Annotated in this window: 52 protein-coding genes, 1 tRNA gene, 1 pseudogene and 2 riboswitches (1 of these 56 cut by a window edge); of the genes and pseudogenes, 31 read left to right on the top strand and 23 right to left on the bottom strand. The window is 71.3% G+C overall.

Annotated features, from left to right (window positions below; genetic code table 11):
* Positions 1–161: the 3' portion of a TetR/AcrR family transcriptional regulator gene (locus IL992_RS29840; protein ID WP_193206695.1), read on the top strand. 463 nt of this gene lie to the left of the window's left edge; 161 of the gene's 624 nt are visible here — the last part of the coding sequence; the start codon falls outside the window, past its left edge; its stop codon occupies positions 159–161.
* Positions 162–287: 126 nt separating this feature from the next.
* On the opposite strand, the gene IL992_RS29835 is transcribed toward IL992_RS29840, so the two are convergent.
* The 5 genes from IL992_RS29835 to IL992_RS29815 form a co-directional block, all read right to left on the bottom strand.
* A complete protein-coding gene (locus IL992_RS29835; RefSeq protein WP_193206694.1) occupies positions 288–2,777 on the bottom strand; it encodes an ABC transporter permease in 2,490 nt (829 codons plus the stop codon).
* Between the two features lie 3 nt (positions 2,778–2,780).
* Positions 2,781–3,524, bottom strand: a complete 744-nt coding sequence (locus tag IL992_RS29830; RefSeq protein ID WP_193206693.1) for an ABC transporter ATP-binding protein — start codon at positions 3,522–3,524, stop codon at positions 2,781–2,783.
* Positions 3,525–3,637: 113 nt separating this feature from the next.
* The gene (locus tag IL992_RS29825; protein ID WP_319018917.1) at positions 3,638–4,303 is read right to left on the bottom strand and encodes a response regulator transcription factor; all 666 of its coding nucleotides are present in this window, start codon (positions 4,301–4,303) and stop codon (positions 3,638–3,640) included.
* Positions 4,304–4,411: 108 nt separating this feature from the next.
* Entirely contained in the window at positions 4,412–5,593 is a 1,182-nt protein-coding gene (locus tag IL992_RS29820; RefSeq protein ID WP_193206691.1) for a sensor histidine kinase, read from the bottom strand.
* A gap of 173 nt (positions 5,594–5,766) precedes the next feature.
* On the bottom strand, positions 5,767–6,141 hold the full coding sequence (locus tag IL992_RS29815; protein ID WP_193206690.1) for a hypothetical protein: 375 nt from the start codon (positions 6,139–6,141) through the stop codon (positions 5,767–5,769).
* On the opposite strand from IL992_RS29815, the gene IL992_RS29810 reads away from it, so the two are divergent.
* Positions 6,140–6,610, top strand: coding sequence for a hypothetical protein (locus IL992_RS29810; protein ID WP_193206689.1), 471 nt, complete (start codon positions 6,140–6,142; stop codon positions 6,608–6,610). The two genes, IL992_RS29815 and IL992_RS29810, sit on opposite strands and share 2 nt — an antisense overlap.
* A 123-nt stretch (positions 6,611–6,733) precedes the next feature.
* Here the strand turns inward: IL992_RS29810 and IL992_RS29805 are convergent, their stop codons facing one another.
* From IL992_RS29805 to bcp, 3 genes are all read right to left on the bottom strand, one after another.
* On the bottom strand, positions 6,734–7,942 hold the full coding sequence (locus IL992_RS29805) for an esterase-like activity of phytase family protein (RefSeq protein ID WP_193206688.1): 1,209 nt from the start codon (positions 7,940–7,942) through the stop codon (positions 6,734–6,736).
* 318 nt (positions 7,943–8,260) lie between these two features.
* A tRNA-Leu gene (locus tag IL992_RS29800) sits at positions 8,261–8,334 on the bottom strand.
* Positions 8,335–8,862: 528 nt separating this feature from the next.
* Positions 8,863–9,330, bottom strand: a complete 468-nt coding sequence (gene bcp, locus IL992_RS29790) for a thioredoxin-dependent thiol peroxidase (RefSeq protein WP_193206687.1) — start codon at positions 9,328–9,330, stop codon at positions 8,863–8,865.
* Positions 9,331–9,464: 134 nt separating this feature from the next.
* Here bcp and IL992_RS29785 point away from each other — a divergent pair, with 134 nt between their 5' ends.
* Positions 9,465–9,791, top strand: coding sequence for a DUF3618 domain-containing protein (locus IL992_RS29785; protein WP_193206686.1), 327 nt, complete (start codon positions 9,465–9,467; stop codon positions 9,789–9,791).
* A gap of 100 nt (positions 9,792–9,891) precedes the next feature.
* Here the strand turns inward: IL992_RS29785 and IL992_RS29780 are convergent, their stop codons facing one another.
* A complete protein-coding gene (locus tag IL992_RS29780; RefSeq protein WP_193206685.1) occupies positions 9,892–11,067 on the bottom strand; it encodes an amino acid deaminase/aldolase in 1,176 nt (391 codons plus the stop codon).
* Positions 11,068–11,225: 158 nt separating this feature from the next.
* Between IL992_RS29780 and IL992_RS48560 the strand changes: the two genes are divergently transcribed.
* The 3 genes from IL992_RS48560 (at position 11,226) to IL992_RS29765 (ending at position 13,452) form a co-directional block, all read left to right on the top strand.
* Positions 11,226–12,002: an RNA-guided endonuclease InsQ/TnpB family protein gene (locus IL992_RS48560; RefSeq protein WP_193206684.1), complete on the top strand. Its 777-nt coding sequence runs from the start codon at positions 11,226–11,228 to the stop codon at positions 12,000–12,002.
* 237 nt (positions 12,003–12,239) lie between these two features.
* Positions 12,240–12,959: a DUF6286 domain-containing protein gene (locus tag IL992_RS29770; protein ID WP_193206683.1), complete on the top strand. Its 720-nt coding sequence runs from the start codon at positions 12,240–12,242 to the stop codon at positions 12,957–12,959.
* Between the two features lies 1 nt (position 12,960).
* Positions 12,961–13,452 (top strand): hypothetical protein, encoded by a 492-nt coding sequence (locus IL992_RS29765; protein ID WP_193206682.1) that lies wholly within the window; start codon positions 12,961–12,963, stop codon positions 13,450–13,452.
* Here IL992_RS29765 and IL992_RS29760 read toward each other — a convergent pair.
* From IL992_RS29760 to IL992_RS29730, 7 genes and pseudogenes are all read right to left on the bottom strand, one after another.
* Positions 13,381–14,820 carry a hypothetical protein gene (locus tag IL992_RS29760; protein ID WP_193206681.1) on the bottom strand — a complete coding sequence of 480 codons (1,440 nt, stop codon included), beginning with the start codon at positions 14,818–14,820 and terminating at the stop codon, positions 13,381–13,383. The two genes, IL992_RS29765 and IL992_RS29760, sit on opposite strands and share 72 nt — an antisense overlap.
* Before the next feature lie 93 nt (positions 14,821–14,913).
* Positions 14,914–16,287 (bottom strand): L-serine ammonia-lyase, encoded by a 1,374-nt coding sequence (locus IL992_RS29755; protein ID WP_193206680.1) that lies wholly within the window; start codon positions 16,285–16,287, stop codon positions 14,914–14,916.
* 33 nt (positions 16,288–16,320) lie between these two features.
* Positions 16,321–16,713 carry a glycine cleavage system protein GcvH gene (gene gcvH / locus IL992_RS29750; protein ID WP_079315297.1) on the bottom strand — a complete coding sequence of 131 codons (393 nt, stop codon included), beginning with the start codon at positions 16,711–16,713 and terminating at the stop codon, positions 16,321–16,323.
* Positions 16,710–17,801, bottom strand: a complete 1,092-nt coding sequence (gcvT, locus tag IL992_RS29745) for a glycine cleavage system aminomethyltransferase GcvT (protein WP_193206679.1) — start codon at positions 17,799–17,801, stop codon at positions 16,710–16,712. The genes gcvH and gcvT overlap by 4 nt, the downstream gene beginning before the upstream one ends.
* Positions 17,802–17,842: 41 nt before the next feature.
* A riboswitch (glycine riboswitch) is annotated at positions 17,843–17,938 on the bottom strand.
* Positions 17,939–18,036: riboswitch (glycine riboswitch) on the bottom strand. It abuts the riboswitch before it with no gap.
* Positions 18,037–18,251: 215 nt separating this feature from the next.
* A pseudogene (locus IL992_RS29740) lies at positions 18,252–18,488 on the bottom strand (type II toxin-antitoxin system PemK/MazF family toxin); the annotation flags it as partial.
* Positions 18,478–18,708: a ribbon-helix-helix domain-containing protein gene (locus tag IL992_RS29735; protein WP_193206678.1), complete on the bottom strand. Its 231-nt coding sequence runs from the start codon at positions 18,706–18,708 to the stop codon at positions 18,478–18,480. The pseudogene IL992_RS29740 and the gene IL992_RS29735, both read right to left, overlap by 11 nt.
* Positions 18,709–18,746: 38 nt before the next feature.
* Positions 18,747–19,529 carry an AfsR/SARP family transcriptional regulator gene (locus tag IL992_RS29730; RefSeq protein WP_226874044.1) on the bottom strand — a complete coding sequence of 261 codons (783 nt, stop codon included), beginning with the start codon at positions 19,527–19,529 and terminating at the stop codon, positions 18,747–18,749.
* 337 nt (positions 19,530–19,866) lie between these two features.
* Between IL992_RS29730 and IL992_RS29725 the strand changes: the two genes are divergently transcribed.
* Positions 19,867–20,673 carry a DUF4240 domain-containing protein gene (locus IL992_RS29725; protein ID WP_193206676.1) on the top strand — a complete coding sequence of 269 codons (807 nt, stop codon included), beginning with the start codon at positions 19,867–19,869 and terminating at the stop codon, positions 20,671–20,673.
* A 49-nt stretch (positions 20,674–20,722) separates the two neighbouring features.
* On the opposite strand, the gene IL992_RS29720 is transcribed toward IL992_RS29725, so the two are convergent.
* The 4 genes from IL992_RS29720 to IL992_RS29705 all read right to left on the bottom strand — a co-directional run bounded on the left by IL992_RS29720 (position 20,723) and on the right by IL992_RS29705 (position 24,976).
* On the bottom strand, positions 20,723–21,427 hold the full coding sequence (locus IL992_RS29720) for a gamma-glutamyl-gamma-aminobutyrate hydrolase family protein (protein WP_193206675.1): 705 nt from the start codon (positions 21,425–21,427) through the stop codon (positions 20,723–20,725).
* A gap of 90 nt (positions 21,428–21,517) precedes the next feature.
* Positions 21,518–22,282, bottom strand: a complete 765-nt coding sequence (locus IL992_RS29715; protein ID WP_193206674.1) for a 3-oxoacyl-ACP reductase — start codon at positions 22,280–22,282, stop codon at positions 21,518–21,520.
* A 4-nt stretch (positions 22,283–22,286) separates the two neighbouring features.
* Positions 22,287–23,672 carry an aldehyde dehydrogenase family protein gene (locus tag IL992_RS29710; protein WP_226874043.1) on the bottom strand — a complete coding sequence of 462 codons (1,386 nt, stop codon included), beginning with the start codon at positions 23,670–23,672 and terminating at the stop codon, positions 22,287–22,289.
* Entirely contained in the window at positions 23,639–24,976 is a 1,338-nt protein-coding gene (locus IL992_RS29705) for a glutamine synthetase family protein (protein WP_319018915.1), read from the bottom strand. Before IL992_RS29705 ends, IL992_RS29710 begins: the two co-directional genes overlap by 34 nt.
* A gap of 145 nt (positions 24,977–25,121) precedes the next feature.
* Here IL992_RS29705 and IL992_RS29700 point away from each other — a divergent pair, with 145 nt between their 5' ends.
* The 8 genes from IL992_RS29700 to IL992_RS46685 all read left to right on the top strand — a co-directional run bounded on the left by IL992_RS29700 (position 25,122) and on the right by IL992_RS46685 (position 34,199).
* Positions 25,122–25,925, top strand: a complete 804-nt coding sequence (locus IL992_RS29700) for a FadR/GntR family transcriptional regulator (RefSeq protein ID WP_226874021.1) — start codon at positions 25,122–25,124, stop codon at positions 25,923–25,925.
* Between the two features lie 94 nt (positions 25,926–26,019).
* Entirely contained in the window at positions 26,020–26,880 is an 861-nt protein-coding gene (locus tag IL992_RS29695) for a hypothetical protein (RefSeq protein ID WP_226874020.1), read from the top strand.
* Between the two features lie 92 nt (positions 26,881–26,972).
* Positions 26,973–30,506, top strand: a complete 3,534-nt coding sequence (locus IL992_RS29690) for a serine/threonine-protein kinase (RefSeq protein WP_193206671.1) — start codon at positions 26,973–26,975, stop codon at positions 30,504–30,506.
* Positions 30,507–30,584: 78 nt separating this feature from the next.
* Positions 30,585–30,779: a hypothetical protein gene (locus IL992_RS29685; RefSeq protein WP_079315286.1), complete on the top strand. Its 195-nt coding sequence runs from the start codon at positions 30,585–30,587 to the stop codon at positions 30,777–30,779.
* A 38-nt stretch (positions 30,780–30,817) separates the two neighbouring features.
* Positions 30,818–31,519, top strand: coding sequence for a hypothetical protein (locus IL992_RS29680; protein WP_319018914.1), 702 nt, complete (start codon positions 30,818–30,820; stop codon positions 31,517–31,519).
* A 92-nt stretch (positions 31,520–31,611) separates the two neighbouring features.
* Positions 31,612–33,399 (top strand): ABC transporter ATP-binding protein, encoded by a 1,788-nt coding sequence (locus IL992_RS29675; protein WP_193206670.1) that lies wholly within the window; start codon positions 31,612–31,614, stop codon positions 33,397–33,399.
* Positions 33,400–33,651: 252 nt separating this feature from the next.
* Positions 33,652–33,888: an alpha/beta fold hydrolase gene (locus tag IL992_RS46690; protein WP_226874019.1), complete on the top strand. Its 237-nt coding sequence runs from the start codon at positions 33,652–33,654 to the stop codon at positions 33,886–33,888.
* Positions 33,876–34,199 carry an alpha/beta fold hydrolase gene (locus tag IL992_RS46685; RefSeq protein ID WP_226874018.1) on the top strand — a complete coding sequence of 108 codons (324 nt, stop codon included), beginning with the start codon at positions 33,876–33,878 and terminating at the stop codon, positions 34,197–34,199. The genes IL992_RS46690 and IL992_RS46685 overlap by 13 nt, the downstream gene beginning before the upstream one ends.
* A gap of 13 nt (positions 34,200–34,212) precedes the next feature.
* On the opposite strand, the gene IL992_RS29665 is transcribed toward IL992_RS46685, so the two are convergent.
* Genes IL992_RS29665 through IL992_RS29655 form a run of 3 tightly spaced genes read right to left on the bottom strand, consistent with a single transcriptional unit; the run spans position 34,213 to position 36,513 of the window.
* Entirely contained in the window at positions 34,213–34,962 is a 750-nt protein-coding gene (locus tag IL992_RS29665; protein ID WP_226874017.1) for an ABC transporter permease, read from the bottom strand.
* 23 nt (positions 34,963–34,985) lie between these two features.
* A complete protein-coding gene (locus IL992_RS29660) occupies positions 34,986–35,948 on the bottom strand; it encodes an ATP-binding cassette domain-containing protein (protein WP_226874016.1) in 963 nt (320 codons plus the stop codon).
* 16 nt (positions 35,949–35,964) lie between these two features.
* Positions 35,965–36,513, bottom strand: coding sequence for a PadR family transcriptional regulator (locus IL992_RS29655; protein ID WP_193206668.1), 549 nt, complete (start codon positions 36,511–36,513; stop codon positions 35,965–35,967).
* 39 nt (positions 36,514–36,552) lie between these two features.
* Between IL992_RS29655 and IL992_RS29650 the strand changes: the two genes are divergently transcribed.
* The 16 genes from IL992_RS29650 to IL992_RS29575 form a co-directional block, all read left to right on the top strand.
* Positions 36,553–36,891, top strand: a complete 339-nt coding sequence (locus IL992_RS29650; RefSeq protein WP_193206667.1) for a hypothetical protein — start codon at positions 36,553–36,555, stop codon at positions 36,889–36,891.
* Positions 36,892–37,429: 538 nt separating this feature from the next.
* Positions 37,430–39,274 carry a vWA domain-containing protein gene (locus tag IL992_RS47865; RefSeq protein WP_264295118.1) on the top strand — a complete coding sequence of 615 codons (1,845 nt, stop codon included), beginning with the start codon at positions 37,430–37,432 and terminating at the stop codon, positions 39,272–39,274.
* 186 nt (positions 39,275–39,460) lie between these two features.
* A complete protein-coding gene (locus IL992_RS29640) occupies positions 39,461–40,147 on the top strand; it encodes an SDR family oxidoreductase (RefSeq protein WP_193206665.1) in 687 nt (228 codons plus the stop codon).
* 73 nt (positions 40,148–40,220) lie between these two features.
* Positions 40,221–41,564, top strand: coding sequence for a formimidoylglutamate deiminase (locus tag IL992_RS29635; RefSeq protein ID WP_193206664.1), 1,344 nt, complete (start codon positions 40,221–40,223; stop codon positions 41,562–41,564).
* A gap of 53 nt (positions 41,565–41,617) precedes the next feature.
* Positions 41,618–42,766 (top strand): imidazolonepropionase, encoded by a 1,149-nt coding sequence (gene hutI, locus IL992_RS29630; protein WP_193206663.1) that lies wholly within the window; start codon positions 41,618–41,620, stop codon positions 42,764–42,766.
* Between the two features lie 225 nt (positions 42,767–42,991).
* Positions 42,992–43,924 carry a sigma-70 family RNA polymerase sigma factor gene (locus IL992_RS29625; RefSeq protein WP_193206662.1) on the top strand — a complete coding sequence of 311 codons (933 nt, stop codon included), beginning with the start codon at positions 42,992–42,994 and terminating at the stop codon, positions 43,922–43,924.
* A gap of 273 nt (positions 43,925–44,197) precedes the next feature.
* Positions 44,198–45,514 (top strand): ammonium transporter, encoded by a 1,317-nt coding sequence (locus IL992_RS29620; protein WP_193206661.1) that lies wholly within the window; start codon positions 44,198–44,200, stop codon positions 45,512–45,514.
* On the top strand, positions 45,511–45,849 hold the full coding sequence (locus IL992_RS29615; RefSeq protein ID WP_030510869.1) for a P-II family nitrogen regulator: 339 nt from the start codon (positions 45,511–45,513) through the stop codon (positions 45,847–45,849). The genes IL992_RS29620 and IL992_RS29615 overlap by 4 nt, the downstream gene beginning before the upstream one ends.
* 4 nt (positions 45,850–45,853) lie before the next feature.
* Complete coding sequence (locus tag IL992_RS29610; RefSeq protein WP_226874015.1) at positions 45,854–48,205, top strand: [protein-PII] uridylyltransferase; 2,352 nt, start codon at positions 45,854–45,856, stop codon at positions 48,203–48,205.
* Between the two features lie 230 nt (positions 48,206–48,435).
* Entirely contained in the window at positions 48,436–51,735 is a 3,300-nt protein-coding gene (locus IL992_RS29605; protein ID WP_193206660.1) for a sensor histidine kinase, read from the top strand.
* Entirely contained in the window at positions 51,732–52,151 is a 420-nt protein-coding gene (locus IL992_RS29600) for a roadblock/LC7 domain-containing protein (protein ID WP_193206659.1), read from the top strand. Before IL992_RS29605 ends, IL992_RS29600 begins: the two co-directional genes overlap by 4 nt.
* A 15-nt stretch (positions 52,152–52,166) precedes the next feature.
* Positions 52,167–52,526: a DUF742 domain-containing protein gene (locus IL992_RS29595; RefSeq protein ID WP_193206658.1), complete on the top strand. Its 360-nt coding sequence runs from the start codon at positions 52,167–52,169 to the stop codon at positions 52,524–52,526.
* Between the two features lie 28 nt (positions 52,527–52,554).
* On the top strand, positions 52,555–53,094 hold the full coding sequence (locus tag IL992_RS29590; RefSeq protein WP_319018912.1) for a GTP-binding protein: 540 nt from the start codon (positions 52,555–52,557) through the stop codon (positions 53,092–53,094).
* A 377-nt stretch (positions 53,095–53,471) separates the two neighbouring features.
* Positions 53,472–54,476, top strand: a complete 1,005-nt coding sequence (locus IL992_RS29585; RefSeq protein ID WP_319018911.1) for a polyamine ABC transporter substrate-binding protein — start codon at positions 53,472–53,474, stop codon at positions 54,474–54,476.
* A 20-nt stretch (positions 54,477–54,496) separates the two neighbouring features.
* On the top strand, positions 54,497–55,771 hold the full coding sequence (locus IL992_RS29580) for a glycosyltransferase (protein ID WP_319018910.1): 1,275 nt from the start codon (positions 54,497–54,499) through the stop codon (positions 55,769–55,771).
* 179 nt (positions 55,772–55,950) lie between these two features.
* Positions 55,951–57,337: nitrate- and nitrite sensing domain-containing protein (locus IL992_RS29575; protein ID WP_193206655.1), on the top strand; the 1,387-nt coding region annotated here is incomplete at its 3' end.

The following is a 57,337-nucleotide window of genomic DNA, read 5'->3' as shown; positions in this document are numbered from 1 at the left end:
ACGCGCTGCTCGGTCTCGCGCGCGGCCTCGCCGACGGGGTGCTGCTCGGGGAACTCGGCGTCGACGACGCGGCCGCGATCGTCGACCATCACCTCCGCCGGATCCTGCCCGGGGCCCCGACCCGCTCCGGCACCCCCTCCTCGCCGCAGGTCTCCGGGTGACGATCGTCAGGCGTCGTGTGGCCGGGGGGCGGCGTGTGTGCTCCGGCCCGCCGCCCGGGTCACCCGCTCGCGCGGGCGGCCCGGGCGGCCGCCGTACCGGCCCGGACGCGGCCGGGGGAGCGGCGGTCAGGAGGCGGCCAGCGCCCCGACGACCGAGGCCCGGGCCGCACGGCGGGCGGGCAGCACCGCGGCGAGCACTCCGGCCAGGCCCGAGGCGGCGATGAAGATCAGGATCTGTCCGATCGGAAGCTGGAACGAGACCTTCTCCGTGAGCGTCGACGTCGCCGCCCAGCCGTACGCGGTGCCGAGGACCACGCCGACGATCGCGCCCACCAGGCCGAGGACCAGCGCCTCGACCGAGAGCATGCCCCGCAGCTGCGGCCGGGTCAGGCCCAGGGCGCGCAGCAGCGCGGACTCGCGGGTGCGCTCGTGGACCGACAGCGACAGCGTGTTCGCGATGCCGAGCAGTGAGATCACGATCGCGAGGGCCAGCAGCCCGGTGACGATCATGAGGATCGAGTCGATCGCCTCGTCGAACTGGCCGCGGATCTCGGTGGTGCTGCCGACCTTGACCGCCGGATAGGCCGCCGTGGCGTCGTCCACGACCTTGCGTGCCCGCTCGGGGGCCACGCCGTCGGCGGCGTCCACCAGGACCTGCGCGTCGTCCACCCTGCCGAAGTGCCTTTCGAACGCCTGCTCCGCCATGGTGAACGGCGGCAGCAGGGACACGTCGGCCTTCAGCACCGCCACGACCTTGAGGGGGGTCCGCTGCCCGCCTGACGCGACGGTCACGGTGTCGCCCACCTTGACGCCGAGGTCCTGAGCCACGTTGTCGGCCACCGCGACCTCGCCCGCGCCGAAGCCGTCCATGGTGCCGGACGACGCCTCCGGCTTGATGGCGGTGCCGATGGCCGACTGGGTGACCGTACCCACCTCGAACTCGCGGCCGTTCACCTTGGCCTTCTTCCCGCGGAACTCGGTCACCGCGGCCAGGTCGCGGCTCGCGCGCAGTGTGTCGGCGACAGAGCGGGGGATCGTGCCCGTCTGCGCGGACAGGATGTAGTCGGCGGGGAACTGCTGGTCCAGCTGGCCGTTCACGGTCGTCCGCACCGTGGAGGTCAGGACCGCCATGAACGTCATCAGCGTCACGCCGACGGTCAGGGCCACCGTCGTGGTCGCCGCCCGCTTGGGGTTGCGCCGCGAGTTGTCCACGGCGAGTCGTCCCGGCACGCCGAACAGCCGCGCCGGCACCCAGCCGGCCAGCCCGCTCAGCGGCCGTACGATCACCGGGCCGAGGATGAGCACCGAGAAGAACACGAGCACGCCGCCCGCCATGACCGTCAGCAGCGCCGCCTGGCCCGGCTTCTGCAGCACGCCCGCCGCCGTGAGGCCGGCCCCGGCGAGCAGGAACAGGGCGGCGACGGCCACCCGTACGACCCCGGTGCGGAACGCGTGCTCCTCGACCTGCGTGCGCAGCGCCGCGACGGGCGGCACGCGGGTGGCCTGCCGCGCCGGAAGCAGGGCGGCGGCCATCGTCACGACGACGCCGGTGCACATGCCGACGGCGATCGTCTGCGGGGACAGGCTCACGGTGCCCGTGGGGATGTCCGTTCCGACGGCCCGCAGCACGGCGACCGCGGCGGCCCCGAGGCCGAGGCCCGTCAGCAGACCGAGCACCGACGACAGCAGGCCGACCACGGCCGACTCCAGCACGATCGAGCCGAAGACCTGCCGCTTGGTGGCGCCGATGCAGCGTAGCAGCGCCATCTCGCGCATCCGCTGCGCGACCAGGATGTTGAAGGTGTTGTAGATCACGAGCGCGGCGACGAGCAGCGCGACCGCGCCGAACAGCAGCAGGCCCAGCCGGATGAAGGACGTGTCCATGTGGTTGCGCTTGGCCACCTCGTCGGCGCGTTCCCGCCCGGTCACGACCTTCGCGTCGCCCACGGCCGCCGCGACGGCCGTACGCAGGTTCTCCGGCGAGGGTCCTGAGGAGACGACGTCGATCTCGGTGAAGCCCTTGGCGCCGGTGACGCGCCGAGCCGTGTCGGGAGTGAAGGCGACCGCTCCCCGGTAGGCGAGGTTCTGGTCGAGGCCCACGTCGAAGATGCCGACGAGGTGGAACTCCTGTCGCTTGCCGGCCCGGTCGAGCACCGTGACGGTGGCTCCGGGCGCGAGCCCCTGCGTCTTGGCGGTGTTCTTGTCGAGCACCGCCTCGCCGGTGGCGGAGGGGGCCCTGCCTGAGGTGATCTTGATGCGGCTCGCCGGGATGGACACCCCGGCGGTGGGGAAGTCCCCCACGACCTTGCCGTCCTTGCCGATCAGCGGCGCGTCCCCGGACACCATCGGCTGGGCGTCCTTGACGCCGTGCACCGCTTTGATCGCGGCGAGCGCGCTCTCGGGCAGGTTCCCGTCGGGCTCGGCGTCGTCCTTGGGCGTCACCACCACGTCCACCTTGTCGGCGTCCGCAGCGAACGACTGGGTGAACCCGGCGTCGATGGTGTCGGTGAGCACGAACGTGCCCGCGATGAAGCCGACCCCGAGCACGATCGCCAGGGACGTGAGCACCAGGCGCAGGCGGTGCGCCAGAAGCCCGGTGAGGGTGGTCTTGAACACGGCTCAGGCCTCCAGCGCCATCAGCGTGTCGAGCACGGTCTGCGGCGTCGGCCGTTGGACCTCGCTCACCAGCAGCCCGTCCCTGAGGAAGACCACCCGGTCGGCGTACGACGCCGCCACGGGGTCGTGGGTCACCATCACGATCGTCTGCCCGAGTTCGCGTACGGACCTGCGCAGGAACGCCAGCACCTCGGCGCCGCTGCGCGAGTCGAGGTTGCCGGTCGGCTCGTCGGCGAAGATCACCTCGGGCTTGCTGATGAGCGCCCGCGCCACGGCGACGCGCTGCTGCTGGCCGCCCGACAGCTCGCTCGGCTTGTGCCTGAGCCGGTCACGCAGGCCGACCGTCTCGATCACACGGTCGAACAACGCCTGGTCGGCCTGGCGGCCCGCGATCTCCAAAGGGAGCCGGATGTTCTGCTCGGCCGTCAGCGTCGGCAGCAGGTTGAACGCCTGGAAGATGAACCCGACGCGCTCGCGCCGCAGGAGCGTGAGCTGCTTGTCGTTCAAACCGGTGATCTCGACGCCGCCGATGCTCACCTGACCGTCCGTCACGGTGTCCAATCCGGCCAGACAGTGCATCAGCGTGGACTTGCCGGAGCCGGACGGCCCCATGATCGCGGTGAACGCCTCCGCGGCGAAGCCCACGTCGATGCCGCGCAGCGCGTGCACCGCCGCGACGCCCTGTCCGTACACCTTCGTCAGTCCCCGCGCGACGACCGCGGTGCGAACCTCAGTTGTTGTGGTCATGACGCCACGCTATGGCCGTGATCAGGGCGTTTCCTCGGCCTCGCGGACGTTCTCGGCATGCGGCCCCGGGACGGGCCCGCCGGGGCGTGTGCGACTTGTGAGGTATCCGGGACTCAGCCCCGCGGATGATCGGGGGAGACCATGCCCGTCTCGTACGCGTAGACGACCACCTGGGCCCGGTCGCGCAGCCCCAGCTTGGCCAGGATGCGACCGAGGTGGGTCTTCACGGTCGCCTCGGCGAGATGCAGCCGCGTCGCGATCTCCGAGTTCGACAGGCCGCGGGCCACCTGGACCAGCACCTCCCGCTCCCGCGCCGTCAGCACGCCCGCGTCCTGCCGCCGCGCGTCGCCCTCCGGCAGGAGCACGGCGAAGCGGTCGAGCAGACGGCGGGTCGTGCTCGGCGCGACCACCGCGTCCCCCGAGTGGACCGACCGGATCGCACTGATCAGCTCGGCCGGCGGCACGTCCTTCAGCAGGAACCCCGCCGCGCCCGCCTTGATCGCGGCGAACGCGTACTCGTCGAGGTCGAACGTCGTCAGGATCAGCACCTTGGGGCTCTCCGGCGCCGCACAGATGACGCGGGCCGCCTCCACGCCGTCCATCCGCGGCATGCGGACGTCCATGAGGACCACGTCCGCCTCGACCGTGCGCAGCGCCTCGACGGCCGCCAGCCCGTCGGCCGCCTCGCCCACGACCTCGATGTCCGGCTGCGCCCCGAGGACCATCCGGAACCCGGTCCGCACCAGTTCCTGGTCGTCGACCAGCATGACGCGTATCACTGCCGCTCCGCTCCGCTCGTCATCGCCGTGATCCCCGTAACCGTACGCGGTCGGGAGACAGCCGGGTCATCGCGGACGGCCGCACAGCGCGGCCGGGGGACGGCCGTGTCACGCGGCCACCCCGACGGGAATCCGGACGACCACCCGGAACCCGCCTCCCGGCCGAGGGGCCGCATCGACGCTCCCGCCGTACATCGCCGCCCTCTCCCGCATACCGATCAGCCCGTGGCCCCCGACCGGGCGCGGCGCCGCGGCGCCCCTGCCGTCGTCGCTGATCCTCAGCTCGATCGCACCCCTGCCGTACGTCATCTCCACCCAGGCCCGCGTGCCCGGACCGCCGTGCTTGAGCGCGTTCGTCAGCGCCTCCTGCACGATCCGGTAGACGGCGAGCTGCTCGCCCTCGGGCAGCGTCTGCGCGGTGCCGGAGACGGTGAACTCGGTTGGCAGCCCCGAGTCCCTGACCTGCCGGATCAGGTCGCCGAGCTGGGCCACGCCGGGCTGCGGAGCGTACTCCTCGGCAGGGCTGCCGGCGTCCTGCCGCAGCACGCCCACCAGCCTGCGCATCTCGGCCAGCGCCTGCCGCCCGGTCGCCGAGATCGCCTGCAGCGCGCGCCGCGCCTGCTCGGGGTCGCCGTCGATCGCGTATCCCGCGCCGTCCGCCTGGACGACCATCACGCTGACGTTGTGCGCCACCACGTCGTGCAGCTCGCGGGCGATGCGGGCGCGCTCGGCCGCCGCCGCGATGCGCGCCTGCTGGTCGCGTTCCCGCTCGGCCCGCTCGGCGCGTTCGACCAGCCCCTCCACGTAGCGGCGGCGGGTGTTGGCGTAGATCCCGGCGATCCAGACGGCGACGATGAAGGCCGAAGACGACGGCCATGCCTGCCCGGCGTCGGGAGACCAGCGCAGCATCGCCAGCAGCAGCCCGAACTCGGCGACCACCCCGGCGGCCAGCGCCCACCGCAGCGTGCAGCGCGAGGCGACGCCGTACACAGCGACGAGCACCGCGATGTTGGCGGGCAGGACGATGACGTCGAGCAGCCACTGGACGAAGCTGACGGCGGCGACCACCGCGAACACTTCACGGGGGTGGTCGCGGCGCCAGGTCAGCGGAACGATGAGCGCGGCCGACAGCAGCAGCAACCCGGGCACGCCGACCTGCCGCGCCCCGAGCGAGCCGGTCCGGCCGAACGCCTCGACGGTGATCAGGCTCAACAGCGCCAGCGGGGAGACCGTGAGCGCGTCCACGAGCTTGCTGTGGCGCCGGGTCCAGGCGCGCAGTCTGCCGAACACGTACCCAACCCTATGTATCGGCTGCTCAGGAAGGTCTCACCCTTGCGGTGGATACGGCGGTACGACTCAGGTCGCAGCCGCCCGCCGGGCTTACGCCGTTCTTACGGATCACGGCGCATCCTTGTCTCCGGGAACGCTTCTGTGAAGCGGGTAAGGGAGAGTTGGATGTCGGATCAGGACGCGGGGTCGCGCGGCGCAGGGGACGAGCCGCGCGGCCCGCGCCCGGAGCCGGAGACCGGGCCGGCCGGGTCAAGCGAGCCGACCGCGACCGGCGGGTCGGCCGAGCCCGCTGCGCCGGGCGCGCCCACCGGGCCGGTCGGGACTGAGCAGGTCGCGTCGCCTGCGCCGGCCGGGTCCGCCTCGTCAACCGGGCCGGCTGGGCCGAACGGGCCGACCGCGCCCCTGCCTCCTCGGAACACTCCCACATCACCGTGGACCAGCCCGGCGAACACGCCTGGGGCGGCGGGGCCGGGTTCGGCCTGGACCGGCCCGGGGAGCACGCCCGGGGCGGCGGGGCCGGGTTCGGCCTGGACCGGCCCCGGGAACATGCCGGGCCCGGCAGGGCCGCATTCGACGTGGACAGGCCCCGCGGGCCCGGGCCGACCCGGGCAGGGACCCGCGAGCGGGCCTCCGATCGGCAGCGGGTACGCCTTCGGTCCCGGCGGCGCGGGATGGAAGGCCCCGGGCTGGCAGGACCCGCGACCGCGGTTCGCGCCCGCCCCGAGGCCCGGCTTCCCCACGCGCCTGGCGGGCCGGCTGCCCCGCGGACACGCCGGGCAACTCGTCGCCGTCGGCCTCGCGTCCGCGATCGTCGGAGCGCTCCTCGGCGGTGGCATCGTGGCCGTCACCGGCATGGTCTGGGACCGGGCGGCCGCAGGGACGAGCTGGGACGGCGGAGGCGACCGGCAGCGTTTCTTCCCCCGCGGCTACGGTCAGGACGCGCCGCAGTCCCAGGACAATCTGCCGCCCTGGTGCAGGCAAACCGAGGCCGGAGTGCGCTGCCAGGCGCCCGGCTGAGGCTTGGCTTCCCCGTAGGCGCGCGCCGGCGGAGGGGCCGGCGCGCGCCTACGGGTTTCCCCCGTTCATGAGATCCGTGCGGTCAGCGGACGAACAACGTCCCCGGGCTTGTCGCCCGGCCGATCACTGGAGCGCGCGCCGGTCGGCGTGCAGGTGACGCGAGAGCCGTACGGTGATGAACTCGTCGTTGTCGGCCTTGCCCGCCGTGCGGCCGGACGAGAACGGGAAGTTGTTGTCGTTCAGCACCGCGAGAGTGCGGTCGTCGAGCAGGGCCACGTCCTCGATCGTCTGGAACGGGAAGCGGAACGTCCGGCCGAAGCCGCCGATGCCCTTCGGGTTGGCCAGGTTCAGCAGGTCGGCGACGAGGGTCTTGTCCATGCGGCCGTCGTGGTCCCGATCGGCGGTGTCGGCCAGATAGATGCGCTTGAAGGCGGCGGCGTCTCCCTGCTCGTTGTCCCGCTCGATGACCAGGAAGCGGTGGTCGTCGACCGCGATCGCGTCACCGATGGCGTTCGAGGAGGACTCCAGCCGGTAGGTCCACCAGGTCGCGGCGTACCTGCCCGTGCGCAGGTCGAGGTCGTACATGCGCAGGTCGCCGGGCGTGTCGCCGTCCACCGTCCCCTCCAGCAGCGGGTGGAGGTGGCGGCCGTCGACCGAGCGGGCCATGCCCTCGAACCCCTTGCTGCTGCGGGTGTTGGGCTGCCCGCCGTTCAGGTTCGGGTTCTCCGGCGCCATCACGCCGGGCAGCGGGATCGGGGCCTGGAGGAGTCGCCCGGAGGATGAGAAGTGCAGCAGGAACGGGCCGAACTCGTCGCCGATCCAGTAGGTGCCGTCGGACGACCGCACGATCGACTCCACGTCGAAATCGGCGCCGGTGAGCACCCGGTCCGACCGGGTCAGGGCGAACGGCACGCGCCTGTCCGGGTCGCTCAGGTTGAACCCGCCGAGCACCTCCAGCTTCCCGGTCCTGAGATCGGGTTCGACGCGGTGGACGCGCAGCAGGAAGTCGGCGCTGTTGGCCTTGTTCCCATAGCCGTTGTCGGACAGCACGTCGTAGGTGCCGTCGCCTCTTTTGACGACTCCACTGAAGCCCTGGACGGGCTGCCCCGGGAAGGGCGCGGTAATGCCGTTGAACGGCCCGGCCCCGATGGCCGAACCCGAGGGCTCGCTGCCGGGGACGAAGGTCTGGGCAGGGAGGACGGCGAAACCCGTGAGCGTCGCCTGGCCGAAGTCGGCGGGCCGGGGAGCGGCCAGCACGGGGGACGACAGCGCGGATGAGGCCAACCCCACGGCCATGGCCGCGGCGCTCAGAGTGATCGAAAAGCGTCTCATGCCGGGCACAGTAGGGACATCGAGTGACAAAAGCCCCAACAGCAGGCGGCCGTGGACGGACAACTGAGCCGCTCCGAGTGTGCGGAGAGTCCCCACGACGGTCACTCCCGCTCGCTCTGCGCGCGAAGCAGAGCGATGGCCGTGCGGATCGCCGCGGTCCGGGAGCGCGCTCCTCCGGTAGACACGAACCGCTCCAGGAAGGACAGATCATCGGCCCCGAGCATCAGGTTCAACTTCGCGAGCGCCGGCCGCTCGGAATTCGGCGAATTTCGAATTCTCCAACGATTTCGCCGCTCGCCATTGTCTTCTGATTCGCAGTGGGGTCGACGAGATTCGAACTCGCGCTGTACGGTACCTAAAACCGTTGCCTCTGCCGATTGGGCTACGACCCCTTTTCCTCTTCCTCTGCCTGCAAAATTCTCCGTCTGAGAATGACGGTTCGGGCAGCGGAATCGCAGATTCTCTCTTCTGTTGTCCAGCCAATTGCCATTGATGTGGTCGATGTGCAATGTCAGCGGCCGACCCTGCCAGGCGCCGCCTATCCTACAGTCTGCGCAGACGTATGGGACTCCTACTTCCTGTAGCGCCCGCCTGAGCTTGCGAGGCTTCTCGCGACCGGATCCCGGGGGCAGCAGCACCAGGATCTCCACAGGCAGGTATCGCCGGGATGTCGGGGCGCTCTTGTCCGGAGAGGGCCTGCCGAAGTGGGATGTGTCGATGCCGAAGCGCTTGAGGCGGCGGCTGATGTGGGCGTGGGCGCCGCCCGAGCATGGGATGCCGAGATAGCGCAACACGTCGGCGATGCTGCTCGCGGCGGCCGCCGCGTCGGCGAGCAACTCCGGGGTGTACTTGTACTTCGCCATGCCCCGGAATTTATCGGCCGTGGCCGACAATTCCGGGAGCGTGACGAAAGGGATGTGTCAGGAAATCCCCAGCTCTTTCGTAAGCCGAGCGACGTGACCGGTGGCCTTCACGTTGTAGAGGGCCTTCTCGACCTTTCCGTCCGGGTCGATGACGAACGTGGAGCGGATGACGCCCATCACGGTCTTGCCGTAGTTCGTCTTCTCGCCGTACGCCCCGTACGCCTTGTGCACGTCAAGACCGATGTCGGACAGCAGCGGGAAGGTGAGCGCGTCGCGCTCGCGGAACTGCCGCAGCTTGGCGGGCTTGTCCTTGGACACGCCCAGCACCACGAAGCCCTGCTCGGTCAGCGCGCCGAGGTTGTCGCGGAAGTCGCAGGCCTGCTTCGTGCATCCAGGGGTCATGGCCGCCGGGTAGAAGTACAGAATGACCCGCTTGCCGCGGAACGACTCCAGCGAGACCTCGTTGTCGTCGGCGTCGGTCAGGGTGAAGTCCGGCGCGGCGTCGCCGGGCTGGAGCTTGCTCATCACGTCCTCCGGAAAAGGTGACCCGCGGCGATAGGCGGGCAAGCGTCAACCAAACTACCGGCTCAGCCGCTGTGCGGGGCGACCGCCGGACCTGGCAGACTGATCACACACGAATACCACAGGAGGGGGATCGCATGGCGGACACCGATCCCGATGCGCTGGAACGGAAGATCGAGCGCACGCGGGCGGAGCTCGCTCGCACGGTCGACGCCATCGCGGACCGGGTGAGCCCGAAGCGGGTCGCGGAGCGCGGCGTCGAGAAGGCGAAGGCCAACGCGCGCGACTTCGTCGCGTCCATGGAGGACATCGTCCTGGGGCCGCGCACGTACGCCCCGGCCGATGGCGAAGGCGAGCAGCCCGCGGAATATCCGGCGCCCAACATCGCTCCGGTGCTGATCGGGATCGGCGTGGTCGTCGTCGTCGGCGCGGCCATCGTGCTGCTGCGCCGCCGCTCCCGCTGACCCCGCCGCGGGACGACGCCGCCGTGACACGGTCCACGGCGGCGTCCCTGTCTCCGGCGGGGGCGGGAACGCAGAGCCGGTCACAAGGCCGGGCGATCCGTCACAGGAAGGTCCTGCCCTCGCCGCGGTAGGTCGGGACCTCCTCGGCAACCCGGTCGCCCTCGACGAGGTGCAAAGTGGCGAAGCGCTCGCACAGCTCCCCGGCCTTCGCGTGGCGGAACCAGACGCGGTCGCCGAGGCGGAGGTCGGCCGCGGCCTCCCCCAGGAGGGGCGTCTGCACCTCACCCGCCCCCTCGTCAGGGTGGTATCTGAGCCCCGCCGGCAGGTACGGCTGGGGCAGCCGGGTCGGCCCGGGAGCCCCGGAGGCGGGGTAGCCCCCTCCGAGCACGGTCACGACGTCCGGAGCCGGCTTGCGCACGACCGGCAGGGCGAACAGCGCCGCCGGACGGCCGGTGAAGCCCCGGTAGTAGTCGAACAGCCGGGGATGGAAGAACCCCGAGCCCGCCGCGACCTCGGTGATCGCCCGCTCGGCGGCGGTCTTCTCGATGCTTCCCGTGCCGCCGCCGTTGACGAACTCCAGGTCGGCGACCTGACGTACGGCCTGCACGATCCGGCCGCGCCGCACGATCAGCTCGCGGCGCGACCGCTCCTGCATCCAGCGCACCGCGCGGCCGTACGGCCCGGGGGCGTCGTCGCCCACCCCGGCGATCTGGGCCTCGTACGCCATGAGCCCGGTCAGCCGAAGCCCGGGGCGCTTGGCGATGTGCGCGGCGATCTCGGCGGCCTGCTCGGGCTCGCGGATCGGCGACCGCAGCGCGCCCGCCCGGAAAGCGCCGCCGAAGGCCACGAACCCCGCGTCGATGTCCAGGCACACCCGGATCCGGTGGGGGAGCCGCAGGCTCTCGATCAGGTCGAGATGCTCGGGCGAGTCCACCATGACGGTGATCTCCCGTGCCGCGACGTCGTCCGACCCCAGGGCGCGCAGCGCGGTCCTGTCGGCCGTGGGGTAGGCCACGAGCACGTTCCGCAGGCCGGTGGAGACCAGCCACAGCGCCTCGGGCAGCGTGAAGGCCATGATGCCCGAGACGCCGTCCATGGCCAGGACCCGTTCGAGCACCGACCGGCAGCGGATCGACTTGCTGGCGACCCGGATCGGCTTGCCCCGGGCCCGGCGCACCATGGCGGCCGCGTTCGACCGGAGCGCGTCCATGTCGAGGACGGCGAAGGGCGGCTCCAGGTGGGCAGTCGCCTGGTCGAGGCGCTGTCGGTCGTCCATCAGAACCTCGGCAGGGGACCGTCGCCTTCAGGCGACGGGGGAATGCCGTCCCTGACTGGTTTTCTCTCCGGGGTCATCGCGAGTTCCTTTCATTGGTGGGTTGGATGGATGGTGCTTTCATCGTGATCCTGTGACTCGTCTGGTGCGCGCCTCCCCCGGTGCGGCAGGCCGCCGCGCTCGCCGCCTGCCTTGAGGACCACCGGCAGCTTTACAACGCCGCCCTTGAGCACCGGCGGACCGCCTACCGCAAGGCTGGTGTCACGGTTCGGTACGGTGACCAGTCGGCCGATCTCAAGCACATCCGCTCCGATGACGCCGAGGGTCAGGGCCGGTGGTCGTTTTCCTCTCAGCAGGCCACCTTGCGGCGGTTGGACAAGGCGTTCCGCGCGTTCTTCACCCGGGTCCGCGAGGGCCGTACGCCCGGGTTCCCCAGGTTCAAGGGACGCGGCTGGTTCGACACCGCGGAGTGGCCCAAGGACGGGGACGGCTGCCGGTGGGATGCCCAGCCCGAACACCCCACGGCGACGTTCATCCGTTTGCAGGGCATCGGCCACGTCCGGGTGCACCAGCACCGCCCGGTGCGGGGCCGGGTGAAGACCATCAGCGTGAAACGGGAAGGCGCCCGCTGGTATGTGGTCCTGTCGTGCGATGACGTGCCCGCGCAGCCGCTTCCCTCTATCGGTGCGGCGGTCGGTGTCGACATGGGCGTGGCCTCGCTCGTCGCTGAAAGCGCCGGTCGCGAGGTGATCGCCGTGAACCCCGCCGGCACCTCCCGCACCTGCGCCCGCTGCGGGCACTGCGCGAAGGACAACCGCCTCAGCCAAGCCGCGTTCGCCTGTACGGCGTGCGGGCACACCGCGCACGCCGACGTGAACGCGGCCATCAACATCCTCAGGGCAGGGCTTGCCCTTCGCGACGCTGCGGAAGCGGCCTAGCGAGAAGCCGCTCCCTTCAGGGAGCGGAGGAGTCACGGGCGCAGCCTAGTACGGCACCGCCCGGAAATACATGAGTGCTGTTCACGTTAACTGTGCCCGGGCAAAATCTGCGCCGGGGAGCCGTCATGATCGCGCAAGGCGGCGGGTGACCCGCCCGTCCCGTCACCGCTCCGTGTACCCATGGTGAGGTGACTACCGAGCGGACCCGGCGCGGTGAGCGGGAAGGGTGAACGGCTGATGAGCGTCGTGCAGGGAATCCTGGCGGGTTCGTCGGCGAGGAGCGCCAAGGGCGCCGGAAGTGGATCAGACGCCGAAGGCGCGGGCAGCGGCTCGGGCACCAAAGGCGCCGCAAGCGGCAGAGGCGCCAAGGGCGCGGGCAGCGGCGAAGGCGGCGCCGGCGGCGCCGGAATCGACACGCGCGGCAGGGGCGCCGTGCGCGTCCTGCGGCCGGGCCGGACCCCGGCCGCCGTCGTGGTCGCCGCCGTGCTCGCCCTGCTCGGCTGGGCGCTCGCCGCCGTGGTCGTCGCCGCCATGCTCGGCGTGTCCCCGCCCTGGCGGCTGCCGTCCCGGCTGCTGAACTTCACGCCGGCCGACCCGGCCGTCCCCGTCGCCGCCGTCGGCATGATCGTCTGCGGAGCGGGACTGGTGGCGCTCGCGCTCGTCCCGGGCCGTCCCCGGCTCGTGCCTCTGGAGTGCCGGGACCCGCTGCTCGCGATGGGCCTGACCCGCGCCGGTCTGCGCCGGACGCTCGCCGCCTCGGCCCGCGAGGTCGAGCACGTCCGGCGGGCCGACGTCCACATCCTCCGCAGGCGGATCGAGGTCGCCGTGGTGGCCGACGCGGACACGACCGGCGCCCTGCTGCGCGAGGTCGGCGCGGCGGTCGGCGACCGGCTGTCGGGCCTCGGCGTCCTGTCCCGCCAGGAGGTGGTCGTACGGCTGCGCAGGAGAGGGGGCTGACGTGCGTCCGCGCTGGGGAAACCGCGTCGGGCTCTTGCTGGTGGGGCTCGCGCTGGTCGCGGGAGGCTTCGGCCTGCTGGCCGCCGCGCGCGGGCGGCCCGGCGCGGCCCTGATCGACAAAAGCGTGGCCGACGCGAGCGTGGTCGACGGGAAGCCGTGGGCGCTGCCCCTGCTGGCCGGGGCGGCCATGGTGCTCGCCCTGGTCGCGACCCGGTGGCTCTTCATGGCGCTCGGCTGGGGCCGTGTCGGCAGCCGTACCGGCGCAGGCATCGCCATGCTCGGCGTGGCGCTGAAGGGAATCGACGGGATCGGCCGCATCTCGGTCAGGCTCGTGCGCGACGGCAGGCTGCGGGTGTCGGTGTCGCTCCGGCAGTCGGCCGACCTGCGCCAGGTGATCAGGCGGCTGGACGAGTCGGCGATCTCACGCGTTCGCCGCGCGGTCGGCCGCGACGATTCGCTTGCGGTCGTTCGCCTGCACGTCCGCCGCCGCTGACCGGCCCCCTGATCTCCCCTCTGCGCGCCAGGGCGCGGGGGTCGCACCCGTGCCGAGGGCGAGCCCGGCGGCCAGGCAGGCGAGCGGCACGACGGGCACCACGTAGCGGTGGTCGAAGGCGGCGATCAGGGGCGGCAGCAGGAGCAGGACCGCCGCCGCGGCCCAGGGCAGCAGCGCCGTCCAGCGCCGGGCCACCAGCCCGGCGAGCCCGGCCAGCAGGACCGCCGCCAGCAGCGGCCCGCGCAGGAAACCCTGCTCCTGGTAGGCGCGCAGCAACCCCGCGAACGGCTCGACCACCTTCGTGTCCCCGGAGCTTCCCTGGTAGGCGGTGGTCAGCTCGCTCGCCGCACGGCCGCCGGAGGCCACCTTGGAGGTGAACGGCTTCACCGAGGCGGGGAACACGTACGCGCTCTGCGTGCCCGGGGCGGGGTAGACCTTCCGGTCCCATTCGAACGCCCACATGGCGTCGTGCAGCCCGGTCGTCAGGAAGTCGAGGGGCTGGCTGCGGATCGCCAGCGAGGCGAACTCGCTCGCCAGCCGGTCCTTGTCCTTCTTCACCCGCTGGATGGGCGAGCCGGCGGCCCAGATGTAGGCGGGCGCGGCGAGCCTGGGCTCCGACGGGCACAGCACCGCCAGGTCCTTCGGCGGCTTCATGACCGAGCAGTCGGCGAAGGTCATCGTGCGTGACCACAGCCACGTGCTGCTGCCACCCATCCCGTACGACCCGTGGGCGTCGTGGAACCAGACGGCGTACCCGCCGAGCACGGCGGACGCGGCGGCGAGCCCGGCGAGCGCGGTCCGCCAGCGTCCGGCGAACAGCACCGGCAGCAGCGCCAGCGCGATCAGGGGCAGCCCGAGGGTGCGGGTGACCGTGGCGAGGGCGAGCAGCAGCAGCGCCGCGACGACGGACCACGCCCCCGGCCTGGGCCGCCACAGCAGGATCGTCACGGCGGCCACGACCAGTGCGGTGAACAGCAGGTCCGCCATGACGAGGTGTTCGAGCTGGATCTGGTGGACGTCGAGCAGCACCGGCGTCGCCGCCAGCGTCGCGCCCCAGCCCGGCAGCCGTGTCCGGCGGCGCAGCAGCGCGTACACGCAGACGGCCATGCCGAGACCGAGCAGGTGCTGGACGATCACGACGGCGGTGATGCTCCCCAGCGGGTTCAGCGCCGCCAGGAACAGCGAGTAGCCGGACGGCCGCGAGGGCAGGGGCCGCAGGTCGAGCGCCGAGCTGAGGTAGGCGAAGGAGTCGGCCCAGAACCACAGTGCGGGCCGGTAGCCGAGCACGGCGAGCGCGCGCAGCGCGACGCCCGCCGCCAGCACCACCAGGAACGCCCGATGCGGGCGCAGCGCCTCGCGCCACCTCACGTGACGGCCCTCCTCGTCGCCGGGAAGTCACCACGATATTGGTGAGCCGCACATTGGTCACATTCGAGACGCCACTCCTCACGCATGCCGAGGTCAGCACTCGATGACGTTGACGGCGAGGCCGCCGCGCGAGGTCTCCTTGTATTTGTCGAGCATGTCCCTGCCGGTGTCGCGCATCGTCTTGATCGCCTTGTCCAGCGACACGAAGTGGCGGCCGTCGCCGCGCAGCGCGATGCGGGCGGCGGCGATCGCCTTGATCGAGGCGACCGCGTTGCGCTCGATGCACGGGATCTGGACGAGCCCGCCGATCGGGTCGCAGGTCAGGCCGAGGTTGTGCTCGATGCCGATCTCGGCGGCGTTCTCGACCTGCTCCGGCGTGCCGCCGAGCGCCTCGGTGAGGCCCGCCGCCGCCATCGAGCAGGCCGAGCCGACCTCGCCCTGACAGCCCACCTCCGCGCCGGAGATGGAGGCGTTCTCCTTGAACAGCACGCCGATCGCGCCCGCGGTGAGCAGGAAACGGACGACACCGTCCTCGTCGGCGCCCGGAAGGAAACGCATGTAGTAGGACAGAACGGCCGGGACGATGCCGGCGGCGCCGTTGGTCGGCGCGGTGACGATCCGGCCGCCGGCCGCGTTCTCCTCGTTGACGGCCAGCGCGAACAGCGTGACCCAGTCCATCGCCCGCAGCGGGTCGGTCCCGTCGGCCTCGCTCTGCAGCCGCCGGTACAGATGGTGGGCCCGGCGGCGCACCTTGAGGCCGCCCGGCAGGACGCCCTCGCGGCTGGTGCCGCGCCGCACGCACTCGGCCATGACCGCCCACAGGTGCAGCAGGCCGGCCCGGATCTCCTCCTCCGTACGGCCGAAGGCCTTCTCGTTCTCCATCATCACGCCGGAGATCGACAGGCCGGTCTCGGCGCAGTGCGCGAGCAGTTCGTGTGCGGTCGTGAAGGCGTACGGCAGCACCGTGTCGTCGGGCTTGATCCGGTCGGCGCCGGTGGCGTTCTCGTCCACCACGAAGCCGCCGCCGACCGAGTAGTACACCTTCTCGCGCAGCACCGTGTCGTCGGCGTACGCCGTGAACCGCATGCCGTTCGGGTGGTGGGGGAGCGACAGCTTCCGCTCGAACACGAGGTGCTCGCCGACCACGAACGGGATCTCGTGCACGCCGTACAACGTGACCGTGCCGCTCGCCCGCATCGCGGCCAGCCGCTCGTCGACGGTGTCGACGTCGACCAGTTCGGGCTTGTCGCCGGACAGGCCCAGCAGGACCGCCTTGTCGCTGCCGTGGCCCTTGCCGGTCAGCCCGAGCGAGCCGTACAGGATGGCCTCGACCCGGGTGACCTTCTCCAGCAGCCCGTCCTGGTGCAGCCCGCGCACGAACTTGTGCGCCGCCGCCATCGGGCCGCCCGTGTGCGAGCTGGACGGCCCGATCCCCACCTTGAACAGGTCGAAGACGCTGATCGCCATTGACCGTCGCCTCTCACGCGTCTCGGGTGGCCGTCAGGACTCGCCGGAGGTCAGCGCGGTGTACTCCGCCGCCGACAGCAGGTCCTCCGGCTCCTCCTCCACGCGCACGCGGAACAGCCAGCCCTCGCCGTACGGGTCGGAGCTGACCAGCGAGGGGTTGTCCACGACGGCGGCGTTGATCTCGACGATCTCGCCGCCGACCGGGGCGAAGATGTCGCTCACGGACTTGGTGGACTCCACCTCGCCGACCGCGTCGCCGGCCGCGACCGTCGAGCCGACCTCCGGGTGCACCTCCACGTAAACCACGTCGCCGAGCTGCTCGGCCGCGTACGCCGTGATGCCCACCGTCACGGTGAGGCCGTCCTCAAGCCCGGCCACCCACTCGTGTTCCTTGGTGTAGCTCAGGTCGTCCGGAATGGTGCTCACTTGCTCCTCCTGTAGAAAGGCAGATCGACGACGTCGACCGGTTCTTGGCTGCCCCGGATGTCCACGGCCAGGCCACCCTTCTCCAGGGCGCCCTCATCGACGTAGGCCATGGCGATCGGGCGGCCGAGGGACTGCGACGGGGCGCCGCTGGTCACCTCGCCGACGACGGCGCCCTCGCGGGTGACGGAGTAGCCGTGGCGGGGCACGCGACGGCCGCGCGCCACCAGCCCGACCAGGCGCCGCCTGGTGCCGTTCTCCGCCGCCCGCTCGAGGGCGGCCTTACCCACGAAGTCTCCGGGCTTGTCGAAGCGGACGACCCGGCCGAGGCCGGCGTCGAACGGCGTGATCGCCGCGCTCAGCTCGTTGCCGTACAACGGCATGCCGGCTTCCAGGCGCAAGGTGTCGCGGGCCGACAGCCCGGCGGGGACGAGCCCGGCGTCCTTGCCGGCCTCGGCGAGGGCGTTCCACAGAGGCACGGCGTGCTCGTTCAGCACGAAGAGCTCGAAGCCGTCCTCGCCGGTGTATCCGGTGCGTGCGATCAGCGCGGGCGTGCCCGCGACGACGCCGGGGACGATGGCGTAGTACTTCAGATCGTCGAGGTCGGCGTCGGTCAGCGCGGCCAGGATCTCGGCGCTGCGGGGGCCCTGCACCGCGACCAGCGCGTACTCGTCCGACCGGTCGGTCACCCGCGCGTCGTATCCCCGGACCCGGTCGGCGAGCTCACGGGCGACGAGGGCGTAGTTGGAGGCGTTGGCGACGACCATGTACTGGTCCTCGTCGAGGCGGTAGACGATGAGGTCGTCGAGGATGCCGCCGGTCTCGTTCACGATCATCGTGTAGCGGGCGCGGCCGGGCGCGAGGACGCTGAGGTGCCCCACGAGCGCGCGGTCGAGCGCCTCGCCCGCCTGCGCGCCGACGACGAAGATCTCCCCCATGTGGGACAGGTCGAACAGCCCCGCGGCCGTGCGCACCGCGTTGTGCTCGGCGGACTCGCTGCCGTAGCGCAGGGGCATCTGCCAGCCCGCGAAGTCGGTCAGGGTCGCGCCGAGACTTTCGTGGACCCCGCGGAGCGGGGTGGATCGGGACATGCGCACCTCGGAAGGACGGATGCTGCGTTGACTATCGGGCATCCTCCCCCTCTGTCATCGGCGCCTGAGAGCTTCGTCCGATCTTTGCCGGACTTTCACCTTCGGCGAGGCCTTCCGGCCTTCTTTCCAGAGGTCACCTGGCCCGCGCGGTCCTTTGCCTTGAGAGGTTCGCGGGGAGGGCTTGCTCCTTCAGGGGCCCTGACCGGATGCCAGGACGCTCTCCCGCACGGGGTCACCGGTGTGGTGCAAGCCTAGTGGTTCACCGCCATCCCCGTAACCGGCAGGATCGCCCCGATTTCCCCGATCGGGGCCTTCGACGAGGTCGTCCTGGACTACCGAGGCGTTCGACCAGAGCTCCGCGTCGCGCTCGCGGTGAAACAGCCCGAGGAATCCCCGTAGGGCGACGTCGATCTCATGAATCTCGTAGGGATCGAGGCGGCCCGCGAAGTCGCCGAGCCGGGAGGCGTCCACGGCGCTGATCTGGTCGACGAGTACACGTGTGGTCTTGCCGTCCAATTCGATCTCGGGCCGGAAGACGGCACGGCCCGCGCTGGTTGAGGTGGGGGCGACGACCAGGGTGGAGAGAGCGAAACCGTCTGATTGCAACACCACCGCGAAACGCTCGCCACGCTGCTCGTGGCCGACGGCGCTTCGAGGGGCGCGCAACCGGTAGACGTCACCACGCATCCGGCTGGCCAAGCTCGCGGCGGATGGCGCGGACCTCGGCCAAGTCGTCCGGATCCTTGCCGAGCCTCTCAGCGTCGGCGCGGGCCTGCTCCAGCCAGCGGAGGCGGTCGGCGAGCCTGATGGCTTCCCGCACCACGTCCGTGGCCGATCTTCCATCGGCCGTCAGCCGAGCCAGGATCTGCTCGGTCGTTGGATCAAGCTCGATCGTCAGCACAGCCATATTGTCACTGTACGACGACACTTTTCGCAGGCAATCCGTCACATGCCGTGATCGGACCCGCGTGGCGGACGGTGCCCCGCGCGGAGACGCGTCAGGGCGGACGGCAGGTCGTCGCCGGTGAGGATTCGCTGGTGGAGTGCCTGGGTGTCGGGGGACGGCTCGGTGCCGAGGCGGTCGACCAGGGTCCGGCGCAGTCGCTGGTAGGACGCCGAGGCGTCGTGAGTGCGGCCCGAGCGGTGCAGCGCCAGCATGAGCTGCCGGTGCGGCCGTTCGCGCAACGGGTGACGCCTCGCCCACTGGGCCAGGCCGCCGACGATCTCGTGATGGTGCCCGAGCGCCAGCCGTACGTCGAAGAGGTCCTCGGTCACGGCGCGCCGGTCCTCGTCGAGCCGTTCGGCCCACGCGGAGAGCTCGTCCACGTGCGTCATCCCGAGCAGGGCGTCGCCCCGCCAAAGGCTCAGCGCGTTCTCGAACATCCTCGCCGCATTGTGGTAATCGCCATTGTCGCGAGCGATTCTGCCCTGTGCCGCGAAATGGTTGAATACTGCAGCATCCACGGATCCGGGTGGGACGGAAAGAAGGTACCCGCCCTCCACGGTGTGCAGCGGAGAAAGGCCGGGGTCGCGTGGCGAGAGCCGCCGCCGCACCTGTGCGATGTAGGTGGTAAGATTCCGCGGCGCCGATTTAGTGGGACGGCGATTCCACAACAGATCGATGAGCGTGTCCCGGTGAACCGCGATATTCGGATTGAGCAGGAACAGCGCCAGGAGTTGCCGGTGCCTCGGGGCGAGCCCGGCGATGACGTCCCCTGAGGGTTTCATGGCCAGGAACGGTCCGAGCACGGCGTATAACACGGTCCCCCTCGCACGAAAGCAGCGTGAACGCGCCGACGACGCGGCTTTGATCGCCATTTGACCATATCTCTCTCCGGCGGCTTGAGTCAAAATTGTGTCGTTTCTATGTCCGCCGCTCCGGAGCACATAAACGTCGCTCCGCGGGCCGCAATGCCCGGCCCCGTGCCCGCCGATACGCCGATAACCCAAATGAAATCGGTTACAGATCAAGCTCGCGCCGACTGTGCATGCCGGCGATGTGAGAGTGTGACGCCGATAACGCGATGATCGGCGCGGTGCGGCGCCGGCCCGGGAGGTACGGCTTATGACGGACGAGGATTTCTGGGAGCTGATCGGCACGCTCGGCGGGGTGATCGACGAAGACGGCGCCGATCTGCTGGGTGAACGCCTGTCGTCGCTGGGCGCGGAGGAGGTGGAGGCCTTCTGCGGGCATCTCGCCGGAAAGGTGCGTGCGCTCACCGGACTCCCTCTTGAGGGGCGTCCGGTTCCCGACGTCGGCGACGAGGGCCGCCCGCCGATCCCGCTCGTCGGTGACGCGTACGAGAACCTGCTGTACGCGGTGGTCGCCGCGGGGCGTGAGCGGTACGGGGCCGTGCTCGCCGATCCGTCGGCTGTCGAGGACGAGGAGTGGGACGCGGGGCAGGCGGAACTGCTCGTCGATGTCGTCGCGACCGTCCTGTGGGACGTCGTGGGGCTGGACTGGGCCGGCGACTTCGACCCACTGCTGTCCGGCCTCCCGGACGGTGGCCGCTGGTACGACACCTACAGGGGATCGGCCTGGAAGAGCGCCCCGGGTGCGTACATGAAGGCCGCGCACGCCCTGGACCGGGTTCTGAACGACTCCGCCGAATGGCGCGCCTGGTGGAGACAGGCCGGGCTGCGGAGGATCGAGGTCGGCGTCACCGTCAACGCGGACAGGAACCGCGAACGCGTCGGGCGAGGCAGGGAGATCGCCAAGGCCAGGTTCGAGAGGGACCGGTCCTACTTCGCCGATCGCGACCCGGCCGCGCTGACGGCGCTCGCCGCCGAGGAGGCGGCCCACATCATGGCGACGATCGCCGAGGCTCTCGGCATGACGCCCCCGCCCCCGCTTCCGGCCCTGCCGCGCTGATCCGCCGGACGTCCCGGCGCAGGCTGAGCGGTCCGCGGGCGATGGCCGCTCAGCGGGCCGCCGCGAAACGGCGGGCGGCGGCGACCATGGCGTGGAAGAGCGGGCCGTCCTCGTCGGCTTCGGGGTGCCACTGGACGGCCAGGGCGAACGGCGCGCCGGTGACCTCGACGGCCTCGATCGTGCCGTCGTCCGAGCGGGCGGTGACCTCCAGCCCGTCCGCCAGGCGGTCGATCGCCTGGTGGTGGTAGTGGGCGGGCGTCAGGTCCTCGTCGTCGTAGATCTTGGCCAACGCGGGCGAGAGCCGTACGGGGAGGCGGCCGAACGTCCCGGGGGCGGGGGAGTGGGCGGTGTGGCCGACCGCGTCGGGCAGGTGCTGGATGAGGGTTCCGCCCAGGGTGACGTTGAGCACCTGCAACCCCCGGCAGATGCCGAGGAACGGCAGGCCGGCCGCCAACGCCGCGTTCATCAGCCCAAACTCGGCCTCGTCCCGAAATTTCCGGACGTAGCCGGTCTGTGGGGCGGGGGCAGAGCCGTACCGGGCGGGGTCGATGTCGCCCCCGCCCGCGATGATCAGCGCGTCCAGCCGCTCCACCAGCGCCGCGGGCTCCCCGGCGGGCGGCAGGATGACCGGCTGGCCGCCCGCGCGCGCGATGTGATCGACGTACATGTACGGCAGCAGCGCCGTGGGCATGTCCCACACGGTGAACTTCGCCGGCTCCACGTAACAGGTGACGCCGATCACGGGACGCGACAAGGTGCTCGCCTTCCTCACGACAGTTGACACACCGGCCCGGCCCGCCGGTGCGGGCCGGACCGGCACCGGGACGCTGAAGGTCCCGGGATGCTACAGCGGGGTGACGTACGCGCCGGAGATGCCGCCGTCGACCAGGAACTCCGAGGCGGTGATGAACGACGAGTCGTCGGAGGCGAGGAACGCGACCGCCGCGGCGATCTCCTCGGCCCGGGCGAACCGGCCGATCGGCACGTGGACGAGACGGCGCTGGGCGCGCTCGGGGTCCTTGGCGAACAGCTCACGCAGCAGCGGGGTGTCCACAGGTCCGGGGCACAGCGCGTTGACCCGGATGCCCTCGCGGGCGAACTGGACGCCCAGCTCGCGGCTCATCGCGAGCACGCCGCCCTTCGAGGCGGTGTAGGAGATCTGCGAGGTGGCCGAGCCCATGACCGCGACGAACGACGCGGTGTTGATGATCGAGCCCTTGCCCTGCCGCTGCATGTACGGGATCACGTGCTTGCAGCACAGGTAGACGCTGGTGAGGTTGACCTCCTGCACCCGGCGCCAGGCGTCGATGCCGGTCTCCAGGATGGAGTCGTCGTCCGGCGGCGAGATGCCCGCGTTGTTGAACGCGATGTCGACGCTGCCGAACTCCTCGAACGCGGTCCGGTACATCCGGGCCACGTCGTCCTCGTTCGCCACGTCCACCTTGACGAACAGGCCGCCGACCTCCCCGGCCGCCTTCGCGCCGGCCTCCTCGTCGAGGTCGGCCACCACGACCTTGGCGCCCTCCTGGGCGAACCGGTGGGCGGTGGCCAGCCCGATGCCGCTGCCCGCCCCGGTGATGACGGCGACGCGGTCCTGCAAACGCTGCATTGATCTACTCCGTGGAGATGAAGACGTTCTTGGTCTCGGTGAAGGCCGACAGGGCGTCCGGGCCGAGCTCCCGGCCGAGGCCCGACTGCTTGAAGCCGCCGAACGGGGTCCAATAGCGGACGCTGGAGTGCGAGTTGACCGACAGGTTGCCCGCCTCGACGGCCCGCGCCACGCGCAGCGCCCGGCCCACGTCGCGGGTCCAGATCGACCCCGACAGGCCGTACGCCGTGTCGTTGGCGATCCGCACGGCGTCGGCCTCGTCCTCGAACGGCACGACGGACACCACGGGCCCGAAGATCTCCTCGGTGAACGCCCGGCGGAAGGACTCCGAGGACGACCCGGCCAGCACCGTGGGCGGGAACCAGTAGCCGGGGCCGGCTGGGCACGACCCGGCGGCGTACACGTCCGACGCGGTGACGAACGAGGCGACGCGCTCCCGGTGCTCGGCGCTGACCAGCGGGCCCATCTGGCTCGCCGGGTCGTTCGGGTCGCCGACCTTGACCTCGCGGACGGCCTGCGACAGCCGCACGAGGAAGTCGTCGTAGACGGAACGCTCCACCAGGATGCGCGAGCGGGCGCAGCAGTCCTGGCCGGAGTTGTCGAAGACCGCCATGGGCGCCGAGGCCGCGGCCTTGTCGAGGTCGGAGTCGGCGAAGACGATGTTGGCGCTCTTGCCGCCCAGCTCCAGCGTCACCCGCTTGACCTGCTCGGCCGCCTTGGCGCCGATCAGTTTCCCGACCTCGGTCGAGCCGGTGAACACGATCTTCCGTACGTCGGGGTGCTCGACGAGCCGGGCGCCGGCGACCTCACCCTCGCCGGGGACGACCTGGAGCACGCCCTCGGGCAGCCCGGCCTCCAGGGCGAGCTCGGCCAGCCGCAGCGCGGTCAGCGGGGTCCACTCGGCGGGCTTCACGATCACCGTGTTGCCGGCGGCGAGGGCCGGGGCGACTCCCCAGGTCATGATGACCATCGGGAAGTTCCACGGCACGATGATCCCGACCACGCCCAGCGGCTCGGCGAACGTGACGTCCACCCCGCCCGGCACCGGGATCTGCCTGCCGTGGTCGCGCTCGGGCGCGCCCGCGTAGAAGTTCAGCACGTCGCGGACGTTGCCCGCCTCCCAGCGGGCGTTGCCGGCGGTGTGCCCGGCGTTGGCGATCTCCAGCCGCGCCAGCTCCTCCGCGTGGTCCTCCACGACCTGCGCGAAGCGGCGCAGCAGCCGGGCCCGCTCGCCCGGGGCGACCGCCCGCCAGGCGGGGAAGGCCCGGGCGGCCCGCTCGACCGCGCGGTCCACCTCGGCGGCGTCCGCCATCTCGACCTCGGCGATCGCTTCCTCGGTCGCCGGATTGACTATCTTCACAGCCGTTCGAACCCCCGATAGAGCTCCCAGTCGGTGACCGCCGCGTCGAAGGCGGCCAGCTCGACCCTCGCGTTGTTGGCGTAGTGCTCGACCACGTCCTTGCCGAACGCCTCCTCGGCGATCGGCGAGCCCTCCCACAGCGCCAGGGCGTCGCGGAGCGTGGCGGGCACCCGCTCGGCCCCGGAGTCGTACGCGTTCCCGCCGAACGGCTCCTCCAGCTCCAGCCCGGCGTCGATGCCGCGCAGCCCCGCCGCGATCATGGCCGCGACCGCGAGGTACGGGTTGACGTCGCCGCCCGGCACCCGGTTCTCGATCCGCAGGGAGGGGCCGTGGCCGACCAGCCGCAGCGAGCAGGTGCGGTTGTCCACGCCCCATTTCACGGCGGTGGGGGCGAAGCTGCCGGGCACGAACCGCTTGTAGGAGTTGACGTTGGGCGCGTAGAGCAGGGTCAGCTCCCGCATCGCCGCGAGCTGCCCGGCCACGAAGCGGCGCCCGGTCTCCGACAGCCCGTACGGCTCGCCGCCCGCCATCACGGGGGTGCCGTCGGCGTCGCGCAGCGAGATGTGGATATGGCAGGAGTTGCCCTCGCGCTGGTTCGGCTTGGCCATGAACGTGATCGACCGGCCCTCCTGGGCGGCGATCTCCTTGGCGCCGTTCTTGTAGAACACGTGGTTGTCGCAGGTGGTCAGCGCGTCGGCGTACCGGAAGGCGATCTCGTGCTGGCCGAGGTTGCACTCGCCCTTGGCGGACTCGACGTACAGCCCGGCGCCCTCCATGCCGAGCCTGATCCTCCGCAGCAGCGGCTCGATGCGGGAGGTGCCGAGCAGCGAGTAGTCGACGTTGTAGAGGTTGGCCGGGGTCAGGTCGCGGTAGCCGCGCTGCCAGGCCTGCTCGTAGCTGTCGTCGTAGACGACGAACTCCAGCTCGGTGCCGACGTACGCGGTCCAGCCGCGTTCGGCGAGCCGGGCGAGCTGGCGGCGCAGGATCTGCCGGGGAGAGGCCACGACGTCCGCGCCCTCCTCCCACACCAGGTCGGCCAGCAGCAGCACGGTGCCCTCGTGCCAGGGCACCCGGCGCAGCGTCGACAGGTCCGGCCGCATGACGAAGTCGCCGTAGCCGCGCTCCCAGGACGACATGGCGTAGCCGTCCACGGTGTTCATGTCGACGTCCACCGCGAGCAGGTAGTTGCAGCCCTCGGCGGCGTGGTCCAGCACCTCCTCCAGGAAGTACCGCGCCGACAGCCGCTTGCCCTGCAACCGCCCCTGCATGTCGGTGACCGCGAGCAGGACCGTGTCCACGCGGCCCGCTTCGACGTCATCGCGGAGTCGCTCCACGCTGAGCACGGTGCCTCCCGTCCAAAAGTCTGGAATCAGACCATTGAGGGCATGCAAGCATCATGTTCCCCTCGTCGTCAACAATGTCGAAGGGGTTTAACCTCGATCAAAGGGACGGGGGTCCGCGGTGACGGGTGGAGGGACGATGCGCATGGAGATCACGCCGGCGGAGGCGTCCGTCTCCGGCCCCCGGACTCCGGCCGCGCCCGCGTCTCGGGACGCGGCCGTGGGGATCACCGGCGTGGTGTCGCTGCTGCGGCCGGTGCGGGCGGGCAACGCGTTCGAGGAGACCGTCGAGCGCCTCCTCCAGGCCATCAAGCTCGGCGTCGTCCCGCACGGCGAGAAGCTGCCGCCGGAGCGCGAGCTCGCCACCCGGCTCGGCATCAGCAGGGTCACGCTGCGCGAGGCGATCCGCGCCCTGCAGGAGGCCGGCTACCTCGACGTACGGCGCGGCCGGTACGGCGGGGCCTTCGTCGTCTACCGGCCGCCCAGCCCGCGCAAGGGCGACCTGCGCAGGGCCGTCACGCGCATGGGCGAAGACGATCTCGAGGACGCGCTGACGTTCCGGATGGCCGTCGAGTGCGGGGCGGCCCGGGTGCTCGCGACCACCGATCTGACCCCGCGGCAGCGGGAGACGCTGGCCGCCCGGCTGGCCGGGGTGAACGACGCGGCGCCGGCCGACTACCGCCGGATGGACATCGCGTTCCACCTCGCGATCGCGGAGCTGAGCGGCTCGCCGCTGCTGGCCGCCGCCTGCGCCGACGCCCGGCTGCGCGTCACCGACCTGCTCAACGCGATCCCCGTGCTGCGGCCCAACATCGAGCACGCGGCCGTGCAGCACGCCGCCATCGCCGCCGCGATCCTCGACGGCGATCCCGAGGTGGCCGAACGCGCGGTGGCCGAGCACCTGGAGGGCACGGCGGCCCTGCTGCGCGGCTTTCTCGCCTGACCGCTCCCCTCGCGCCCGGTGCCCCTCCCGCCAATCGTCGACGGGCAAATCTTGGCGGTCACGGCACTAGCATCGGAGGTCGGGGGATGGCTTGATGGCCGACTGGTTTCACGAACGCATCATCGAGGCGCACCGCCTGCCGCTGTTCTGCTTCTTCGTCGCGCTGATCACGGCGTTCGTCTTCACGCGGGTGAACGTACGGCTGATCAGGGCGCGGGTGCGGTGGCTCGGCAACGTCAGCGTGGGCGAGATGCACATCCACCACGTGGTGTTCGGCGTGGTGCTCACACTGCTCGGCGGGGTCGCCGGGCTGGTCCTGTCGGATGTGTCCACGGGCTGGTACTCCTTCTCCTCCGCCGTGTTCGGTGTGGGCGCCGCCCTCGTGCTCGACGAGTTCGCCCTGATCCTGCACCTGCGCGACGTCTACTGGCAGGAGGAGGGCCGCACCTCCGTGGACGCGGTCTTCGTGGCGATCGCCGCCACCGGCCTGCTGCTGCTCGGGCTGCGCCCGCTCACCTGGAACGGCGCGGACGGCGGCGGCCGCTGGACGGCTCCCGCGTTCCTCTTCGTCAACCTCGTCTTCGCCATGATCACCCTGCTCAAGGGGAAGATCTGGAGCGGCCTGCTGGGACTGTTCGTGCCGCCGCTGCTGTACGTGGGGGCGGTGCGGGTGGCGCGTCCCGGCTCGCCCTGGGCCCGCTGGTGCTACTCGGAGCGGGCGAGGCGGCCCCGGCCGCGCCTGATGGCCAAGGCGATCCACCGGGAGGAGCGCTGGCGCCGCCCGGTCATCCGGGCGAAGATCGCGGTGCAGGAGTTCGTCTCCGGCCGCCACGACCTGCCCGCACCCGCGCTGCCCGCCCGGCACCACCGGCGGCGGGTCGTGTCCCCCCGTCCCCGGCCGGGGGCGGACCACACCGGGCGCCACTGGCGGTCGGGCCGGCCCCGTGCTCGCTGAGAACCCAAAGCCCGCTGGGAACCAAAATCGCTGAGAACCGGCGCAGAACCTGAACGTCCCCGCCCGCGTCCAATCCCGGCGAGAGGTGAGCGATGGCGGGGACGCTGCTGCCCGAGGATCCGGAGCGGCTGGGTGACTACTGGTTGTCGGGGCGGCTCGGCTCCGGCGGCCAGGGTGTGGTGTACGAGGCGTACGACGGCCACGGCCGCCGGGTGGCGGTCAAGGTGCTGCACGGCGACGCCGCGGCGGATCCGGAGCTCAGGGAGCGGTTCGGCCGTGAGGCCGCGGCGGCCCGGCGGGTGGCGTCGTTCTGCACCGCGCCCGTCATCGCCGCCGAGCTCGACGGGCCCAGGCCGTACATCGTCAGCGAGTACGTCGAGGGGCGGAGCCTGCGCCGGGCCGTGCAGGAGGGTCAGGTCTTCGCCGGGGACGGCCTGCACCGGCTGGCGACCGCGATCGCCACGGCGCTGACCGCCATCCACGACGCCGGCGTCGTCCACCGTGACCTCAAACCCGACAACGTGCTGCTCGGCCCGGACGGCCCCCGCATGATCGACTTCGGCGTCGCCAGGACCCTGGAGATGTCGCTGACCAGCACCGGCCTGGTGGCCGGAACGCCGACGTACATGGCGCCGGAGGTGTTCACCGGGCAGCGCGCGGGCCCCGCCGCCGACGTGTTCGCCTGGGGCGGGATCGTGCTGTTCGCCGCCACGGGGGAGGACCCGTTCCGGGCGGAGAGCCTGGGCGGGGTGATGCACCGGGTGCTGTCGGTCGATCCCGACCTGTCCGTGCTGTCCGAGCCGCTCCGGCCGCTGGTCGGCGCGGCCCTCGTCAAGGAACCGGCAGCCCGCCCGTCCGCCCGCGACCTGCTGATGGCGCTGATCAGCGGGGGTTCCCGGGTGGACACGGCGCGGCTGCTCACGGAGGGCAGCCGGGCGGCGCGGGCGGTGCACGCGGAGGGTGATCCCGACCCCGGCCTGGGCGCGCTCGCGGAGGACGCGTACGACGCGCTCGGCCCCGCGGAGCGCGACCTCGTGCCGCAGATCTTCCTCCGGCTGGTCGCGGTGGGCCCGGAGGGCGACCTCGCCACTCGCAGGGCGGCCGAGGACGAGTTGCCGCCCGGATCGGGCGAGGTGCTCCGGATGTTCGCCTATGTGCTGTCGCGCAAGGACGGTGAGGTGGGCCTCGCCCGCCCGGCGCTGCTCAGTGCCTGGCCCAGGTTGCGGGCCTGGCTCACCGACGAGTGGGACGGTCTGCCGGTGCACGCGGAGATCCGCCTGCGGGCCCGGCAGTGGGACGCGGCCGGCCGCCGTCCCGCCGACCTCCTGCAGGGCGGCCGCCTGGACGCGGCCGTGGGCTGGGCGGCGACCGGCCGCCGGCGTCTCGCCCTGAACGCGCTGGAACGCGAGTTCCTCGACGCGTCGGCCGCGCTGACCCGCCGGCGAGCCCGCGGCCGCCGCCTGCTCACGACCGCCCTGGCCGTGCTGCTCGCGCTGTCCCTCGCGGGCGGTGGCCTGGCGGCCTACCAGGGCAGCCGGATCGCGCTGCAGCGCGACCAGATTTCCGCCCAGCGCGACCGGGCCAACGGCCGGGAGGCGGCGCTGCGCGCCGGGACGCTGCGGACCACCGACCCCACCGCCGCCATGCTGCTGAGCGTCGCCGCCTGGCGCCTCGACGGCGGCTCCGAGGCCCGGTCGAGCCTGATGGCCGCGTACGAGCAGCCGGAGGTCGCCGCCTTCCGCCCGCCGGGCGGCGGGCTGCGGGCGCTGAGCCGGGACGGGCGTACGGTCGTCGCGGTCTCGGACGACGAGATCAGCCTGTACGACGTGCGGAACCGGCGTCTGATGCGGCGGATCCCGCTGCCCGGCCCGCGCTCGGAGCCTCTGCTCGGCGTGGCGCTCAGCCCGAGCGGCCGGTCCGTCGCGATGATCACCACGGCCAGGGCGATGGTGTGGGATCTGGGGACCGGCAGGGTTCGCGCCCGTCTCGCCGTTCCCGGCGCGCGGTCCGAGGGGGAGATCGAGTTCGCGGACGACGAGTCGAAGGTCGTCGTGCTCGAGGACCTGAACGGCTTCGTCTGGGACTTCGCGAAGGGCCGGACGTACGGCCGGACGTACGGTAGGGCGGCGGAGAGCGGCTGGCCCGGCGACTTGCCGGCCGTGCCGCGCTCGGGACGGGTCGCCGCGCTGCTGGACCCGCTGACCGGCAGGCTGGACGTGCGGCGGATGCCCGGGCAGGACCGCGATCCGAGATTCCGGGAAGCCTGCCCGGGGAAGCTGGGGGCCGTCGCCTTCAGCCGGGACGGCGCGCTGATGGCCTGCGGGGGCCGGCAGATCACCCTCGTCTCGGCCGCGACGGGGCGGCGGGTCACCGAGGAGGGGGACGACTGGCCCTGGGCCGAGAGCGGGGCCAACGAGCCCGCCAACGCCATCGACGCCGGCCTGAGGTTCAGCGCCGACGGGCGCTACCTGGCGGGGTTCGCCGACCGGTCCATCAGGGTCTGGCGGGTGCGCGACCACCGGCAGGTGTTCGGCTACCGTGCCGAGGACGACGTGGCGGACGTCCGCCTCGACCCCGACGGGCACACCCTGCGCTACCTCCTGGAGGAGGCCGTGGTCAGCGTGGACATCCGGCCGCGGGCCGAGTCGGTCCGCCCGCCGGGCCGGTTCTTCCGCGCGTCGCTGAGCCCCGACGGCCGCTGGATGGCGACGGAACCGGAGGAGTCCGGCCCCCTGCTGCTGTGGGACGTATCCCGCCGGAGACCGGCCGGGTCGCTGCCGGGAACGGCCGACTGGGGAGACCCGGTCTTCGACCGTACCGGCCGGACCATGGTGATCAGCGACGTCACCCTCGACCGGCTGCGCGCCTGGGACGTCGCCGGGCGCAGACCGCTGTGGGACTACCGGGTGCCGCGCGGCCTCATGGTGGACGGCCACGCGTTCAGCCCGGACGGCGCGATCTTCGCGGCCACGCTCACGCGGGCGGGCAACGGCTCCAGGACCCGGGGAGACCGCCTGCTCGAGTGGGACGCGCGCAGCGGCCGCCTGGTCAGGGACGTCCCGCTCGACCGGCAGACCGGTCACATCGCCTTCGGGGCCGGCGGGCGGACGATCGTCTGCGGCGACGGGCGGATCCTGGACGCGGCCACCGGGCGGCAGCGGGGAAGCGCGTTCATGCCCTCGCAATCCTTCGCGGTCAGCCCCGCCGGCGACAAGATCGCCGTGGGCGGCATCACGGGCCGGATCTTCCTCTGGGACGCCACGGGTCCGTCCCCGGTGCCGCCGGCGCTGCACGGGACGATGGAGCAGATCGACGCGCTGGCCTTCTCCCCCCGGGGGGACGTCCTCGCCACGGTGAGCGAGGGCGGGACCGTGCAGTTGTGGGACGTGCGCGCCGGGCGGCGGCTGGGCGGGGCCGTCCCGCTGCTCTCCGACCTCGGCCTGACCTTGGCGTTCAGCGCCGACGGCACGCGCCTGTACGTCGCCGACCAGAGCGGGGAGCTGTTCGGGATGCCCGTGGACGGGGAACTCGTGGCGCGGCAGGTGTGCGCGCGGGCCGGACGGACCCTGACCAGGCAGGAATGGGCCCGCTATCTGACCGGGACGCCCTACCGGGACGTGTGTTGATCGCCCGATAAGCATTTCGGCCGGTTCTGTGGGTATTTCAGGCTATGTAAGAGCTGTTGGGGGGCGGGAGGGGCGGCAATGGAGTCTCGCGAGCGGTTCGTGTTCCAACGGATGGCGGCACAACTCAAACGGGAGGCGGCGCTGCTGACAGGGGACCGGCTGATGGCGGCGGAGGCACGCGGTGAGGAGGCCGAGGCCGACCTCTGCCTCACCTGGTACGCGATCATGGACACCACCCGGGAGATCCGCCTGCTCTACGGAGTGCCTGGATGAGGGATCATCACGGGGGGTGCGCGGGCGATACTGAGGTGGTGACCGCGTCTTCCGCCTTCCCGGCGCCGCCGTTCCACCTGCGCCTCATCGAGGACGCGCGGCCCGTCCTCGACCGGTACGGCTTGTTGCTCGCCGGCGGCTACGCGCTGCTGGCGCACGGGTGTACCTCGCGCCCCGTCGACGACCTCACCTTCGCCACGGGCGGGGAGGCCCCGCTGGCGGAGATCGGCGCGGCGCTGGCCGAGGCGTTCGGGAGCACCGGCCTGTCGGCCGAGGTGTGCGAGGCCGGCGCCCGCATCGGCCGCGTCGTCGTCGGCGACGAGATCACCGGCCAGTCGTGCGAGGTCGCCCTGCTCCGCGAGCCGCTGCGCGACCGCCCCGCCGACATCGGCCCCTGCCGGGTGCTCGGCCTGGACGACGCCGTGGGCCTCAAGGTCCGCGCCCTGCAGGACCGGGGCCTGCCGCGCGACTTCGCCGACGTGGCCTCGGTGTCCGGCCTGTACTCCTTCCGCCTGCTCGAACAGCTCGGCGCGCGCTACGACGACGAGTGGCGGGTGGAGGACCTGGTCGAGCGGCTGGAGACGGTCGACCTGCTGGCCGACGAGGCGTTCGGCGGCCTGGACGAGGAGGGCGTCGCCGCCGTGCGCCGCTTCGCGTACGCCTGGGCGGAGGACATCAAGCTGCGCCGCGTCGACGACGGCGACGCCGAGTTCGACCTCGACGTCCCGGACGTGGACTGATCCAGGACGCGGAAGTCCCCGCGCGCACCGGCGTTTCCGGTGATTTAGGGTCTCCGGAAGATCGCACGCCGGGTTCGCGTGAAGGGGGCTCCATGGGGACGGACGGCGACGGCCCTGACGATGGCCGGCCCGCGGCACGGCCGAAGGCGTCCCTGGGGGAGCGCGCTTCCTGGCGGCTGCTGCTCGACCAGGTGCGCCCCCATCGGCGGGTGCTCTTGCTGGGCGGCCTGCTCAGCCTCGTCGGCAGCCTCGCCGGGCTCGCCATGCCGGTCATGGCCAAGCGGGTGATCGACGCGTTCGGCGCGGGCGGCGCGCTGGCAGGCCCGGTGCTCGGGCTGTCGGTCGCGGTCCTGGCCGGCGCGCTGATCTCGGCGGCCGGGCGGTTCCTGCTGGAGCGGATGGGCGAGACGATCGTGCTCGACTCGCGCCGCGGCCTGGTGGACCGCATCCTGCGGCTCACGGTCTCCGACGTGGACCGGCTCAAGCCCGGCGACCTGCTGTCGCGGGTCAGCTCCGACACCACCCTGCTGCGAGCCGTGTGCACGGACGCGCTCGCGTCCCTGGTCGGGGCGGTCTTCATGTTCCTCGGCGCCGCCGTGATGATGGCGATCATGGACGGCCTGCTGCTCGGGGTGACGCTCGCCGTCGTGGGCCTGGTCGCCCTCATGGGCGTGGCCATCGCCCCGCGCATCCGGCGGGCCTCGCTCCAGGCACAGGTGGCGCTCGGCGAGATGAGCTCGACGCTCGACCGCGCCCTCCAGGCGTTCCGTACGGTCAAGGCCAGCGGCGCGGAGGCGCGGGAGACCGCGATGGTGGGCGCGGCGGCCGTCGAGGCGCGCGACCGGGGCGTGGCCGCCGCCGCGTGGACCTCGCTGGCCGGGATCGGCGCCTGGATGTCGGTCCAGCTCGCGTTCCTCGCGGTGCTGGGAGTCGGCGGCGCGCGGGTCGCGTCGGGGGAGATGGAGATCTCCGCCCTGATCGCCTTCCTGCTGTACCTGTTCTATTTGGTCTCCCCGATCGGCCAGATCATCCAGAGCCTCACCCAGATCCAGAACGGCCTGGCCGCGGTGACCCGCATCCAGGAGATCACCACGCTGCGCACCGAGCCCGCCGCCGCACCCGTCGTACGGGCGGGCGGCGAGCCCGTCGGAGTGACCTTCTCCGGGGTCGTCTTCCGGTATGGCGACGACCGGCCGGTGGTCCACCACGACGTGACGTTCGAGGTGCCGGCCGGCGGCATGACCGCGCTGGTCGGCCCCTCGGGGGCGGGCAAGTCGACGGTGTTCGGCCTCATCGAGCGGTTCTACGAGCCGCAGGAGGGGACGATCACACTCGGCGGGCGGGACATCCGCGACTGGCCGCTCGGCGAGCTGCGGGCCATGCTCGGGTACGTCGAGCAGGACGCGCCCGTGCTCGCGGGGACGTTGCGGGAGAATCTCGTTTTCGGCGCGCCCGGGGCGACCGACGAGGAGATCGCCCGAGCCCTCGCCCGTACGCGCCTCGACGACCTGGTCGAGCGGCTGCCGGAGGGACTGGAGACGCCCGTCGGCCATCGCGGCATCCTGCTGTCGGGCGGCGAGCGGCAGCGGGTGGCCATCGCCAGGGCGCTGCTGCGCAGGCCCAGGCTGCTGCTGCTCGACGAGGCGACCTCCCAGCTCGACGCGGTCAACGAGATGCGGCTGCGGGAGGTCGTGGCGGAGGTGGCGCGCGAGACGACCGTCCTGGTGATCGCCCACCGCCTGTCCACCGTGACCGGGGCCGACCGGATCGTGGTGATGGAGGCCGGCCGCGTGCGGGCCTGGGGGACCCACGACGAGCTGGTCGCGGCCGACGAGCTCTACCGCGAGCTCGCCGCCACGCAGTTCCTCGTCTCGTCCTGACCGGCGGGCCCGCGATCTCCGTATACGCCGATGGCGAAGCCGTGAGCAGCCCTTACACCGGGCCACAGCTTCTTTCGACCGGGAACCGGGAACGTCGCAGGTGCGTAACCTCTCCTTCACCACCGCCCGGTTGCCGGAGCCATCGCGCGTGCGGGCGCGTCCGGCGCCCCGCCGCTTACCTCTCGCGTAATCGATCTTTTTCACGCGGTCCACCAGGCTCGGACGTGTTCGACCGAGACCTGAGGAGTGCGGATGCTCTCCGAAACCGTCGACGGCACGCGGCTGGCCTACGAGGACTACGGGCAGGGTGAGCCGATCCTTTTCCTGGCGAGCTGGGTGCTGCACAGCGACATGTGGGAATACCAGCTTCCGTTCTTCGTCGAGCACGGCTACCGGTGCGTTGCGCTGGACCGGCGGGGGCACGGCCGCTCCGACCGCGCTCCACCGGCTACGACCTGGACACCCTGGCGGACGACGTGGCCGCGCTGATCGAGCACCTCGGCCTGCGCCGCTGGACGCTCGCGCAGTGCCTGTCGACCTCGCCGTGGGCGACGTCGCAGGTGTTCGAGGCGCTCTACCACGCCGACCACCGGGACGGGCTGCGCGAGATCACCGTTCCCGCGCTCGTCGTGCACGGCGCCGCCGACATGTCGGCCAGAGTGGAGCTGACCGGCCGCCGTACGGCCGCACTCGTCCCAGGTGCGGTTTACAAGGAGTACCCCACCGGCGCGCACGGCCTGTTCGTGACCCACAAGGACGCCCTGAACGACGACCTGCTGGACTTCCTCAAGAGCGGCTGACCGGCAAGAGCAGTCAGCCGGCGAGGTGGCGCATGGAGCGGACCGACCAGGCCAGGGCGGGCACCGCGAGCACCGCCATCAGGGCGAACGCGAGCGCCACGTGGCCGCCTCCCAGGTCGCCGGCGAACAGCGCCCGCCCGGCCTCGACCGCGTGGTAGAGCGGATTGACCTGGGCCACGGTCCGCATCCACTGCGGGGCGAGGGACATCGGCAGCAGGATGCCGGTGAACAGGATCAGCGGCAGCGCGAAGAACTGCAGGATCTGCGACATGCCGTTCTCGTCCCGCACGGCCAGGGCCAGGCCGTACGACAGGCCGGAGGCGAACAGACCGGTGAGGGCCATGAGCAGGAGCATCAGGGCGACGCCCGGCAGGCTGGGCCGCATGCCCATGAGCAGCGCCACCGCGATGATCAGCACGGCCTGCGCGACCAGCACGATCATGTCGCGCAGCGTCCGGCCCAAGACGATGGCCGGGCGGCTCGCCGGGCTCGCGGCGAGCCGTTCGAGCACCCCGGTGCGGATCTCGGCGATCATGCCGAAGCCGACGAACAGCGAGCCGAACAGCGCGATCATCACCATCACACCGGGGGTGAACATGGCGAGCGTCCGCTCGTCCGGCACACCGGGCATGGTGTTGGCCAGCAGCGGGGCGAACAGCAGCAGGTAGAGGACGGGCTGGAGAAGGCCGAACAGCGGCCAGATCGGGTTGCGTGCGGTGTTGCGCAACTCGTAGGCCAGGAACAGGCCGGTGTGCTTCAGCATCATTCCGCCTTTCGAAGGAGGGCTCAGGCGGCGTCGCGGAGCGAGCGGCCGGTCTTGCGCAGGAAGACGTCGTCGAGCGTGGCCCGGTCGAGCGCGACCGACTCCAGGGCCAGGCCGTGCTCGGTGAGCGTGGACAGCAGGTGCGGCAGCGCCCGCTCGCCGTCGTCCAGGTAGACGCGCAGCAGGTCGCCGTCGGTCCTGACCTCCCGCGCGTACGGCAGGCCGTCCAGCACCCCTGCCGCCTCACCCGTGCCGGACAGCCGCAGGGACACGACGTCGCCGGCGATCTCGCGTTTGAGCTCGGCGGGTGTCCCGGCCGCGACGACGAGTCCGTGGTCGACGATGACCAGGCGGTCGCACAGCGCGTCGGCCTCGTCCAGGTAGTGGGTGCTGAGCAGGACGCTCGTCCCGCCGTCGCGCAGGGCCCTGATCTGGTCCCACAGGTTGGCGCGGTTCTGCGGGTCGAGGCCGGTCGTGGGCTCGTCGAGGAACAGCAGCGGCGGCCGGTGGACCAGGCCGAGCGCGATCGCGACACGCCGCTTCTGGCCTCCCGACAGGGTGCGGGCCGGCCGGTCGGCCAGGCCCGCCAGGTCGAACGCCGCGAGCACCTCGCCGGTGCGGGCGGCGGCCTCGGCCGCCGTCAGGCCGTTGACCCGCGCGGCGAGCAGGAGATTGGCCCTGGCCGTGTTGTTCTCGTCCACGCCGCCGGCCTGGCCGACGTACCCGATGCGGCGCCGCACCTGCTCGGGGGAGGCCAGCAGGTCGTGCCCGGCCACCGTCGCGGCGCCGCCGGTGGGCGCGACCAGCGTCGCCAGCATGCGGATCGTCGTGGTCTTCCCGGCGCCGTTGGGGCCGAGCACGCCGAAGATCTCGCCCTCGGCGACCTCGAGGTCGATTCCCCGCACGGCCTCCACCGGCTCGCCCGCCCGGCCGCCGCGGCCACGCGGGCGGTAGGTCTTGCGTAATCCTCGCGCTTCAATGATCATTTCGGCTCCTCGCCGGTCAGGGGATGTCGTCGCGCTCGATTCGTTCAACGGCCTGTTCCAGCCACTCCAGCTGGGCGCGGTATTCGGCCGCGCTCAGCGCCAGGCACTCGTCCACGTGCCGCGGGGCGTCCGCCGCGCGCTTGGCGTTGCGGGCCCGCTCGAAGCTCGCGAACCCCACGCGCAGCCGCTCGGTCCTCTCCCGTACGACCGCCAGCAGGTCGGCCTTCGGCAGCCGGTCCAGGAACGTCAGCGCGACCTGGAACGGGTCGACGATCGGCATGATCTCCGACCAGTGCTCGCGCAGCCCCCGGTCGAACTCGGCCCGTCCCTCCGGGGTGATGGCGTAGACCGTGCGCCCGCGCGCGCCGCCGCCGGGAGATCCGCCGTCGCCGACCACCTCAAGCAGGCCTTCCTGGGCCATCTTCCCCAGCGCGTGGTAGATCGAGCCGAAGGCGATGTTGGCCCAGTGCTGGGCGCCCCACAGTTCGAGCGTCTTGCGCACCTCGTATCCGTGCAGCGGCCCGTCCAGCAGCACGCCAAGGATCATTACACGCGTCGATGTCATGTACAAATTTTTATATAAATTTGAGTATGGTGGTCAACCATGAACAACGATCACGAGATCCGCAGGGACGACGACGGCGCCCTGCTCGGCTACGTCCGACGGGCCGGTGAGGAGTGGGAGCCGCTGACCGTCTTCGGCTATCCCATCGGCGCGGCCGGGCCGTACGAGCGGGCCGAGGAGGAGGTGCGCCGCACCGGGCTCGACGTGCTCGCCGGGCAGTGGGAGTTCCTGGAGGGCGGTGAGTGGTACCGCTGCGTGATCCTGGAAGCCGCCGCGGACGAGGTGCGGGTGCGCCCGGCCGACCACCGCTACCCGCACCGGGCCTACGCCCTGACCCTGGAGCGTCCCACTCCCGAGACACTGCGCCCGCAGCGGTGAGGCGGTGGCTTCGGACGCCGGCGGTTGTGCCTCGCCGGGGTTCCGGAGTCATGACCGGAAGCCGTCGTATCCGTCGGATCAGGCCGATGCCGAATGGGCGTGGGAGGCTGTCGGCCGACTCTGCGGCGATGCTCATAACCGCGATTCAGACGGTCCATAGCACTGGAGATAGCCGCTCTTTTTGCGCGACAACCGCCGATCACGCATTTCATCGGCCGTATCTGAAAAAGATTCGCCACTCGCAGGCCTCTCGTCGGCGAGGGGGGCCGACTGTGGCCGGTTGGGAACGTGCCGTAAGTGGCCTATTTACATCTATTCGATGACCAGTCACCATATGACCGTGGCCACACCCCCTCGTTGATCAGCGGCTGCGCCGAAAAGGTCACCGAGGTCGTCAGCAAATGCAATTTGGTATCCGATTGCGCCAACACGCCAGGAGAGGGCGTCCCGGGTGGCGCAGTCATAGAAATTCTGCACGGCCGGCAATCCCGAATTCGTTGTGGCATCACGCCACACCAGAAGGAATGACACCGTGAGAATGACGCGAAGTTTACGGGCCGCCGTGTGCGTGGCGGTGGCCGGTGCGATGCTGGTGGCCGGGGTGGGGACGGCGTCCGCGGCGCCCGGGGTCACCCCGGCGGACGTGACGCTGAACCTGGACCCGGGCGGATCGACGACGATCGCCAAGACCGTGTCCACTCCGGCGGTCCCCCCCAAGCCGGATATCACTTTCCTGATCGACACAACAGGGAGCATGGGCGGGGTCATCTCGAACGTGCGGACCAATGCGAACACCATCTTGTCCACCGTCGCTTCGGCGCAGCCGGACGCGCAGTTCGCGGTTGCCGAGTACAAGGACGCGGGGGACGCGACGCCGTTCCGGGTGGCGCAGAACCTCACCGCCAACCGGACCGACGTCACCGACGGTCTCAACTCGCTGGTCGCCTCGGGCGGCGGCGACTTCCCCGAGGACGGCATCAACGGTCTGTTCCAGGTCGCGTCCGGGGCGGTCGGCTTCCGGCCGAACAGCTCTCGGATCGTGTTGCTGATCGGGGACGCCCCCAGCCATGACCCCAGCAACGGCCACACGCTGGCCGCCGCGATCAGCGCTCTGCAGGCAGCCGACATCACCGTGCTCGCGTTCGACCTGTCCGGGCTGGACTCGACCGGCCAAGCGACCGCGATCACCAACGCCACCGGTGGACGGCTGTTCTCCGGCATCAACTCCTCGGAGGTCAGCGACACCATCCTGGCGGCCCTGCACAACCTGCCGGTCGCGGTCACCCACCAGCTGCGTGACTGCGACTCGAACCTGTCGGTGTCCCTGACGCCGGGCAGTCGGACGGTGACCAGCGGCGATGACGCCACCTTCACCGAGACCGTCTCCGTCGGCGCCGGAGCCGCACCGGGAAGCACCGTCACCTGCACAGTGGATTTCCTGCTCAACGGCGTCCTGTCACCGGGCTTCACCGAAACGATCACCGAACACGTCCCGAAGGCGACTCCATCGATCGCCACGACGCCATCGGGCCAGGTGCCCGCGGGCGGGAACGTCTCGGATACAGCGACCCTGTCCGGCGGGTTCCACCCCACCGGTACTGTCACGTTCCAGCTGTTCGGGCCTGGTGACACCGGCTGTGCGACGCCCATCGCGACTCGTACCGGGACGGTGTCGGGCAGCGGCACCGCCGCGTCCGGCACCGTGACCGTCGGCGCGGCCGGCACCTACCGGTGGACCGCCACCTACAGCGGCGACGACGGCAACAACTCCGTCACCTCGCCGTGCGGCGCCGAACAAGTCACCGTCACGCCGCAGCGGCTGACCGGACGGGCCTACGGCCTGACCGCCGGCGCCTCCCTGGCCGGCATCCAACTGGTCAACATCGCACCCATCCCCGACACCGGCGACATCTCCACCACCTCGACCGGTGCCACCTCGGTGCCCTGCACCGCCACGCTGAGCGGGCTGATCAGCGCGCACGCCCTGTGCGCCCAGGTCGCCACCACCGAGTTCCCCGGCAAATCCGTGGCCACCGCCTCCATCGACGACACCACCATCGGGATCACCGGCATCCCGGTGATCACCGTCAAGACCATCAAATCCAGCTCCACCACCACCTGCGCCGGATCCACCGGAGCCACCACGATCGCCTTCCTCAAGGTCGGCAACACGGTGGTCATCGCAGAACCCACCAATGTCCAACCCAACACCGGGGTCAACGTCGGCGTCGTCAAGCTCGTCCTCAACGAGCAGACCCCGTTCACCACCCCCGACAAGGGCCTGACCGTCAACGCCGTCCACGTCACCGTCGACGCCCTCGGCCTGGCCAAGACCAACGTCGTCCTGGCCTCCTCCGAAAGCGACATCGGCAACTGCCCGTAACCCGACCCACCCGAACCGATCAACCCCGAGGCCGGGCGGAACGCCGTAGCTCCGCCCGGCCTCGGCCGGCCTTCAGGCCCCCTCGGGGTCGCTGAGGCCGCGGGATCAACACCATCGGACCAGCCCTCTACGGCCCGATACCCGTGAGCACCTAAGCCTTTGCCGGCAGGCTCTAAGGTGAGGTCCATGCGACCCACGGCTCTGATCACCGGCGCCTCGCGGGGCGTGGGGGCGGCGATCGCCCGTGCCCTCGCCCCCACCTGCGATCTCTTCCTGGGCGGGAGGGACGGCACCGCCCTCGACGCGCTGTGCGCCGAGCTGCCGGCGGCCCGCCCCTGGGCGGTGGAGCTCACCGAGCTCACCCCCGCCGACGTGGAGGGGATCGACCGGCTCGACCTGCTGGTCCACAGCGCGGGCGTCGCCAGTGTCGGGCCCATCGCGGACACCCCGGCCGGCGAGTGGCGGCGGCTGATGGAGGTCAACGTCATCGCGGTCGCCGAGCTGACCCGGCTGCTGCTGCCCGCGCTGCGGGCGGCCCGCGGGCACGTCGTGTTGATCAACTCAGGCTCCGGGCAGCGCGCCGGCGTCAACTGGGGCGCCTACGCCGCGAGCAAGTTCGCCCTGCGCGCGTTCGGCGACGCGCTGCGCGAGGAGGAGCACCCGAACGGAGTCCGGGTCACCGCGATCTTCCCCGGGCGGGTGGGCACGGACATGCAAAGAGGCATCCGGTCCCAGGAGGGAGGGCCGTACGAGCCGGGAAGATACCTGGAGCCGGAATCGGTGGCGCGGGCCGTGCTGGCCGCGCTGACGGCCACGCCCGACGCCCACGTCACCGAGATCACCGTACGGCCGGCCGCGGGGCCGACCCGCTGACGGCCGGACGAGGCGTGGGGGACGGACGTTCATTACAGTGGCATCACCGCCACGCCGCCCACCTGGAGGACCGGTGCACGTGACTTACTGGTGCGAGATGGCGTGGCTGCCGCCCGGCGAGGTCGTCGAGAGCGTGGTCGTCGGCGTCGAGGGCCGCCGCATCGTGGAGATCAGACCCGAGGCGCCGCCTCCCCCGGGAGCCGTACGGCTGGCCGGGCTCACCCTGCCCGGCCTGGCCAACTGTCATTCGCACGCCTTCCACCGCGCCCTGCGCGGCCACACCCAGACCGGCCGCGGCAGCTTCTGGACCTGGCGCGAGCGGATGTACGCGGTCGCCCAGGCGCTCGACCCCGACCGCTACCTCGCCCTGGCCACGGCGGCATACGCCGAGATGGCGCTCGCCGGGATCACCACCGTGGCCGAGTTCCACTACCTGCACCACGGCCCCGGGGGCAGGCCGTACGCGGACCCGAACGCGATGGGCCACGTGCTGATCGAGGCGGCCAGGCGGGCCGGGCTGCGCATCACCCTGCTCGACACCTGCTATCTGACCGGCGGCATCGGCGACGCCCTCGCCGGCACCCAGCTGCGCTTCGGCGACGGGGACGCCGAGCGCTGGGCGGCCAGGGCCGACGATCTCGCCCGGGCACACGAGGGCGAGGAGGACGTGGAGATCGGCGCGGCCATCCACTCCGTGCGCGCGGTGCCCCCCGAGCAGATGCACGTCGTCGTCGACTTCGCCCACCGGCACACCGGGCCGCTGCACGCCCACGTGTCGGAGCAGCCGGCCGAGAACGAGGCGTGCGTCGAGGCCTACGCGGCCACGCCCGTGCAGGTGCTGCACGACCACGGCGCGCTGGGGCCGCGCTCGACCGCGGTCCACGCCACCCACCTGTCCGACGTGGACGTGGCGCTGCTCGGCGGCTCCACCACTCACGTGTGCATGTGTCCCACCACCGAACGCGACCTCGCCGACGGCGTCGGTCCCGCCCGCAGACTCCTGGAGGCGGGATCGCCCGTCACGCTCGGCACCGACAGCCAGGCGGTCGTCGACCTGTTCGAGGAGGCCAGGGCGGTGGAGATGGACGAGCGGCTGGTCACGGGCGAGCGCGGGCACTGGCCCGCCGCGCAGTTGCTGCACGCCGCGACCGCCGCCGGGCAGGCGTCGCTGGGCTTCCCCGACGCCGGGTGCCTGGTGCCCGGGGCCTGGGCCGACCTCGTCTCCGTCCGGCTCGACTCGGTCCGTACGGCCGGCGCGACCAAGGCGTCCGCGGTGGAGTCCGTGGTGTTCGCCGCCACCTCCGCGGACGTGTACTCGGTGGTCGCCGGCGGGCGGCGGATCGTGGAGGACGGGCGGCACGTGCTCGGCGACATCGGCGCGTTGCTGTGCGAGGCGCTCGTCCCGCTGCAGCGGTGAGGTTTGCGCCGTTCACGGGGTGGCGAGGATCAGGAGACGTGGGGCCGAGCGGCATGACATCAGTCGTTTTCACGGGGATCGGACTGCTTTACACGGCGGACCCCGAGCGGGAGGAGATCGCGGACGCCGCGCTGGTCGCGGAGAACGGCGTGGTCCGGTGGATCGGCCGATCAGCCGACGCCCCGCCCGCCGACGAGCGGGTCGACGTGGAGGGGCGCGCGGTCGTCCCGGGATTCGTGGACAGCCACGCGCACCTGGTGTTCGCGGGCGACCGCACCGAGGAGTTCGCCGCGCGGATGGCCGGACGGCCCTACACTGCGGGCGGCATCCGCTCGACCGTCGCCGCCACCCGCCGGGCCACCATCCCCGAGCTGGTGTCCACGACCGCGCTGCTGGTCTCGGAGATGACCATGCAGGGCACGACGACGTTCGAGATCAAGAGCGGCTATGGCCTCACCGTGGAGGACGAGCGCCGCAGCCTGGAGATCGCCCGCCAGTTCACCGAGGAGACCACGTTCCTCGGGGCGCACGTCGTCCCGCCGGAGACGACCGCCGACGACTACGTCCGGCTCGTGACCGGCCCGATGCTGGAGGCCTGCGCGCCGTACGCCAAGTGGGCGGACGTGTTCTGCGAGCGCGGCGCGTTCGGCGAGGAGCACAGCAGGGAGGTGCTCGCGGCGGGCCGCAAGGCCGGGTTGCAGCTCAGGGTCCACGCCAACCAGCTCGGACCGGGGCCGGGCGTGCGGCTGGCCTGCGAGATGGGAGCGGCATCCGCCGACCACTGCACCCATCTGACCGACGCCGACGTGGACGCGCTCGCCGCCAGTGGGGTCGTCGCCACCCTGCTGCCGGGCGCGGAGTTCTCCACCAGGTCGCCCTACCCGGACGCGCGGCGGCTGCTCGACGCGGGCGTCGCGGTGGCCCTGGCGACCGACTGCAACCCGGGCTCCTCGTTCACCACCTCGATGCCGTTCTGCGTCGCGCTGGCCGTACGCGAGATGGGCATGACGCCGCTGGAGGCCGTCCGGGCGGCCACCCGCGGCGGCGCGCGGGCGCTGCGGCGCACCGACGTGGGCACGCTGTCCGGGGGCTCCCACGCGGACCTCGTCATCCTGGAGGCGCCGTCCTACGTCCACCTCGCGTACCGGCCGGGAGTGCCGCTGGTGGCGCAGGTGTGGCGGATGGGCCGCCGCCTCGTTTAGGCCCCCGCAACCTGGGTAATCGGCTTTTTTCCCGGCCTCGCATCCTCCTTGGGGAGGAAAACGAAACCATTCCCGGGTCGTATTCATTTGGGGAATCTTTGCCACGGACCGGCCGTTGACCGGGTCAGGAGCAGGGAGCCGGGGGCCGTGCCGAGCGGGGCGGACACGTCCGGCTCACCGGCTCACATATTGCTATATCGCGGCGGCGGAACGAGGTGCCATCGGATGGCGACGGGGAATCGGACGCAGGAACAGCACGTCTCTGACCGGGATCTGCTGGGGACGTATCTGGCCGAGATCGGCCGTGTCCCGCTGCTGACCGCGGAGCAGGAGGTCGAGCTGGCCAAGCGCATCGAGGCGGGGTTGTTCGCCGAGCAGTTGCTCGACGGCGGGCGGGCCGAGCCGAAGATCGCGGACGCGACCGACGAGGAGCTGGAGCGCATCGCGATCTCGGGACGGCGGGCGAAGGACGAGTTCATCCAGGCGAACCTGCGTCTCGTGGTCGCGGTCGCGAGGAAGTACTCCGGACGGGGGATGCCGCTGATCGACCTGGTGCAGGAGGGCAACCTCGGGCTGGTCCGCGCCGTGGAGAAGTTCGACTACCGCCGGGGGTACAAGTTCTCGACCTACGCCACCTGGTGGATCCGGCAGTCGGTGGGCCGCTCGATCCACGAGCAGGCGCGGCCGGTGCGGCTGCCCACCCACGCGGGCGAGCAGATGACGCGGCTCATGCGGGTGCGCAGGGACATGCTGGCGGAGTTCGACGCCGAGCCGACCGACGCCGACCTCGCCGAGGTGCTCGACCTGCCGATCGAGCGGGTGCAGGAGCTGCGCCGCTGGGCCTCCGACCCGGTCTCCCTCCAGCTCGGCGTGGGCGACGAGGACGAGACCGAGCTCGGTGACATGATCGCCGACGAGACCTGGGCGGACCCCGAGCAGCAGGCCATGGCCACGCTGGAGAAGGAGCGCCTGGAGCAGTGGCTGACCGGCCTGGAGGGTCAGATCCGCGAGATGCTGCGCTGGCGGTACGGACTGGTGGACGGCCGCGAGCACACCCTCACCGAGGTGGGGGAGCGCTACGGCATCGGCCGTGACCGCGCCCGGCGCATCGAGCGCGACGCGCTGGTGCGGCTGCGCAAGATGGCCAGCGCCGCGTAACCGGCGCTCCCCGCGGTGGCCGGAGACCCCGGCCGTGACGACGCGCACCCCCTTCCGGGGTGCGCGTTTTGTCGTTCCCAGCACGTCCGAAACAGGCCCGAAACACGGTGGTGGCGAGTTTCACACATGTGAAACACACATGGTCGTGGGCTGAAACGGCGGAAGAACACGCTGTCGCCAACGTCAGTGCGCCAGCCGGCCAAGGTCGCCCGGGAGGAAGTCACTGCGGGAGCGATAACCGGCCACACGCCAAATGTAAGGAGGGCCGCGTCGGTGAAGATCGATACCGGCACCACCGCCTGGATGATCACAGCCACCGCTCTGGTGCTGCTGATGACGCCCGGGCTCGCGTTCTTCTACGGGGGCATGACCAGGGCGAAGAGCGTCCTGAACATGATGATGATGTCGTTCGTCAGCATCATCACCGTCACCATCGCCTGGGTCCTGTACGGCCACTCGCTGGCCTTTGACGCATTCGGCGACGGGGACAACTTCGTCAACAAGCTCATCGGCGGCGGGGACGCCCTGGGTCTGCAGAGCCTCGTCGACACGGCCACCAAGGACGACGGAACCGGTATGCCGAGCCTGGTGTTCTCGGCCTTCCAGCTCACCTTCGCCATCATCACCGTGGCCCTCATCAGCGGCGCGATCGCCGACCGGGCGAAGTTCGGCGCGTGGGTCGTCTTCGGCCTCGCCTGGGCGACGCTCGTCTACTTCCCCGTGGCCCACTGGGTCTGGGGCGGCGGCTGGCTGGCCGGCCTCGGCATCGAGGACTTCGCCGGAGGCACCGTCGTCCACGTGAACGCGGGCGCCGCCGGCCTCGCGCTCGCGCTGGTGCTCGGCAAGCGGACCGGGTGGCGCAAGGACCCGATGCGGCCGCACAACCTGACCCTGGTGCTGCTCGGCGTCGGTCTGCTGTGGTTCGGCTGGTTCGGCTTCAACGCGGGCTCCGAGCTCGCCGTCGACGGCACCGCCGGTCTCGCGTTCATGAACACCCAGGTCGCCACGGCGGCCGCCGCCGGCGCCTGGATCCTCGTGGAGAAGCTGCGCGACGGCCACTCGACCACCCTCGGCGTCGCCTCCGGCGCGGTCGCGGGCCTCGTCGCCATCACCCCGGCCTGTGGTTTCGTCGACCCGTGGGCGGCGCTCGTGCTCGGTCTCATCGCGGGCGCGGTCTGCGCGTACGCCGTGGGCCTGAAGTACCGCCTCGGCTTCGACGACTCGCTCGACGTGGTGGGCGTGCACCTGGTCGGCGGCGCGATCGGCGCGGTCTCGCTCGGCATCATCGCCCGCTACCCCTTCGCGGACGGCCAGAACGAGGGCCTCATCTACGGCGGCCCGATCTCCCAGCTCGGCGTGCAGGCCCTCGGTCCTGTCGCGGTCGGCCTCTACTCCTTCATCATGGCGTATGTCATCGGAAAGATCATCGACAAGACGATGGGCTTCCGGATCAACCAGGAGGAGGAGGTCACCGGCATCGACATCACCACCCACGCCGAGACCGGGTACGACCTCGGCACCGTCCACTCCTCGGGAGTGGCCTCCGTCAACGGGCCCGTGCCCGCGCCTGCGAAGAAGGTCGACGCATGAAACTCATCACCGCAGTCATCAAGCCGTTCAAACTGGACGACGTGAAGGCCGCCCTGGAGCAGTTCGGCATCAAGGGCATGACGGTCTCGGAGGCCAGCGGCTACGGCCGCCAGCGCGGCCACACCGAGGTCTACCGCGGCGCCGAGTACCAGGTGGACCTGGTGCCCAAGGTCCGGGTCGAGGTGCTCGCCGAGGAGGACGACGCCGAGGACGTCATCGACGTCATCGTCAAGGCGGCCCAGACCGGCAAGATCGGCGACGGCAAGGTCTGGTCGGTCCCCGTGGACACGGTCGTCCGGGTCCGCACCGGGGAGCGCGGGCCGGAGGCGCTGTAACCGGATGATGAGAGGGGAAGCGCGCTCGTTCGCCGGGGCCCGCAAGGACCGGGCCGCGGACATCGACAGATGGCTCACCGATCTGTTCCGCACGGCGGCCACCCGGCCGTACGCGCGGGAGGGGGGATCGGGAGGGAAGGGCGGTTTCCCCGACGAGCGCGGCCCCGCCGCCTCTCTCGGGACCGGCCCCACTGGAATCGGGCACAGCGTGGCCGGCCCCGGCGGGATCAGCGGGGTCGCCCTGGTCGCGGTCGGCAGCCTGGGGCGGGGCGAGCTCGCCCCGGGCAGCGACCTCGACCTGGTCCTGCTGCACAACGGCCGCGACGACGTGGCGAGGATCGCCGACCGCATCTGGTATCCCATCTGGGACTCCGGGATCGGCCTCGACCACTCGGTCCGTACCGTGGACGAGGCGGTGAAGGTCGCCAGGGAGGACCTCAAGGCCGTGCTGGGCCTGATCCAGGCGCGGCACGTGGCGGGGGACCCCGAGCTGACCAGGGCCGTGCGGGAGGCCGTGCTCGCCGAGTGGCGGGCGGACTCCCGGCGCAGGCTGGCCGAGCTGCGCGCGTCGGCCGACAAGCGCGCCGAGTCCGGCGGCGAGCTGGCCTTCCTGCTCGAACCCGACCTCAAGGACGCCAGGGGCGGGCTGCGTGACGTGCAGGCGATGCAGGCCGTGGCCGCCGCCTGGGTCGCCTCGGCCCCCGGCCCGCGGGTGCGCGAGGCGTACGAACTGCTGCTGGACATCAGGCACGGGCTGCACCTCGTCACGGCGCGCGGCACCGACCGCCTGGTGCTCCAGGAGCAGGACGCGGTCGCCGGCACGCTGGGCCTGCTGGACGCCGAGGCGCTGATGCGCCGCCTGGCCGAGGCGGGCCGCACCATCTCCCACGCCTTCGACGCCACCTGGCGGACGGTCGACCGGCTGCTCACCGGCCCCGCCCCCCGGGGCCGCAGGCCGCTCGCCGACGGTGTCGTGGAGCACGGCGGCGAGGTCGTGCTGGCCCGCGGCGCCAACCCGCGCACCGATCCCACACTCGTGCTGCGCGCGGCCGCGGCCGCCGCCGAGGCCGGGCTGCCGCTCGCGCCCGCGACGGTCTCCGCGCTCGCCGCCCAGTCGCCGCCGCTGCCCGTGCCGTGGCCCCCGGAGGCGCGCGGCGCGCTGGTCGCCCTGCTCGGCGCGGGGCGCGCGGCCGTACCGGTCTGGGAGGAGCTCGACCAGGCCGGGGTGCTCGTGAAGCTCATCCCCGACTGGGAGCGCGTACGGCACCGCCCCCAGCGCAACCCGGTCCACCGCTACACCGTCGACCGGCACCTCATCGAGACCGCCGCCGGGGCCGCGGCCTTCACCCGCGAGGTGTCCCGCCCCGACCTGCTGCTGATCTCGGCGCTCCTGCACGACGTCGGCAAGGGCTGGCCGGGCGACCACTCCACCACGGGCGAGATCGTCGCCAGGGACATCGGCACCCGGATGGGCCTGCCCCCGGCCGACGTGGAGATCCTCTCGACCGTGGTGCGGCACCACCTGCTGCTGCCGGAGACCGCCACCCGGCGGGACCTGGACGACCCGGTCACCATCTCCCGGGTCGCCGACGCCGTCGGATCCAGGGAGGTGCTCGAACTGCTGTCCGCGCTGGCGGTGGCCGACGGCAACGCCACCGGCCCTGCCGCGTGGAACTCCTGGAAGGCGTCCCTGGTCTCCGACCTGGTCCGGCGGGTGCGGTCGGTGCTGTCCGGCACGCCGCCGGCGCCCGCGCCGGCCCTTTCCCCGGAGCAGGCGGCGCTCGCCCGGCACGGCGGCGGCGCGGTGCGCGTGAACGGGAGCGCGGTCACCGTGGTCGCGCCCGACCGGCCGGGTCTGCTGTGGCGGGCGGCAGGGGTGCTCGCGGCGCACCGCATGGCGGTCCGCTCCGCCTCCGCCGCGTCCGCCGGGTCGACGGCCGTCATCGAGTTCGTCGTCGTCCCCGAGTACGGCACGCCGCCCGATCCCGCGACGCTGGAGGCCGACCTGCGCCTCGTCCTGGCCGGACGGCTCGACATCGAGCAGCGCCTGGCCCGGCGGGCGAGGTCGATGCGCCCGTCCAGGGTGCCGGTCGCGCCGCCCCGGGTCACCCTGGTGGACGACGCGTCGCTCACCGCGAGCGTGGTGGAGGTGCGGGCGCACGATCGCCCGGGACTCCTGTGGCGGATCGGCAGGGCTTTCGGCGAGTGTGGTCTTGACGTACGAGCCGCGCGTGTGGAGACTCTGGGCGCAGAAGCGGTGGATGTCTTCTATGTGGCGGATCGCACAGGCCGTCCCATCCTCGATGAGCAGCAGCGAATCCAGGTGCGAGAGCACGTGCTCGCGGCCCTCAGATGAGGGGGGTAACGATCCTCACCTCTTGGTAACAATTGGGGTGCTGCGGCAGGGGTAGGGCCGCTCGCCGTCGTGACCTTGTGGTCGAATTGTCCCCGCTTATATAGCTGTGTCACTTCATGCTGTCCAGACGCGTGAAGGCAGGCCGAACGATGGCGGGGCCGGTGAGCATGGAGCAGTCGAATACCGATAACCGCAGGCGGCGGAGTCGTCTCTCGCCGCGTAACTGGCGAGTGCCCACACGATTGACCGCGCTGATCGTCGCCCCGACGCTCGTGGCCGTGCTCCTCGCCGGCGTCCGCGTCGTGGGCTCGATCGACAGCCTGACGGCCTACCAGCGGACCAGGTCGGCGGCGGAATACTCGGTGCACCTGCGGGATCTGGCCGAGCAACTGGCGCTCGAACGCGACCTGTCCGTCTGGGGTGGCAGCAGCAGCCGCAAGTTCAACATCGACGGGGAGACCGAGGTGACCCGCGCCCAGCAGCGCGCGGCGGTCGACCCGCTGATCCAGCAGGTGAAGGCCGACCTCAAGAACATCAACGCGGACTACGGCACGCGGGCGGTGGAGCAGGCGCAGCAGCTCACGAGCCGCATCTCGAGCCTCGCGGGCATCCGCAAGAACGGCGCGCCCGAGGACTACAGCGCCCTGATCGCCAACGTCCTGCGCCTGCATGACGAACTGGGCAACAACGACGACAACGCTGCGATCGTGGGCAACCTCCGTGCCCTCAGCGCTCTCGCCCATGCCAAGGAGGAGGCGGCGCTGCAGCGGGCCACCCTCACCCGTGAGCTGCTGGAGCGCAACCAGACCTTCACCACGTTCGAGCTGCAGGACTTCCTGGCCTCCCAGTCGCGCCAGCAGAGCAACCTGGCGACGTTCTACACCGAGGCCCCGGCTGCCGAGGCGAGCCGCCTGGTCACCCTCCTCGGCGACAAGGACGTGGTCAACAGCGAGCTGACCAAGTCGTGGGCGCTCACGCTCGGCCTGCAGAACCAGTCCCTCAGCCGCTACCGGGGCAGGGACAGGACGGCCCAGCAGTGGTTCCAGGACAGCACGAAGGCGATCGAGCAGATGGCGGCCGTCGAGGGCCGCGTGTCCGAGCTGGTGCAGAACCGCGCCCGTGACCTGCAGTCGGCCGAGCAGCGCAACGCCCTCATCGCCGGCGGCCTGATCCTCGCACTCCTCGTGCTCGTGCTCGCCACGACCGTGCTCATCGCGCGGTCGATGGTCCGGCCGCTGCGCCGCCTGCGGGCCGAGGCGCTCGACATCGCCGGGCGGAGGCTGCCGGAGATCGTACGGCAGATGCGCGAGTCCGAGGACCCCGAGCGCGAGTCCCACGTGCAGCCGATCCCGGTCGACAGCAGCGACGAGATCGGCGAGGTGGCGCAGGCCTTCGACGAGGTCCACACGCAGGCCGTGCGCCTGGCCGCGGAGGAGTCCCGCCTGCGCGCCAACGTCAACGCGATGTTCGTGAACCTTTCACGCCGTACGCAGACGCTGGTGGAGCGGCAGATCTCGCTGATCGACGGCCTGGAGCGGGGCGAGGAGGACGGCCGGCGCCTGGCCGACCTGTTCAAGCTGGACCACCTGGCCACGCGCATGCGCCGTAACAGTGAGAACCTCCTGGTCCTCGCAGGACACGAGCCGCCGCGCAAGCGGAGCCAGCCCGCCCGGCTGGTCGACGTGGTCCGCGCCTCGCTGTCGGAGGTCGAGGACTACGAGCGGGTCGTCGTCCGGATCCCCCGCATGATCGCGATCGCCGGGCACGCCGCCAACGACGTCGTCCACCTGCTGGCCGAGCTGGTCGAGAACGCCATCGCCTTCTCGCCGCGCAACACCAAGGTCGTCGTCTCCAGCAGCCCCGTCGAGGGCGGCGCCGTGATGCTCGGCGTCACCGACGCGGGCATCGGCATGTCGCCGGAGGAGCTCGCGGAGATCAACCGGCGTCTCGCAGAGCCGCCCACGATCGACGTCTCGGTGTCCCGCCGGATGGGCCTGTTCGTGGTCGGCCGCCTCGCGCTGCGCCACGGCATCCGGGTGCAGCTGCGCCGCGGCGACGGCGCGGGCGTCATCGCGATGGTGCTGTTCCCCGCCCAGCTCGTCTCCAACGCCGACCAGCCCGTCATGCCGCGTCCCTCCGTTCCGGCGGGGCAGACGGCGGCCGGACTGCCGGCCCGGCAGGCGTTCGCCGAGCCGGACCCGCTCGGCTCCGCGCGGGGGGGCGGTCCGTTCGAGCCCTGGGGCTCCGGCAGCGGCGCGGCGGGCGGCGGCATCGGGTCCCGCAGGTCGCCGGTGACCGGCGAAAGCGGGCCCAGCGGGAACGGGCTCAGCGGGAACGGGCTCAGCGGAATCGGCGCCGGCGGCAACGGTGCGGGCGGGTTCTCCGCGTTCGGCGCGCCGACGGCGGACGCGCCGCCCGCGCCGGCGGAGAACACCTACGGGGAAAGCGCGTTCACCGAGCACTCGGGGCCGCACTCGGGGCCGGGCCTGCCCGGGAGGGGGCCGGACGGCGACACCCGCCGCCCGGCGTTCGGCGAGCAGTCCGAGTCGTCGTGGCCACCGGCGCCCGCCGGACCTTCGGCGTTCCCCCAGAGTGGACCACAGAGCGGATCACAGGGCGGACCACAGAGCGGCGACGACCGCTCGGGGCACTCGTGGCCGTCGCTGCCCACCGGGCCGACGGGACTCCCGCAGCGGGGCGGGTCCACCGGCCCCACGGCGTTTTCCCCGTCGAGTACGGGCCCGACCGCGTTCCCGCAGCCGGGTTCCCCGTCGAGTACGGGGCCGACGGCGTTCCCGCAGCCGGGTTCCTCGTCCAGCACCGGGCCGACGGCGTTTTCCCCGTCGAGCACCGGGCCGACCGCGTTTTCCCCGTCGAGCACCGGGCCGACCGCGTTCTCGCCGTCGAGCACCGGGCCGGCCGGGGTGGGGAGCACGTCGGCGTCCGCCGAGGGCTCCGGGGCGTTCGCGGCCGAGGAGCCGACGTCGTCGACGGGGCCGCTGCCGTCGGTGGAGGAGTCGCCGCTGGAGCAGGGCGAGGAGTTCCTGCCGATCTTCGCCTCGGTCGAGTCGGCGTGGTTCCGGCGTCCCTCCGACACCGGCCCGCAGGCCGCACCCGCGGCGCGGACCGGCGCGGAGGAGGACGCGGAGAAGGCCGGAGACAAGCCCGGCGAGAGCACCGGGGAGATCCCGAGGGTGCCCGGTTCCGGCCCCGCCCCGCAGGCGCAGGGCAGGACCCCCGGCGGATGGCGATCCCAGGCCGACAGCGGCTTCCAGGCCGCGGCGAGCGCCCGGGACCCCCTGCTGGGCGGTGTGACGGCTGCGGGCTTGCCGAAGCGCACGCCGAAGGCCAACCTGGTGCCCGGCTCGGTGGGCGCGGACGGCCCCGTCGCCGCCGCCCCGCGCCCCCCGGTCTCGGCCGAGGCGGTGCGCAACCGCCTGTCCAGCTTCCAGCAGGGTGTAAGGCGAGGCCGGGCCCAGACGGCCGGAGGTCTCGCCGAAGGGTCGGGTAAAGAGGAGGAGGGCTCGTGACTGAGCTGAGCGTGGAAGCACGCAGGTTCGACTGGCTGATCACCGAGTTCGTCGGCAGCACGCCTGGCGTGGCGCACGCGGTGGTGGTGTCGTCGGACGGCCTGCGGCTGGCCCAATCGGACGGCTTTCCGCCTGACCGCGCCGACCAGCTCGCGGCGGTCGCCGCCGGCCTGCTCAGCCTCACCGTCGGCGCCTCGCGGGTGTTCGAGGGGGGCGCGGTGACGCAGACCGTCGTCGAGATGCAGCGGGGACTGCTGCTCGTGATGGCGATCAGCGACGGCTCCTGCCTGGCCGTACTCGCCTCACCGGACTGCGACATGGGCCTGGTGGCCTACCAGATGACCCTGCTCGTCGAGCGGGCAGGTCAGGTGCTCACTCCGGCGCTGCGCGCCGAGCTGCAGACGTCGCGGCGATGACCAGGGGAGAGGGCCATGCGTGATCGTGACGGGACAGAGGACGAGCCTCTGTTCCGTCCGTACGCCGTCACCGGTGGCCGATCCGAGCCGCGTTACCACATGGCGATGGAAACCCTCGTATCATCGGTGACCTTGAAGAGCAATGACTATTCCCTGCTCAGCCCAGAGCAGGAATCGATCATGATGCTATGTCGTTCCGTACGATCGGTCGCGGAGATCTCGGCACTGCTCCGGGTTCCGCTAGGCGTGGCCCGTGTGCTCATCGCCGACATGGCCGACGAGGGTCTGGTCCGCCTGCACATGCCGCAGCTGAGCCAGGGACAGCCAGACCTCAACCTGCTCGAAAGGGTGCTCAGTGGACTACGCAGGCTCTAGCCGTGGTCTTACCTCGACGAAGATCGTCGTGGCGGGTGGGTTCGGCGTCGGGAAGACGACCTTCGTCGGTGCCGTCTCCGAGATCCTGCCGCTGACGACCGAGGCCGTGATGACCGACGCCAGTGCGGGCATCGACGATCTGGGGCTCACGCCGAACAAGACGACCACCACGGTCGCCATGGACTTCGGCCGGCTCTCGCTCGACCAGGACCTCATCCTCTACCTGTTCGGCACGCCGGGTCAGCACCGCTTCTGGTTCATGTGGGACGACCTCGTCCGCGGCGCCATCGGCGCGGTCGTGCTCGTCGACAGCCGCAGGCTCGCCGACTGCTTCCCGGCCATCGACTACTTCGAGGAGGCCCAGCTTCCCTTCCTCGTCGCGATGAACGGCTGGGAGGGGCAGTTCCTCCACTCGGAAGAGGAGATCCGAGAGGCGCTGTCGCTGCCTCCGCACGTCCCGATCGTCCGTACGGACGCGCGCTCGCGGGACGCCGTCAAGTCCACGCTCATCAGCCTGGTCGAGTACGTGCTGACCGTGCGCGCCGCCTATGGGGGCCGGGCCTACTGAGGGCCGTGCCTGTGGGATTCCGGCCGTTCGGAACCGCCGGACGGCCGGGCGGCCGGCGGCTGGACGACGGCGCCCGGTGCGCGTCGGGCCGACCGAAGATGCCCCGCCCTCCGCGGCGCCAATCTGTGGAAACCTGCGCAAGCCTGGGCGTACTGCCTGTATGGGGCAACCTCATGATCTATGCTGATGTGCACTCTGAAAGCTCCTATCCCATTTGACTGCTGCTCGCAGGTCCAGGGATGAATTCAAAGGAAGTTGAGGCCATGCCTCAAAACCGGCATATCCGACACCTGTCTACAGTTCTGGCCGCCGGTCTCGCTCTGACGCTCGCCGGCTGCTCTGGCGGCACAGGGGCGACCGAGGCGGCCCCCGTATCGGTGGCGGCCACGCTCGACCCCAACGCCGACCTCACCAAGCAGAGCCTGACCATCACCATCTGGGACGGATACAGCCCGAAGGACCTGCCGCAGCGGGTGAAGGCGAAGCTCGGCTTCGACCTCAAGGTGACGCTCCACGACACCAACGAGGACGCGCTGGCCAAGATCCACGGCAGCGCCGGCAAAGATATCGACGTCGCCTTCGTGTCGGGGCAGTACGCGCAGGCACTCAACGAGGCCGGTCTGCTCGAGCCCCTCCACCCCGAGCTCATCCCGAACCTGGCCAACCTCTACCCCGAGGCGGCCAACCTCTCCTACGACAAGGGCAACAAGTTCTCGGTGCCGTACACATGGGGGACGACCGGGCTGTGCTACCGCGAGGACCTTGTGAAGACCCCGCCGACGAGCTGGAAGGATCTGCTCAGTCCGCCCCCCGCGCTGCGCGGGAAGGTCACGATGATGACCACGGAGCGCTGGCTCGCCCTGCCGGCGCTCAAGTACCTCCACTACTCCATCAACACCTCCGACGACGCGCAGCTCAAGAAGGCCAAGGACCTGCTGGTCAAGGCGAAGAAGAACCTGCTGGGCTACGACGACACCACGTTCGGCGACCGGCTGAAGTCCGGAGAGGCGGCCATTGTCGAGGCATGGGACGGCTGGTGCCCGACGTCGGAGAAGAACATCAAGTTCGTGGTGCCGAAGGAGGGCAGCGATCTCTGGGCCGACACGATGGTGATCCTGAAGAGCTCCAAGAACAAGGAGGCGGCGCACGCCTTCATCAACTACATCCTGGACCCGGAGATCCACGGCTGGGTGGCCGCGAACATCCTCTACAAGGTCCCCAACAAGGCGGCCATGGACAAGGTCGACCCTGCCCTGCTCGCCCAGAACCCGCCACTGAAGATGACCCCCGCGGACCTGCTCCAGGGTGAGTCGATTATCGACCTCGGCCAGGACTCGGCCAAGTACACGCGCCTGGCGACCGAGGTCGCGGGCAAGCGGTGACATCTCTACAGGGAGTGAACGTGACCGAGCATCCGTTGACGATCTTGTTCATGCCGGAGAGCGCGTACGGGCCGACGAACAACTGCGTGGGGATCGGCGACGTGCTGCGCCGCCGCGGCCACCGCGTGGTGTTCGCCGCCGAGGCGTCGTGGAAGGGCAAGCTGGAGGCTCTGGGCTTCGAGGAGGACCTGGTCGACCTCGCGCCGCCGGCCGAGGAGGAGCAGGACGCGGGGCAGTTCTGGAAGGACTTCATCCGCGACACGGCCCCGGAGTACCGCAAGAGCACCCTGGAGCAGCTGGAAACGGTCATCAAGCCGATCTGGGAGGCGTTGATCGACGGAGCGCGGTACTGCGAGCCGCAGTTGAAGGCGATCATCGAGCGGGTGCGGCCGGACGTGATCGTGGAGGACAACGTGATCACGTTCCCGGCGTTGATGACGGCGGGAGTGCCGTTCGTGCGGGTCGTGTCGTGCAATCCGCTGGAGGTCAAGGGACCGGGGGTGGCGCCGCCGTTTTCGGGGCTCGCGGCCGACGGAACCGGGTGGGCGGAGTTCCGGGCGGAGTACGACCGGACACATCGGGGGCTGTGGGAGGCGTTCAACGCCTGGGTGGTGGAGCAGGGGGCTCCGGCGTTGCCGGAGTTGGAGTTCATCCACGACGGGGACGCCAACCTGTACGTGTATCCGGAAGCGCTCGACTACACCGGGCAGCGGCCGTTGAACGGGTCGTGGACGCGGCTGGATTCGTCGGTGCGGGAGACCGAGGAGGAGTTCGCCCTGCCCGACATCCCGGGGAAGGGGCGGCTGATCTACTTCTCCCTCGGCTCGCTGGGCTCCGCGGATGTGGAGTTGATGCGGCGGGTGATCGATGTGCTCGCCCGGACGCCGCATCGCTACATCGTGTCGAAGGGCCCGCTGCATGCTGAGATCCAGCTGGCGCCGAACATGTGGGGCGCGGAGTTCGTACCGCAGACGAAGATCATCCCGTTGGTTGATCTGGTGATCACCCATGGCGGGAACAACACGACGACGGAAGCGGTGCATTTCGGTAAGCCGATGGTCGTGCTTCCGTTGTTCTGGGATCAGTACGACAACGCGCAGCGGGTGCAGGAGATGGGCTTCGGTGTCCGGTTGGACACCTACGGGTTCGCGGATGAGGAGTTGGCCGAAGCGATCGACCGGCTGCTCGACGACGACGAGTTGCGGGCCCGGGTAGAGGACGCGGGGCGGGAGATCCGCCGGCGGGACGGCCTGCGTCTGGCCGCGGACGTCATCGAGAAGATCGCCACCAAGTGAGGTGTCCTTTACCGCCGCTGCTGGCCGTATTTAGGACGCATTTCACCAAAATGTACTATTCGCCGATCTGGTAATGGTGTGCTCCAATTGCCATCGCTTCGTGAAGTCTCCGACAGCACATGGGTCACGGAAGCCACAGATCGGCAGAACGGCAACAAGGCCGAGAGGTTGCGAAAGCAGTGAGGACGCACGACCAGCAAGATGGTCGAGTTCAGGGAGAGCCGGAGTCCGCGGCTCCGGAGGTCTCGCCGCGTGCGGGCGCCTCGTTCATGCGGCTGGGCAACTGGCGGGTGCGCTCCCGGCTGGTCGCCCTGATCCTGCTGCCGACCGTGGTCGGCGTGCTGTTCGCCGGTGTCCAGCTCACCCAGGCGATCGGTACGGCGGGCGAGTACCGGCGCCTGACCGAGGTGGCCGGCCTCGTCGCCCAGCTCGACGACCTCACGCACAAGGTCGCACGCGAGCGGAACTACACAGCCTGGTACATCGCGGACCATCGCCGGCCGTCCAGGCGCGGCACGGTCACCGAGCAGCAGAGCCAAGTCGACGCGGCCAGCGGCAAGGTGCTGGCCTCGCTGGCCACCCTCGACGCGTCCCAGCCGCTGCGCGTCCGCACCCAGGTGGCCGAGGTCAAAAGATGGCTCCAGGGGCTGAAGGGTCTCCGGAAGCTGATCGATGACAGCGAGGTGGCGCCGCGAGCCGCGCTCGGCATGTACAACCGAATGATCACGGCCCTCTCGTCGCTGCACGAGGACGTGGGGACCACCAGCAACGACGAACGACTCTTCGCCGACAGCCTCGCGCTCGACGCCCTGAACAAGGCGAAGGAGGAGCAGTCCAGGCAGCAGGGCATCCTCACGGTCGCGCTCGTCGAAGGCAAGCTCGACTACGACGACCTCGCGGACTTCCTCGGATCCGGGAAGACCCAGGACACCCAGCTCGCCAGCTTCCAGGCCGAGGCGTCTGCTTCCGATGCCCAGTTCTACAAGCAGACAGTGCGCGGCCTGCAGGTCGAAAAGGCGGACTCCCTGCGAGCCGGGGCGCTGGCCCAGCTGCGCGAGTATCGGGCGATCCGGGACCTCGACCGGACCAATCCGGGCAACGACGTCCGCCTGTGGTTCGACACCACGGGCACGGAGATCGACCGGATGCGGAAGGTCGAGGAGCGGATCGCCGGTTCCGTGGTCGCCCAGGCCCAGGCGCTGGAGGCAGCCGAGCGGCAACGGGCCATCGTCTCCGGTGTCGCCATCGTGGCGCTGCTGGTCCTGGTCCTGCTTGTCACCGCCGTCGTCGCGAGTTCACTCACCCGGCCCCTGCGCCGCCTGCGCAGCGAGGCGCTGGAGATCGCCGGTCACCGGCTGCCGGACACCGTCCAGCGATTGCGTGATTCCGGCGAGATGTCGGAAACCACCAATATCCAGCCCATCGGTGTCACGTCGAAGGACGAGATCGGTGAAGTCGCGCGGGCCTTCGACGAGGTGCATCGCGAGGCCGTACGGCTGGCGGGTGACGAGGCCCGGCTGCGCAGCAATGTCAACGCGATGTTCGTGAACCTGTCGCGGCGTACGC

Origin of the sequence: Microbispora sitophila, from assembly GCF_014892245.1 — a bacterium.
Taxonomy (GTDB): Bacteria; Actinomycetota; Actinomycetes; order Streptosporangiales; family Streptosporangiaceae; genus Microbispora; species Microbispora siamensis.
The sequence above is the reverse complement of the archived record's forward strand: the minus strand, read 5'-3'. Positions and strand labels throughout refer to the sequence as shown.

Coding starts and splice junctions, on each gene's coding strand:
- IL992_RS29830 (WP_193206693.1), bottom strand. CDS start 3,524: ATGACCACAACAACTGAGGTTCGCACCGCGGTCGTCGCGCGGGGACTG.
- IL992_RS29810 (WP_193206689.1), top strand. CDS start 6,140: ATGCCGGGCCCGGCAGGGCCGCATTCGACGTGGACAGGCCCCGCGGGC.
- IL992_RS29815 (WP_193206690.1), bottom strand. CDS start 6,141: ATGTTCCCGGGGCCGGTCCAGGCCGAACCCGGCCCCGCCGCCCCGGGC.
- IL992_RS29805 (WP_193206688.1), bottom strand. CDS start 7,942: ATGAGACGCTTTTCGATCACTCTGAGCGCCGCGGCCATGGCCGTGGGG.
- bcp (WP_193206687.1), bottom strand. CDS start 9,330: ATGAGCAAGCTCCAGCCCGGCGACGCCGCGCCGGACTTCACCCTGACC.
- IL992_RS29785 (WP_193206686.1), top strand. CDS start 9,465: ATGGCGGACACCGATCCCGATGCGCTGGAACGGAAGATCGAGCGCACG.
- IL992_RS29780 (WP_193206685.1), bottom strand. CDS start 11,067: ATGGACGACCGACAGCGCCTCGACCAGGCGACTGCCCACCTGGAGCCG.
- IL992_RS29770 (WP_193206683.1), top strand. CDS start 12,240: ATGAGCGTCGTGCAGGGAATCCTGGCGGGTTCGTCGGCGAGGAGCGCC.
- IL992_RS29755 (WP_193206680.1), bottom strand. CDS start 16,287: ATGGCGATCAGCGTCTTCGACCTGTTCAAGGTGGGGATCGGGCCGTCC.
- gcvT (WP_193206679.1), bottom strand. CDS start 17,801: ATGTCCCGATCCACCCCGCTCCGCGGGGTCCACGAAAGTCTCGGCGCG.
- IL992_RS29735 (WP_193206678.1), bottom strand. CDS start 18,708: ATGGCTGTGCTGACGATCGAGCTTGATCCAACGACCGAGCAGATCCTG.
- IL992_RS29730 (WP_226874044.1), bottom strand. CDS start 19,529: ATGAAACCCTCAGGGGACGTCATCGCCGGGCTCGCCCCGAGGCACCGG.
- IL992_RS29725 (WP_193206676.1), top strand. CDS start 19,867: ATGACGGACGAGGATTTCTGGGAGCTGATCGGCACGCTCGGCGGGGTG.
- IL992_RS29715 (WP_193206674.1), bottom strand. CDS start 22,282: ATGCAGCGTTTGCAGGACCGCGTCGCCGTCATCACCGGGGCGGGCAGC.
- IL992_RS29700 (WP_226874021.1), top strand. CDS start 25,122: ATGCGCATGGAGATCACGCCGGCGGAGGCGTCCGTCTCCGGCCCCCGG.
- IL992_RS29695 (WP_226874020.1), top strand. CDS start 26,020: ATGGCCGACTGGTTTCACGAACGCATCATCGAGGCGCACCGCCTGCCG.
- IL992_RS29690 (WP_193206671.1), top strand. CDS start 26,973: ATGGCGGGGACGCTGCTGCCCGAGGATCCGGAGCGGCTGGGTGACTAC.
- IL992_RS29685 (WP_079315286.1), top strand. CDS start 30,585: ATGGAGTCTCGCGAGCGGTTCGTGTTCCAACGGATGGCGGCACAACTC.
- IL992_RS29675 (WP_193206670.1), top strand. CDS start 31,612: ATGGGGACGGACGGCGACGGCCCTGACGATGGCCGGCCCGCGGCACGG.
- IL992_RS46690 (WP_226874019.1), top strand. CDS start 33,652: ATGCTCTCCGAAACCGTCGACGGCACGCGGCTGGCCTACGAGGACTAC.
- IL992_RS29665 (WP_226874017.1), bottom strand. CDS start 34,962: ATGCTGAAGCACACCGGCCTGTTCCTGGCCTACGAGTTGCGCAACACC.
- IL992_RS29660 (WP_226874016.1), bottom strand. CDS start 35,948: ATGATCATTGAAGCGCGAGGATTACGCAAGACCTACCGCCCGCGTGGC.
- IL992_RS29655 (WP_193206668.1), bottom strand. CDS start 36,513: ATGACATCGACGCGTGTAATGATCCTTGGCGTGCTGCTGGACGGGCCG.
- IL992_RS29650 (WP_193206667.1), top strand. CDS start 36,553: ATGAACAACGATCACGAGATCCGCAGGGACGACGACGGCGCCCTGCTC.
- IL992_RS47865 (WP_264295118.1), top strand. CDS start 37,430: ATGACGCGAAGTTTACGGGCCGCCGTGTGCGTGGCGGTGGCCGGTGCG.
- IL992_RS29640 (WP_193206665.1), top strand. CDS start 39,461: ATGCGACCCACGGCTCTGATCACCGGCGCCTCGCGGGGCGTGGGGGCG.
- hutI (WP_193206663.1), top strand. CDS start 41,618: ATGACATCAGTCGTTTTCACGGGGATCGGACTGCTTTACACGGCGGAC.
- IL992_RS29625 (WP_193206662.1), top strand. CDS start 42,992: ATGGCGACGGGGAATCGGACGCAGGAACAGCACGTCTCTGACCGGGAT.
- IL992_RS29615 (WP_030510869.1), top strand. CDS start 45,511: ATGAAACTCATCACCGCAGTCATCAAGCCGTTCAAACTGGACGACGTG.
- IL992_RS29610 (WP_226874015.1), top strand. CDS start 45,854: ATGATGAGAGGGGAAGCGCGCTCGTTCGCCGGGGCCCGCAAGGACCGG.
- IL992_RS29595 (WP_193206658.1), top strand. CDS start 52,167: ATGCGTGATCGTGACGGGACAGAGGACGAGCCTCTGTTCCGTCCGTAC.